At 45.0% G+C, this 57,671-nt stretch carries 56 protein-coding genes and 4 pseudogenes (1 of these 60 running past the window's edge); 32 read left to right on the top strand and 28 right to left on the bottom strand.

Annotated features, from left to right (window positions below; translation table 11 throughout):
• The 10 genes and pseudogenes from fabD to bioA all read right to left on the bottom strand — a co-directional run.
• Positions 1-44, bottom strand: partial view of an ACP S-malonyltransferase gene (fabD, locus tag A3CS_RS0106395; RefSeq protein WP_005547685.1) — the start only. The gene continues 895 nt to the left of window position 1, outside the view; only the first 44 of its 939 coding nucleotides appear in the window; it begins with the start codon at positions 42-44; the stop codon falls past the left edge of the window.
• Positions 45-150: 106 nt separating this feature from the next.
• The gene (locus A3CS_RS0106390) at positions 151-1,101 is read right to left on the bottom strand and encodes a beta-ketoacyl-ACP synthase III (protein WP_005544468.1); all 951 of its coding nucleotides are present in this window, start codon (positions 1,099-1,101) and stop codon (positions 151-153) included.
• A 46-nt stretch (positions 1,102-1,147) separates the two neighbouring features.
• Positions 1,148-2,167, bottom strand: a complete 1,020-nt coding sequence (plsX, locus tag A3CS_RS0106385; protein ID WP_005547687.1) for a phosphate acyltransferase PlsX — start codon at positions 2,165-2,167, stop codon at positions 1,148-1,150.
• 26 nt (positions 2,168-2,193) lie between these two features.
• Positions 2,194-2,364 carry a 50S ribosomal protein L32 gene (rpmF, locus tag A3CS_RS0106380; RefSeq protein WP_005544470.1) on the bottom strand — a complete coding sequence of 57 codons (171 nt, stop codon included), beginning with the start codon at positions 2,362-2,364 and terminating at the stop codon, positions 2,194-2,196.
• Between the two features lie 16 nt (positions 2,365-2,380).
• Positions 2,381-2,905, bottom strand: coding sequence for a 23S rRNA accumulation protein YceD (gene yceD, locus A3CS_RS0106375; protein WP_005547689.1), 525 nt, complete (start codon positions 2,903-2,905; stop codon positions 2,381-2,383).
• A gap of 71 nt (positions 2,906-2,976) precedes the next feature.
• Positions 2,977-3,613: pseudogene (gene bioD, locus A3CS_RS0106370) on the bottom strand (dethiobiotin synthase).
• Positions 3,613-4,377 carry a malonyl-ACP O-methyltransferase BioC gene (gene bioC / locus A3CS_RS0106365; RefSeq protein ID WP_005547693.1) on the bottom strand — a complete coding sequence of 255 codons (765 nt, stop codon included), beginning with the start codon at positions 4,375-4,377 and terminating at the stop codon, positions 3,613-3,615. The pseudogene bioD and the gene bioC overlap by 1 nt, the downstream one beginning before the upstream one ends.
• Complete coding sequence (locus A3CS_RS0106360; RefSeq protein ID WP_019518336.1) at positions 4,371-5,021, bottom strand: DUF452 family protein; 651 nt, start codon at positions 5,019-5,021, stop codon at positions 4,371-4,373. The genes bioC and A3CS_RS0106360 overlap by 7 nt, the downstream gene beginning before the upstream one ends.
• On the bottom strand, positions 5,002-6,177 hold the full coding sequence (locus A3CS_RS0106355) for an 8-amino-7-oxononanoate synthase (RefSeq protein WP_005575808.1): 1,176 nt from the start codon (positions 6,175-6,177) through the stop codon (positions 5,002-5,004). Before A3CS_RS0106355 ends, A3CS_RS0106360 begins: the two co-directional genes overlap by 20 nt.
• A pseudogene (gene bioA / locus A3CS_RS0106350) lies at positions 6,170-7,458 on the bottom strand (adenosylmethionine--8-amino-7-oxononanoate transaminase). The gene A3CS_RS0106355 and the pseudogene bioA overlap by 8 nt, the downstream one beginning before the upstream one ends.
• 222 nt (positions 7,459-7,680) lie before the next feature.
• Here bioA and asd point away from each other — a divergent pair.
• Together asd and A3CS_RS0106340 are read left to right on the top strand one after the other, a co-directional pair.
• The gene (asd, locus tag A3CS_RS0106345) at positions 7,681-8,550 is read left to right on the top strand and encodes an archaetidylserine decarboxylase (protein WP_005547703.1); all 870 of its coding nucleotides are present in this window, start codon (positions 7,681-7,683) and stop codon (positions 8,548-8,550) included.
• 25 nt (positions 8,551-8,575) lie between these two features.
• Complete coding sequence (locus tag A3CS_RS0106340; protein WP_005547705.1) at positions 8,576-9,208, top strand: FKBP-type peptidyl-prolyl cis-trans isomerase; 633 nt, start codon at positions 8,576-8,578, stop codon at positions 9,206-9,208.
• Positions 9,209-9,271: 63 nt separating this feature from the next.
• Here the strand turns inward: A3CS_RS0106340 and proB are convergent.
• A pseudogene (gene proB, locus A3CS_RS1000000111870) lies at positions 9,272-10,093 on the bottom strand (glutamate 5-kinase).
• Positions 10,094-10,243: 150 nt separating this feature from the next.
• Between proB and A3CS_RS0106320 the strand changes: the two are divergent.
• The 3 genes from A3CS_RS0106320 to folA are packed head-to-tail and all read left to right on the top strand — an operon-like array spanning position 10,244 to position 12,020.
• Positions 10,244-11,029 carry a threonine/serine exporter family protein gene (locus A3CS_RS0106320; RefSeq protein WP_005547712.1) on the top strand — a complete coding sequence of 262 codons (786 nt, stop codon included), beginning with the start codon at positions 10,244-10,246 and terminating at the stop codon, positions 11,027-11,029.
• Between the two features lies 1 nt (position 11,030).
• Positions 11,031-11,495, top strand: a complete 465-nt coding sequence (locus tag A3CS_RS0106315) for a threonine/serine exporter family protein (protein ID WP_005547714.1) — start codon at positions 11,031-11,033, stop codon at positions 11,493-11,495.
• A 39-nt stretch (positions 11,496-11,534) separates the two neighbouring features.
• Entirely contained in the window at positions 11,535-12,020 is a 486-nt protein-coding gene (folA, locus tag A3CS_RS0106310; RefSeq protein ID WP_005547716.1) for a type 3 dihydrofolate reductase, read from the top strand.
• A gap of 119 nt (positions 12,021-12,139) precedes the next feature.
• Here the strand turns inward: folA and paeA are convergent, their stop codons facing one another.
• The 8 genes from paeA to A3CS_RS0106270 form a co-directional block, all read right to left on the bottom strand.
• Complete coding sequence (gene paeA / locus A3CS_RS0106305) at positions 12,140-13,450, bottom strand: polyamine export protein PaeA (protein ID WP_005547718.1); 1,311 nt, start codon at positions 13,448-13,450, stop codon at positions 12,140-12,142.
• A 90-nt stretch (positions 13,451-13,540) separates the two neighbouring features.
• Positions 13,541-14,065: a DUF1523 family protein gene (locus A3CS_RS0106300; RefSeq protein ID WP_005547722.1), complete on the bottom strand. Its 525-nt coding sequence runs from the start codon at positions 14,063-14,065 to the stop codon at positions 13,541-13,543.
• A 31-nt stretch (positions 14,066-14,096) separates the two neighbouring features.
• On the bottom strand, positions 14,097-14,879 hold the full coding sequence (locus A3CS_RS0106295; RefSeq protein ID WP_019518335.1) for a TatD family hydrolase: 783 nt from the start codon (positions 14,877-14,879) through the stop codon (positions 14,097-14,099).
• Positions 14,880-14,882: 3 nt separating this feature from the next.
• Positions 14,883-15,866, bottom strand: a complete 984-nt coding sequence (locus A3CS_RS0106290) for a DNA polymerase III subunit delta' (protein ID WP_019518334.1) — start codon at positions 15,864-15,866, stop codon at positions 14,883-14,885.
• The gene (gene tmk / locus A3CS_RS0106285) at positions 15,863-16,495 is read right to left on the bottom strand and encodes a dTMP kinase (protein ID WP_005538571.1); all 633 of its coding nucleotides are present in this window, start codon (positions 16,493-16,495) and stop codon (positions 15,863-15,865) included. Before tmk ends, A3CS_RS0106290 begins: the two co-directional genes overlap by 4 nt.
• Before the next feature lies 1 nt (position 16,496).
• Complete coding sequence (gene mltG, locus A3CS_RS0106280; RefSeq protein WP_005538572.1) at positions 16,497-17,540, bottom strand: endolytic transglycosylase MltG; 1,044 nt, start codon at positions 17,538-17,540, stop codon at positions 16,497-16,499.
• Positions 17,541-17,678: 138 nt separating this feature from the next.
• Entirely contained in the window at positions 17,679-18,017 is a 339-nt protein-coding gene (gene glnB / locus A3CS_RS0106275; RefSeq protein WP_005538573.1) for a nitrogen regulatory protein P-II, read from the bottom strand.
• Positions 18,018-18,092: 75 nt separating this feature from the next.
• Positions 18,093-18,851, bottom strand: a complete 759-nt coding sequence (locus tag A3CS_RS0106270) for a DeoR/GlpR family DNA-binding transcription regulator (protein WP_005538577.1) — start codon at positions 18,849-18,851, stop codon at positions 18,093-18,095.
• 192 nt (positions 18,852-19,043) lie between these two features.
• On the opposite strand from A3CS_RS0106270, the gene ltnD reads away from it, so the two are divergent.
• The 9 genes from ltnD (at position 19,044) to A3CS_RS0106225 (ending at position 28,978) form a co-directional block, all read left to right on the top strand.
• Positions 19,044-19,949, top strand: a complete 906-nt coding sequence (gene ltnD, locus A3CS_RS0106265) for an L-threonate dehydrogenase (protein ID WP_005551831.1) — start codon at positions 19,044-19,046, stop codon at positions 19,947-19,949.
• 2 nt (positions 19,950-19,951) lie between these two features.
• The gene (otnK, locus tag A3CS_RS0106260; RefSeq protein WP_012820792.1) at positions 19,952-21,196 is read left to right on the top strand and encodes a 3-oxo-tetronate kinase; all 1,245 of its coding nucleotides are present in this window, start codon (positions 19,952-19,954) and stop codon (positions 21,194-21,196) included.
• The gene (gene otnC / locus A3CS_RS0106255) at positions 21,193-21,825 is read left to right on the top strand and encodes a 3-oxo-tetronate 4-phosphate decarboxylase (protein ID WP_005538584.1); all 633 of its coding nucleotides are present in this window, start codon (positions 21,193-21,195) and stop codon (positions 21,823-21,825) included. The genes otnK and otnC overlap by 4 nt, the downstream gene beginning before the upstream one ends.
• A gap of 2 nt (positions 21,826-21,827) precedes the next feature.
• Complete coding sequence (gene otnI, locus A3CS_RS0106250; RefSeq protein WP_005547735.1) at positions 21,828-22,604, top strand: 2-oxo-tetronate isomerase; 777 nt, start codon at positions 21,828-21,830, stop codon at positions 22,602-22,604.
• Positions 22,605-22,692: 88 nt separating this feature from the next.
• Positions 22,693-24,045, top strand: coding sequence for a GntT/GntP/DsdX family permease (locus A3CS_RS0106245; protein WP_005547737.1), 1,353 nt, complete (start codon positions 22,693-22,695; stop codon positions 24,043-24,045).
• A 24-nt stretch (positions 24,046-24,069) separates the two neighbouring features.
• Positions 24,070-25,410 (top strand): phospholipase, encoded by a 1,341-nt coding sequence (locus A3CS_RS0106240; RefSeq protein ID WP_005575784.1) that lies wholly within the window; start codon positions 24,070-24,072, stop codon positions 25,408-25,410.
• 17 nt (positions 25,411-25,427) lie between these two features.
• On the top strand, positions 25,428-26,120 hold the full coding sequence (locus A3CS_RS0106235; protein ID WP_005575783.1) for a cyclase family protein: 693 nt from the start codon (positions 25,428-25,430) through the stop codon (positions 26,118-26,120).
• Positions 26,121-26,167: 47 nt separating this feature from the next.
• Complete coding sequence (locus A3CS_RS0106230; protein WP_005547745.1) at positions 26,168-27,964, top strand: alpha/beta hydrolase; 1,797 nt, start codon at positions 26,168-26,170, stop codon at positions 27,962-27,964.
• Between the two features lie 195 nt (positions 27,965-28,159).
• Positions 28,160-28,978 (top strand): pyridoxal phosphatase, encoded by an 819-nt coding sequence (locus A3CS_RS0106225; RefSeq protein WP_019518333.1) that lies wholly within the window; start codon positions 28,160-28,162, stop codon positions 28,976-28,978.
• Between the two features lie 205 nt (positions 28,979-29,183).
• Here A3CS_RS0106225 and mutS read toward each other — a convergent pair whose 3' ends face one another.
• The 7 genes from mutS to A3CS_RS0106190 all read right to left on the bottom strand — a co-directional run bounded on the left by mutS (position 29,184) and on the right by A3CS_RS0106190 (position 36,320).
• On the bottom strand, positions 29,184-31,784 hold the full coding sequence (mutS, locus tag A3CS_RS0106220) for a DNA mismatch repair protein MutS (RefSeq protein WP_005588806.1): 2,601 nt from the start codon (positions 31,782-31,784) through the stop codon (positions 29,184-29,186).
• An 84-nt stretch (positions 31,785-31,868) separates the two neighbouring features.
• Positions 31,869-32,987 (bottom strand): DUF4123 domain-containing protein, encoded by a 1,119-nt coding sequence (locus A3CS_RS0106215; RefSeq protein WP_005547751.1) that lies wholly within the window; start codon positions 32,985-32,987, stop codon positions 31,869-31,871.
• 114 nt (positions 32,988-33,101) lie between these two features.
• Positions 33,102-33,860: a class I SAM-dependent methyltransferase gene (locus tag A3CS_RS0106210; RefSeq protein ID WP_005547753.1), complete on the bottom strand. Its 759-nt coding sequence runs from the start codon at positions 33,858-33,860 to the stop codon at positions 33,102-33,104.
• 1 nt (position 33,861) lies between these two features.
• Positions 33,862-34,959 carry a tRNA (uridine(54)-C5)-methyltransferase TrmA gene (gene trmA, locus A3CS_RS0106205; RefSeq protein WP_005575773.1) on the bottom strand — a complete coding sequence of 366 codons (1,098 nt, stop codon included), beginning with the start codon at positions 34,957-34,959 and terminating at the stop codon, positions 33,862-33,864.
• Between the two features lie 69 nt (positions 34,960-35,028).
• A complete protein-coding gene (locus A3CS_RS0106200) occupies positions 35,029-35,358 on the bottom strand; it encodes a MaoP family protein (RefSeq protein ID WP_005538181.1) in 330 nt (109 codons plus the stop codon).
• 59 nt (positions 35,359-35,417) lie between these two features.
• Entirely contained in the window at positions 35,418-36,035 is a 618-nt protein-coding gene (gene dsbA / locus A3CS_RS0106195) for a thiol:disulfide interchange protein DsbA (RefSeq protein ID WP_005547757.1), read from the bottom strand.
• Positions 36,036-36,053: 18 nt separating this feature from the next.
• Positions 36,054-36,320 carry a YihD family protein gene (locus tag A3CS_RS0106190; protein WP_005547759.1) on the bottom strand — a complete coding sequence of 89 codons (267 nt, stop codon included), beginning with the start codon at positions 36,318-36,320 and terminating at the stop codon, positions 36,054-36,056.
• A gap of 83 nt (positions 36,321-36,403) precedes the next feature.
• Here A3CS_RS0106190 and mobA point away from each other — a divergent pair, with 83 nt between their 5' ends.
• The 7 genes from mobA to A3CS_RS1000000112405 all read left to right on the top strand — a co-directional run bounded on the left by mobA (position 36,404) and on the right by A3CS_RS1000000112405 (position 42,337).
• Positions 36,404-36,988 (top strand): molybdenum cofactor guanylyltransferase MobA, encoded by a 585-nt coding sequence (mobA, locus tag A3CS_RS0106185; RefSeq protein WP_005547761.1) that lies wholly within the window; start codon positions 36,404-36,406, stop codon positions 36,986-36,988.
• 98 nt (positions 36,989-37,086) lie between these two features.
• A complete protein-coding gene (locus A3CS_RS0106180; protein ID WP_005547763.1) occupies positions 37,087-37,617 on the top strand; it encodes a hypothetical protein in 531 nt (176 codons plus the stop codon).
• A gap of 111 nt (positions 37,618-37,728) precedes the next feature.
• Positions 37,729-39,258 carry a fused PTS fructose transporter subunit IIA/HPr protein gene (gene fruB, locus A3CS_RS0106175; RefSeq protein ID WP_005547765.1) on the top strand — a complete coding sequence of 510 codons (1,530 nt, stop codon included), beginning with the start codon at positions 37,729-37,731 and terminating at the stop codon, positions 39,256-39,258.
• Between the two features lie 2 nt (positions 39,259-39,260).
• Complete coding sequence (gene fruK, locus A3CS_RS0106170) at positions 39,261-40,202, top strand: 1-phosphofructokinase (RefSeq protein WP_005547767.1); 942 nt, start codon at positions 39,261-39,263, stop codon at positions 40,200-40,202.
• 4 nt (positions 40,203-40,206) lie between these two features.
• Positions 40,207-41,871 carry a fructose-specific PTS transporter subunit EIIC gene (locus A3CS_RS0106165; protein ID WP_019518332.1) on the top strand — a complete coding sequence of 555 codons (1,665 nt, stop codon included), beginning with the start codon at positions 40,207-40,209 and terminating at the stop codon, positions 41,869-41,871.
• Between the two features lie 63 nt (positions 41,872-41,934).
• Positions 41,935-42,171: a recombinase RecA gene (locus A3CS_RS0106160; protein ID WP_005547771.1), complete on the top strand. Its 237-nt coding sequence runs from the start codon at positions 41,935-41,937 to the stop codon at positions 42,169-42,171.
• A 34-nt stretch (positions 42,172-42,205) separates the two neighbouring features.
• Positions 42,206-42,337: a hypothetical protein gene (locus A3CS_RS1000000112405; RefSeq protein WP_005588815.1), complete on the top strand. Its 132-nt coding sequence runs from the start codon at positions 42,206-42,208 to the stop codon at positions 42,335-42,337.
• A 218-nt stretch (positions 42,338-42,555) separates the two neighbouring features.
• On the opposite strand, the gene A3CS_RS0106150 is transcribed toward A3CS_RS1000000112405, so the two are convergent.
• Positions 42,556-42,888, bottom strand: coding sequence for a type 2 periplasmic-binding domain-containing protein (locus tag A3CS_RS0106150; RefSeq protein WP_005547775.1), 333 nt, complete (start codon positions 42,886-42,888; stop codon positions 42,556-42,558).
• 14 nt (positions 42,889-42,902) lie between these two features.
• Between A3CS_RS0106150 and A3CS_RS0106145 the strand changes: the two genes are divergently transcribed.
• From A3CS_RS0106145 to rpoC, 11 genes are all read left to right on the top strand, one after another.
• Positions 42,903-43,454 (top strand): NAD(P)H-dependent oxidoreductase, encoded by a 552-nt coding sequence (locus A3CS_RS0106145; RefSeq protein WP_005547777.1) that lies wholly within the window; start codon positions 42,903-42,905, stop codon positions 43,452-43,454.
• An 81-nt stretch (positions 43,455-43,535) separates the two neighbouring features.
• On the top strand, positions 43,536-43,874 hold the full coding sequence (locus tag A3CS_RS0106140; RefSeq protein ID WP_005547779.1) for a YciI family protein: 339 nt from the start codon (positions 43,536-43,538) through the stop codon (positions 43,872-43,874).
• 145 nt (positions 43,875-44,019) lie between these two features.
• Positions 44,020-44,724, top strand: a complete 705-nt coding sequence (locus A3CS_RS0106135; RefSeq protein WP_005547780.1) for a putative quinol monooxygenase — start codon at positions 44,020-44,022, stop codon at positions 44,722-44,724.
• Positions 44,725-45,165: 441 nt separating this feature from the next.
• Positions 45,166-45,576 (top strand): preprotein translocase subunit SecE, encoded by a 411-nt coding sequence (gene secE / locus A3CS_RS0106130; RefSeq protein WP_005547784.1) that lies wholly within the window; start codon positions 45,166-45,168, stop codon positions 45,574-45,576.
• Between the two features lies 1 nt (position 45,577).
• Positions 45,578-46,129: a transcription termination/antitermination protein NusG gene (gene nusG / locus A3CS_RS0106125; protein WP_005547787.1), complete on the top strand. Its 552-nt coding sequence runs from the start codon at positions 45,578-45,580 to the stop codon at positions 46,127-46,129.
• Between the two features lie 155 nt (positions 46,130-46,284).
• Entirely contained in the window at positions 46,285-46,713 is a 429-nt protein-coding gene (rplK, locus tag A3CS_RS0106120) for a 50S ribosomal protein L11 (RefSeq protein ID WP_005542594.1), read from the top strand.
• Positions 46,714-46,717: 4 nt separating this feature from the next.
• Entirely contained in the window at positions 46,718-47,407 is a 690-nt protein-coding gene (gene rplA, locus A3CS_RS0106115; RefSeq protein ID WP_005542586.1) for a 50S ribosomal protein L1, read from the top strand.
• 366 nt (positions 47,408-47,773) lie between these two features.
• Positions 47,774-48,265 carry a 50S ribosomal protein L10 gene (rplJ, locus tag A3CS_RS0106110; RefSeq protein ID WP_005542581.1) on the top strand — a complete coding sequence of 164 codons (492 nt, stop codon included), beginning with the start codon at positions 47,774-47,776 and terminating at the stop codon, positions 48,263-48,265.
• Positions 48,266-48,316: 51 nt separating this feature from the next.
• The gene (gene rplL / locus A3CS_RS0106105; RefSeq protein ID WP_005542578.1) at positions 48,317-48,688 is read left to right on the top strand and encodes a 50S ribosomal protein L7/L12; all 372 of its coding nucleotides are present in this window, start codon (positions 48,317-48,319) and stop codon (positions 48,686-48,688) included.
• Between the two features lie 270 nt (positions 48,689-48,958).
• A complete protein-coding gene (gene rpoB / locus A3CS_RS0106100) occupies positions 48,959-52,987 on the top strand; it encodes a DNA-directed RNA polymerase subunit beta (protein ID WP_005547790.1) in 4,029 nt (1,342 codons plus the stop codon).
• 104 nt (positions 52,988-53,091) lie between these two features.
• Positions 53,092-57,360, top strand: a complete 4,269-nt coding sequence (gene rpoC, locus A3CS_RS0106095; RefSeq protein WP_019518331.1) for a DNA-directed RNA polymerase subunit beta' — start codon at positions 53,092-53,094, stop codon at positions 57,358-57,360.
• Positions 57,361-57,485: 125 nt separating this feature from the next.
• Here rpoC and A3CS_RS1000000111545 read toward each other — a convergent pair.
• A pseudogene (locus A3CS_RS1000000111545) lies at positions 57,486-57,671 on the bottom strand (transposase); the annotation flags it as partial.

Below are 57,671 nucleotides of genomic sequence, written 5' to 3'. Positions count from 1 at the left end.
GCTTGAGAGCCTTGTCCCGGGAAAACCATTGCAAATTTTTTCATACTTTTTTCCTACTTAAAAATGTGAGAAAAACCGACCGCACTTTAAAGTGTCAATCCGCATCAATACCTAAAAAGTGCGGTCATAAAATTCATTAAATCTTCATTATTAAAACCTAACCAGGGCGGATCCCCAAGTCCAACCACCGCCGAAGGCTTCCAGCAGGAGCAGCTGCCCGCGTTGAATACGTCCGTCACGCACCGCTTCATCCAGCGCCACCGGCACCGTTGCCGCACTGTTATTGGCATAACGATCCAGCGTCACCACCACTTGCGACATATCCATTTCCAGTTTTTTCGCCGTCGCCGTGATAATACGTAAATTTGCCTGATGAGGCACTAACCAATCAATATCTTTTTTATCTAAATTATTGGCGGCAAGGGTTTCTTCCACTACATTGGAAAGCTCGCGCACGGCAAGTTTAAAGGTTTCGTTACCCTGCATTTCAATATAGCCTGATTTGGCTTCACCGCGTTCCGGTTGCGGCAGCACCAAGGCGGCGTGCTTGTCCGCAGAGGCATGCAAATGGGTGGAAATAATGCCTTCCTGTTCGGAAGCCTGTAAAATCAGCGCGCCGGCACCATCACCGAATAACACCACCGTGCTACGATCCGTTTCATCTAATTTGCGGGAGTTTAAATCGGAACCGACCACCAGCGCATTTTTTACTTTACCGGTGCGAATAAATTGATCCGCAACGCCCAAGGCATACACAAATCCGGTGCAAGCGGCGGCAATGTCGAAGGAAATGGCATCATCAATCTCCAGCATCCCCTGAATCTGGCAAGCAGCGCTCGGATAGGCATGAGAGTTGCTGGTTGTAGCGACCAACACAAGATCGATTTCCTGCGGGTCAATGTTTGCGGCTTCGATCGCTTTTTTCGCTGCTTTAACGCCCATGGTTGATACGGTTTCATTCGGATCGGCAATGCGACGTTCGCGAATACCGGAACGGGTCACAATCCATTCATCTGAAGTATCTACCATTTTTTCTAAATCGGCATTGGTGCGAATATTTTTAGGTAAATAACTACCGGTAGATAAAATTTTGCTAAACATAGTCATCTCATTAAAAATAGTGAGGGAACTCACTAATCTATGATATTTAATTCTTATTTAATCCCGCTAAAATTTTTTGCGGAATTTGACGACGGGCTTGTAACGCCGCATCGGCAATGGCATTGGCAAAAGCTTCTTGGTTCGCGCTGCCGTGACTTTTTACTACCACGGAAGTCAAACCAATCAAAGATGCGCCATTATATTGATCGGGGTTGATTTTTTTTAGTCGTTGGTATCTGTCTTTGAATAAAGACCGAATTAAACAACTGAAAACCGTGCTTAATATACTATTTTTCTTCTCACTTTTCAGTAAGGAAATCACATTCTTCGCCGCCCCCTCCAGGGTTTTTAAGGCAATATTACCGGCAAAACCGTCACTGACAATCACATCCGCCATGCCGTTTAACAGGCAGTTCCCTTCAATGAACCCTATATAATTAAGTGCGGTATCTTTTTGCAGTAAATCAGCGGCATCACGCAGGGATTTATACCCTTTCACTGCTTCAATACCGATATTCAACAACGCAATGCGAGGATAAACCAAATCCAGCGTATTCTCGGCAAAAATAGCCCCCATCAGCGCAAACTGGTATAGGTTTTCCGCGTCACATTCCAGATTGGCGCCCAAATCAAGCATGATAGTACGTTCACCGGTGATGGTCGGAATCGCGGAGATAAGCGCGGGGCGATGAATGCCTTCAAGGGGCTGTAATAAAATTTTTGACAACCCCATTAATAAGGCGGTATCGCCGGCACTGACACAAGCCTGCGCGGTATCCTTTTGTACCGCTTCAATAGCTAAACGCATTGAAGTATCTTTACTGTGACGTAACGCATAGGAAATACCTTGGCGATTATCAATTACGCGGGCGCAATGAATGATGTCACAACGTTGACGAACAGTGTTTGAAGCGGCGGATAAAAGCGGAAGAATTTGTTGGCGATCGCCAAATAATACGAGGAAAAGCGCTGGATCACGTTCCAAGGCTAAAATGGATGCAGGGATAGTAATACGGGGACCTATGTCCCCGCCCATCGCATCTAACGCAAGGGTTAGACGACTCAAGTGATTACCTTTGCTGTAATGGATAATTACTTGTTAATCACTTTACGACCACGATAGTAACCGTCAGCGGTTACATGGTGACGCAAATGAGTTTCACCACTTGCTTTATCAACAGAGACTGCAGCTGTGGTTAACGCATCATGAGAACGACGCATATCACGACGTGAACGGGATTTTTTATTTTGTTGAACAGCCATTGGCTATACTCCTAAATTATTTTTGCTTTAAATTAGCTAATACAGCGAACGGGTTCGGTCTTTTCGCCAGCTCTTGCGGCAATTCGCCAAAAACCTGTTCCGCCACGGACACTTCACAGTGTTCAGATGAATGCATTGGTACAATCGGCAAACTTAAAATGAGTTCATCTTCAATCGCACCGAGTAAATCTATTTCACCGAATTCATTGAATTCAATTGGCTCATAGATCTCCGGCAATACATAAATTTGATCAAAACTAGCTACCGGACTGTAGCAAAATTCACAATCAACGGTTTGTGTAAACGGTTCACCACAACGGTGACAAGTCAACTTGACATCAACGCAGGCATGACCTTGCATAACAACTAATTTTTGCGGATCAATAAAGAACGATAATGTAACCTGTGCATCGCTGAGCACTTTACTGACCGATTCGGCAAGGCGGCTTAATTGATTAACGGAGTAATAACCCTGATAATCCAATCTTCGTTGCGCGTCTTTTACCGGATCAACAGTTAGGGGTAGCTTTACCTTTTGCATAGGGAGCGCATATTACTCTTTGGGAATAAAATAGTCAAAGGAAATTATTGTTATAAACATGAAAATCAATGCTAAAAATCAATTTTTTGCATCAACATAAATTTTGTCGTCGGAAAGCGTTTGGCTAAATAGCTTTTGAAATATTGTTGCGTATCTTGTGTAATCAATTTATCCGTAGGCGGATAAAGATTATAAATCAATGTATCCACGTTAATATTTTGATGCGCGCATACTTCTAAACTGAGCAATGTATGATTAATGCTACCCAATCTACCGGAAGTCACCAAGATTAACGGATAATTATGTGCCGTAATATAATCCAAGGTTGTCTTTCCCTCGGCATAAGGGACCATCAAACCGCCTGCTCCTTCCAGCAAAACATAATCATATTTTTGCGCTAAGAGTGCGGTGTATTTTTCAATCGTTTTTTCATCAATATAGGTATTTTGCAAACATGCAGCTAAATAGGGTGAACAAGGATAATCAAATAAATAGCAGCAGGTTTCCCCTTTGCGATCTTCATCTGCTAATTCAACACCTTGAATTTTGCGGTGAATTAAAATATCTGATGAAATATCGCAACAACCTGTTTGCACCATTTTCTGAGTGATTACCGAATACCCCAATTGAGTATCTAGCGTAATAACCTGTGGCAACGGATTTGCCAATATCGGTATCAATGCCTGAAACAAACAATACTTTTCCCATTATGCATTCTCTTTTTTTCGTGCCAACATGAAGATCGGCACATAAGTTAATGAAACTTTACCCTGTTCATTGATGTAATGTTGATGATATTGCTCACAAAAGCGAGCAACTTTCTCACGATTCCAAATTCGATTATTCGTTGCTGTGACGCCGGTATCTTTTAAATGTCTCAGCACTGAAAGTGCGGAATCAAATTCTAGCCGAATTTCCTTTTGGGATAAGTGAATAATATGAAAATTCGCCATTAATGTTTCCCGCCATTGTGCCAGATTAGGGTAATCCAAACCGATTTGGCTTAGTGCCCTGATTTCAGGCAAATTCGTCGGCGCAAATGTACTCAATAAAATCATACTGTTTGGTATTAAGTGTGTCGAACATCGGTACAAAAAAGCCAATGGATCGGAAAACCATTGAATGGTTGAGGCGGAAACGATCAAATCATATTGAGCAGATAAGACCAAAGATTCGCCACATCCTTGGTAAAAATTATAGTTCCGAAGTGGCAGATTCTGCATTAATTGAGCGGAAACATCGCACAAATCATTACAATCCCAATGCTCTGCCTCAATATTTTGCATCAATAAACGGGTAAAATTACCTGTGCCGCAACCAATTTCCAGCACTCGATGAAAACGGCTTCCACCTTTTTCCAATAATAATTTCAATAAATCATTGGCAATATGTTGTTGAGCAATGGCATTTTTTTCATAGGTTTCTAATGCGGCATTGAAACATTGCATTATACGCTCTTTTTTGATCACCATAATTGCGCCCATGTTTGTAGTAATGGGAACAAATAATGCCCACCCAGCATTTCAACCATCGTACAACGAGAATGCCAGTAATTACGCTGATTCTGCACAGGAAAAATACGATCTTGCGTGCCAATAATGGCTTTCGTCCAGTGCAGAGGGACATTTTGCCGGTTTGTCAACAATGCTTCATAAAGTGTGGTCAATTCGGCATGTGTTTCTTCAATTGAACGCTGCCCTTCCAGCGATTGATATTGTAGTAATGTACTTTTGTCACCACACATTCGGCGTTCAAATTTATGTTGATTGACCTCATCAAAAGCTTCCAAAGTGCCTTTAAATACGGCACAAGGGATGCCATATTCATTGTGCATAGGGAGCCCCGTGCCATTAATTGCAGTGGCGGAAAGTAATGGTGTTTGCCCCATCATATGTTCAGCCACCCAAACACCCATAGACCATGCTACTAAGCGTACACTTTCATAACAGGAAAAATCAAAATTAAGCGATAAATCCCGATAGTCATAACAAACCAGCAAATCATGTTCTTTCGGTAATGTTAAATGTTGGATGACCAATGGTGTCATACCCCATCCGGTGAAATACACGATTAAATGCCGACGTGTCAGGTTTACGTTAATTAATTGATATTGCATAAAATAACTGTTCTATAAATTGTTCAATTTCATCATGGGTCATATCGGCTGTTAAAGACAAACGAATGCGAGATGTTCCGACAGGAACGGTAGGCGGCCGAATAGGTAAGCAATAATATCCACATTGTTGAAGGCGGTGCGCTATTTTTATAGTGCGCTGATTTTCGCCTAAAATATAAGGTACTATATGGCTTTCACTTGGCATTGGCATATTGAATTGCTCTGCGAGAACCTGCCGTAATCGCGCACTTAATTGCATGAGATGTTGTCGTTTAGCCTGAAAGTGCGGTTGTTTTTCGAAGAGAAATGTGGTCCATGCCACATTGAATGGCGGTAACGCTGTGCTGAAGATCAAAGGGCGCATAGTGTTAATTAAATAATCTTTAATGACTCGATCACAAACCACATAAGCGCCCATGGAAGCAAACGCTTTACCAAAAGTCCCTACCAAAAAATCAATGTCAGGTAGGCAATTTGTCTGTTCGGCAACACCCAGACCCCGTTCGCCATAAACACCAATGCCATGTGCTTCATCCACATACAACATAACATTGTCAAATTGCTTTTTAAATGCAACCAATTGTGATAAGTCTGCGAGATCCCCATCCATACTGAACACACTTTCCGTCACCACAATAATGCGTTCATAATGAAGATACTGTTTGTGTAAAATGTTATACAAGTGATCGTAATCGTTATGACGATACCGCAAAAACGGGGAATTGCTCAGGCGAATACCATCAATAATGCTGGCATGTACCAATTTGTCAGCGACGATCAAGGTTTGTTTATTGGCTACTGCCGGTAAAATACCAATATTGGCGTGATAACCGCTATTAAACAGCAAGCATGCCTCCCGCCGAAACGCATTTGCCATTAATTGTTCAAGGGCTTCATATTCGGGGAAATTGCCGGTTAGCAAGCGCGACGAAGAGGAGGTAAAGTGCGGTAGTTTTTCAATGTATTTTTTAAGAAAAGCTTGTTGTAACGATACATCACCGGCTAACCCCAGATAATCATTAGAAGCCAAATTGAGCATCTGATGTCCATTTTGCTCAACAAACTTACCGTTATGGTGAATTTGCGGGAAACGGCGATATTGATCTTTTTGCCGTAATATGCCCAGTTGTGTGGAAAAATAATCCGACCTATTCATAGTATTCCTCTCTGATTGCCGCCAACATACCGGAAGTTAATGCAGATAATTGTGACGGACTGATAATAAAAGGTGGCATTAAGTACACTAATCTGCCAAACGGGCGAACCCAGACGCCATTTGCCACTAAACGCACCTGCAATGAGGTTAAATTGACCGGTTCATACATTTCCAAAACACCAATAGCACCCAGTACCCGTACAGCTTTCACCGCATTAAAATTTTCCGCAATCTGCAATTCGGCTTTCAGTTGTTGTTCAATACGTTTTACATTGCCCTGCCAATCGTTTTCCAGCAATAAATCAATTGATGCTGTAGCAATGGCACAAGCTAATGGATTTGCCATAAACGTCGGTCCATGCATAAAACATTGTGCTTCACCACGACAAATAGTTTGCGCAATAACACGGGTTGTAATGGTTGCCGACAGCGTTAAATAACCGCCGGTTAACGCCTTACCGATACACATAATGTCAGGTGAAATGCCGGCATATTCTGCCGCAAATAATTTTCCTGTGCGACCAAAACCGGTAGCAATCTCATCAAAAATTAGCAATACGCCGTATTGTTGACAAAGTTGTTGGGCTCGGACTAAATACATTGGCGAATAAAAATACATTCCTCCCGCCCCCTGCACTACCGGTTCAAGAATAAGTGCGGCTAATTCTGCACCTCGTTTTTCCAATAAATCCGCCAATGGTGCAATATCTTCTTCACACCATGGTTGCCCAAAAGAAGTTTGAGGCTGTGGAAGGAAATACTGCACCGGCAAACTTTTGGCAAACAGGCTATGCATCCCCGTCACCGGATCGCATACCGACATGGCATGCCAAGTATCACCATGATAACCTGAACGAATGGTTGCAAATTTATATCGCTGAGTTTCACCTTTTGCATGTTGATACTGAATAGCCATCTTCATCGCCACTTCAACGGCAATGGAACCACTATCGGCAAAAAAGATTTGTTCTAATCCCGAAGGTAATAAAGGTAACAATTTTTGTGTCAGTTTAATAGCCGGTTCGTGAGTTAACCCACCGAACATAATGTGGCTCATTTGCGCCAACTGTTTATTTGCCGCTGCATTCAGACGAGGGTGATTATAACCATGTAACGCTGCCACCAAGATGACATTCCGTCAATCAGCTGACGTCCATCTTTAAGCATAATCATTACGCCCTCTGCGCGTTCTACTGCATAAATCGGTGTAGTTGGTGGAAGTGCTGCATAGGGATGCCAAATATGTTCACGATCAAATTTTAATAGCTGTTGTTGATTCATAGAGTTAATCGAAAAAGAATAAAATTGTGATTTTACCTGAGAATTGGCGCCACCCCCAAATACTTATATATGATTAAAACTGTCTTTTACATCTTCTGAAGTACTTCCGATATTTTTTCTTTCCGATATAACGACGGCAGTAAATCCCCCTCATTGCACAAGCCGAATAAGTTGTTATAATCACCCCTCATTCATCTTAAAATTGTAGAAAAAATAACCATTATGAACAAATCCACTTATTGGCAGCGCCTGAAAGTTGCCTTTCAATATGTTATGCCGCAACTGTATTTAACCCAACTGGCGGGCTGGTTCGCCAAGCAAAAATGGGGCGCGGTCACTCATTTCGTAATTAAACTCTTCGCCAAGAAATACAATGTGGACATGAGCGAAGCGAAAAAAGAAAACTTCAGCGACTACGAAAGTTTCAACCAATTTTTTATTCGCGAATTAAAAGACGGTGCCCGAAAAATAAATGAAAATCCTACCGCACTTTGCTTGCCGGCAGATGGTCGTGTGAGCCAAATCGGGCATATTGACGACGAATTATTATTGCAAGCCAAAGGGCATTTTTTCAGCTTGTCCGATTTATTGGCGGGCGATGAAGAATTGGTCAACACCTTTAAAAACGGCGAATTCGCCACCATCTATTTATCTCCTCGCGATTACCACCGCGTGCATATGCCGTGCGATGCCACCCTGCGCAAAATGATTTATGTGCCCGGCGCCTTGTTCTCGGTGAATCCGTTCCTGGCGGAACACGTGCCTAACTTATTTGCCCGTAATGAACGGGTGATTTGCCTGTTTGATACCGAATTTGGCCCTATGGTGCAAATTCTGGTGGGCGCCACGATCACCGCCAGTATGAGCACCGTTTGGGCGGGCGTGATTAATCCGCCGCGCGCCGATGAAGTGAAAGTCTGGACGTATCAAGAGGAAAATGCGGTGAAATTAACCAAAGGTCAGGAAATGGGGGCGTTTCAGTTAGGCTCTACGGTCATCAACCTTTTCCCGGCTAATCGCGTGACCTTAGCAGAACATTTACAGGTGGACGAGCCCGTCAGAGTGGGTGAAATGTTAGCCACGATCAATTAATTTTTATCATATAAAGGAAAACAACATGACGGCAGCGTTTTTTAATCAAGTGAAATTAGACGATACACAAGCCAAAGGAAGCTACGGTATCGGCTTGCAAATCGGTCAGCAATTATTGGACAGCCAATTAGCGGTAAAAACGGAAGCCGTGGCAAAAGGAATTTACGATGTGTTAAATCAACACGCGCCGGTATTGGATTTCAACGAAATCAGCCAAGCGCTGCAACAATTACAACAACAAGCGGCAGAAGCACAACAGGCGCAATTCAAAGAAATTGAAGCGGCTGGCAAAGCCTTCTTGGAAGCCAATAAACAAAAAGACGGTGTGAAAATGACCGATTCCGGTTTGCAATATGAAGTGCTGATTGAAGGCGACGGCAAAGTGCCTTCCGCCACGGACAAAGTCAGCGTACACTACACCGGCACGCTACCGGACGGCACCGTATTCGACAGCTCCGTGACCCGCGGTCAACCGGCGGAGTTCCCGGTTAACGGCGTGGTTAAAGGTTGGGTCGAAGCCCTCTCCATGATGCCGGTCGGTTCCAAATGGCGTTTGGCGATTCCGCATGAATTGGCTTACGGCGAACGTGGTGCCGGCGCAGCCATTCCGCCATTCAGCCCGTTAGTGTTTGAAGTGGAATTATTGGATATTCTGTAATTCAAAAAAATCATCCTACAAAAAACGGCGTTATGATGAACACCGTTTTTCTTTTCTCTCTTTTTATAACACGATCATATCGTCCCGATGAATAGCCACCGCGCCGTACTCATAGCCCAGCTGTTGTTCAATATCCTGCGATTGTTTGCCTTTAATCAGTTCCAGCGCATCGCTGTTATAGCGCGGCATGCCGAGGGCAATGTCCTTGCCTTGTGCATTCCGAATGCGCACCACTTCACCGCGTGAGAAACGCCTGCTGACACGCACAATGCCCGCCGGCAGTAAAGATTTATGCTGAATTAACACCGCACTTTGTGCGCCTTCATCTCATCAATGGTCAGCACGCCTGCCGACGGCGCGGCGAACAGCCATTGTTTACGGCTTTCCAAACGATCTGCCTGCACCAAAATCGCCACCAGCGCCGATAAATTATCGTTATCCCCCACTTTAATTTCTGCCGTTGCAACCGCATCATTTTCGTTGATCACCGGAATAATGCGGTTATCCAACAACGCGTGCAAGGTGTCGCGTGCATTCAGGAAACGTTCGCGATCTTCAATATCGGTGCGGGTCAGCAACATTTGCCCGATGTGAATATCATAAATGGCAAACAGTTTTTCCCAGGTTTGAATCAGCTGGCTCTGCCCCACTGCTGCCAGCAATTGTTTGGACGCCACGGTGGGTGGCAATTGCGGGTGATTTAAATAATGGCGACCGGCGGCAATGGCACCCGAAGTCACGATCACCAGGCGAAAGCCCGCCTGATGTAACTGCGCCAACTGACGAACGATTTCCATCATGTTAGGCTAAATTCAATTTCGGCGTACCCTGCGTGAGCGTGCTGGTGCCGAATTTCACCACAATGGTTTTATTATTCTGTTGCATACTGACTTCTCTCAAAAATGCACTTAACCTAGCATAAATCCTGAAATTTATCCAAAAATCCCACCGCACTTTAGTGCTTATTCTATTAAGCATTTTTGTTCAATGACGAAAGGTCTATAATGTCGCTAATTAATTTTAGGTAGATTGATCATGGAAAGAGAAAACATCACACCCGACTATCAACGGGAAGTCACGCGATTATGCGTGCAAACGGCGCTGTTATTGCTACAACATGGCGCGGAAAGCACCGTCGTGTCACAAATGGCGCAACGGCTCGGCTTGGCGCTTGGCGTGGACAGCGTGGAATGCGCCCTCACCGCCAACGCCGTGGTTATCACCACCTTGGCTAACAACCATTGCATCACTACCGCCCGTAAAAGCACCGACAAGGGCATTAATATGCAAATGGTCACCGACGTGCAACGCATTGTCATCTCCGCCGAACATAAAATCTACGACATTCAGCTGGTCAGGAAAAAACTCTCGCAACTTAAGCCACTAAAATATAACCACTATTTTGTGGTTTTGATGATCGGCTTATCCTGCGCCTCTTTTGCTCATTTATCCGGCGGCAATGCGCTGATTTCGCTCATCACCTTTTTAGCTGCCTCCGTCGCCATGTTCGTGCGGCAGGAATTGTCCAAACGGCACTACAACCCGGTCATTGTGTTTGCCGTCACCGCTTTCGTCGCCTCGCTCATCGCCGGCATCAGTCTGAAATATCAGCTCGGCAACGACCCGCAAATCGCCTTGGCGTCCAGCGTGTTATTGCTGGTGCCGGGCTTTCCGTTAATCAATTCTTTGGCGGATATTCTGAAAGGCTATGTGAACATGGGGATCGGACGTTGGGCGATCGCCACCATTCTCACTTTCGGCGCTTGTCTCGGCATTGTCTTCGCCTTGAGCGTACTCAACATCACCACGTGGGGGCACTAAAATGGATTGGTTACTTTTGTTACTGGACGATATGTTTTTCGCCGCCATTCCGGCAGTGGGATTTGCGTTGGTCTTTAATGTGCCGCCGAAAGCGTTGAAATACTGCGCCTTGCTCGGCGCTTTAGGACATGTCACCCGCACCATTTTGATTCAGTGCAACATCCCCATCGTTTTTGCCACCCTGGTCGGCGCGGCGCTCATCGGCTTCATCGGCGTACATTTATCCCACCGTTATTTGGCACACCCGAAAGTGTTCACCGTCGCCGCCATTATCCCGATGATTCCTGGCGTGCAGGCATATAAGGCGATGATCGCCATCGTGCAAATTCACCATTACGGCTTCTCCGACGCCTTATTTGAGCAGATGATCGCCTCCTTCATCAGCACCACGTTTATTCTCGGTGCGCTGGTTTTCGGCTTGGCATTACCTGGCTTACTGTTCTATCGGGAAAAACCTGTGGTATAGTAACCGCACTTTAACCCGTTAAATACATTAGGAAATACAATGCGTTTAAGCCTGATTGTCGCCATGACCAAAAACCATGTCATCGGCAAAGATAACCAAATGCCATGGCACCTGCCCGCCGACCTCGCCTGGTTTCGCCAAAATACCACCGGCAAACCCGTCATCATGGGACGCAAAACCTTTGAAAGCATCGGTCGCCCATTACCGAAACGTACCAACATCGTGCTTTCCCGCCAACCTTTCGTGCACGACGGCATTATTTGGAAAGACAGCCTGGAAAGTGCGGTGGATTTTGTCATCGATTCCGACGAAATCATGCTCATCGGCGGCGGTCAGCTGTTCAAGCAATATTTACCGCAGGCGACCCGCCTTTACCTCACCGAAATCCAAACTGAACTGGAAGGCGACACCTTCTTCCCGCCTATTGATTGGAACCACTGGAACATTGAATTTGAACAATACCGCCCCGCCGACGAACAAAATCCTTACGATTGTCGTTTTATGATTTTGGTGCGGAAAGGGTAAATTCACAGAAAAGTGCGGTGGATTTTCGCAGCGTTTTTAAAAAGGGAATGCAGAGGAGACACCAAACTGTCTCTTAAAAGCAGAACAATTCGGGCGGATACAACACCCACCAAACAAACTCAATCCTTATGATTACTTTCCTCCAAATCCCTCCTAAAAGACACCATCAGTTGATCGATTTTAAAGTTCTCGGTGTCGATGATTTCAAATTTGTAGCGGCCGTATAACACAAAATCGGTTTTTTTCGGGATTTTACGTAGCATATACATCATAAAACCGGCGATGGTTTCGTAATTTTCATCGTGCGGGAAGACTTCAATATCCAAGGCGCGTTTCACATCTTCCAGCGGTGTGGCGCCGTCCACCAACCAAGAATCTTCGTCGCGGCGGATAATCTGTTCTTCTTCGCTGGATACCAACTCGCCCATGACGATACTCATCACATCGTTTAAGGTAACAATGCCCACCACCAGCGCATATTCGTTGACGATAACGGCAAAATCTTCGCCGGTGGATTTAAATAATTCGAGCACCTCATACAAAGACAAAGTATCAGGCACGAACAGCGGTTTGCGCAACAAACGATTGTCGGTGAGCTGCACCTGTTCCTCTTTCAGGAACAGTGTCAGCAAACTGTGCGATTCCACATAACCTAAAATATGATCCAAGCCCTGATCGCAAATAAGCAGTTTGGAATGGGAATTTTTCGTGAGCGTGTCCAGCACTTGCTGGCGGGTAAAAGTGCGGTCTAAAAAAATGATATTTTCGCGGGTGGTCATGGTGGAGGTGACCGTGCGTTGCTGCATATCGAAAATATTCTCGATGAGATAATGTTCCTGCGCTTTTAACACGCCTGCCTCCGCGCCGGCATCCACCACTGCCACGATGTCTTCGGAGGTCATACTTTCTTCGCGCACGGTAGATACTTTAAAAATACGGAAAATGAAATTGGCGACGGAATCGAACACCCACACAATAGGTTTCAATAAGAAAATGCAGATTTGCATAATCCGCACCGTGCGCAATGCCACCACTTCGGGGTTGGTCATTGCCAGGCGTTTAGGCATGAGATCCGCCAGCAAAATAAAGGAAGCGGTCACGATAAAAAACGCAATCCAGGAAGCGGCGCTTTCCACCCACGCAGCATCGGTATATTGATGAATAACGTGTTGCAAGTGCACCCGAATGGTCGCTTCGCCGATCACCCCGCCTAACACGGCGACCATATTCAAGCCGATTTGCACCACAGTAATGAAGCGCCCCGGTTGCTCTTGCAGTTTGAGCACCATGGCGGCTTTCGTGTTACCTTCGTTGACCATGTTTTGCAATTTAATCCGACGCGCCCCCGCCAGGGAAATTTCAGCAGAAGACACAACGGCACTGATGATAATTAATAAAATTAAAACTAAAATCGCGGTAAATAAACTCATAAGATTTCAATTCATTGATGTAAATAAAGATAAAGTGCGGTCGGTTTTTAAAACGTTTTTCAACCGCACCGAAGAAAGGAAAAAGGAACGTTAGTTTTCGCTGTCGAACCAACCGCGCACAAATTGCACAGAGAAGAATAAGGTGAACAGCAAAATCACGTAGAAAATATAGGCGAAAATCGGATGGTTTGGCGATTCGCCTTCTGCCAGAGCTTCTACCGACAAAGCATTCGGAAATTCGTTAAATACGGTAATGCGCCAGCCGTAGTATTTCATTTGTACGGTTTTCTGTTCGTTACCCAATGCCTGCGCCTCCGCCTGCAAATTCGCGGAACCGAATTTAAAATAGAACGGGAAGCCCCAGCCGGTGTCTTCGTTACGATATACCCGCACTTTGCCGTCCGGATGTTGGGTGTTGATAAAATACACGTCGCGGGTCGGTCCGTCCGCCGGATTGGTTTTAGTAATTAACCCGTCTTTATCCATCCGTTTCACTTCCACGCCGGTGACCTGCGTCACATCATAGCGCGGGAACACATAGTGCACGGTGGCGAACAAAAACAGGTGAAAAACCAAAATCACCGTAATGAAAAAATATTTAAAAAATTTACGCATTATTCCGTCCTTTTTCCGACTCGTTTGAACCTCATTGTACCTGAATTTTAAATAAACGCTCGAAGTTTTGCGTAGTGATTTGCGCCATTTCCTGCACCGAAACGCCTTTCAACGCCGCCACATATTCGCACACTTCACGGGTGTAAGCCGGTTGATTTTGTTTGCCGCGATAAGGCACCGGCGCCAAATACGGCGAATCGGTTTCCACCAGTAAACAATCTAATGGCAATTTACGCACCACATCGCGAATTTCCTCGGCATTTTTAAAGGTAACGATGCCTGAAATAGAAATATAAAAGCCCAAATCCAAGGCTTGTTTTGCCATGTCGTAATTTTCCGTAAAACAATGCAAAACGCCACCGCACTTTTCCGCATGATTGTCGCGCAACAGGCTCATGGTGTCCTCGCGGGCTTCGCGGGTGTGAATAATCACCGGCTTATTTAACTGATTGGCAACTTCAATCTGGCTGGCAAACACCACCTGTTGCTGCGCCTTGTTTTCTGCGCTGTAATAATAATCCAAGCCGATTTCGCCGATGGCGACCACTTTCGGATCCTGCGCCAAATGTAGCAAACGGGCGGCGTCGTAAGGTTCTTCCTCAAAATCCAAAGGGTGCACGCCGCACGCCAAAGAGACGTTATCAAATTTAACCAATTCGGGATAGGCTTTCTCGAAACGGCTTAACGTTACGCCGATTGCCAATAAATGCTTCACATCGCGGGCGTTAGCTTTTGCCACTACATCGGCGATATTTTCATGTAATTTTTCGTAATCCAACGCATCCAAATGGCAATGGGAATCCACAATAAACATATTTTATCCTTCAAACACTTCGGTAATTAAACGGGTCAGCCCGTCCAATAAAATTAATTCCTGATTTAACGCATTATTCGCCGCCAAATCCGACCGCACTTTGCCGACGATCTGCGTCGCTTTTAACAATGCCGGAGCGGACAGCCCTTGGCTGAATTGAATCACGCCCCGTTCAATATCCCGACAAATCCAGTTTTCCTGAATAGCCAATTTATTTTTCAGACTATCACTCAAAAACGCCAACAGCCAATCCAGTTGTTGCAACAGAATCTCTTTATTAAAAAACGGCAACAATTCCAACGGCGAACGACGACGATAAAACAACCAGAATTGACGTAAAAACTCGCGCCGTTGTTCCGGCAGATGCTGCGTTAACATGGCAAGCGCCAACAGCGGGCGGCCGTAATTCACCAAAAGTGCGGTCAGAATTTCCGACGTTTCTGCGGACGTCTGAGTCTGCAACCAGTGCAACGCAGTATCCGTCGCCGGCGGCAGAAGATTCCACACCTGGCAACGGCTATAAATGGTGGGCGACAGCGCCTTTTGCATATCATTCTGCAAAATGAAATAGGTGTTCGGGCGGGGCTCTTCCAGGGTTTTCAAAATAGCATTGGCGGCGGCTTCCGTCAGGCGATGCGCCTGTTCGATATAAATCACTTTATTGCCATTTTGTTGCGCGTGCTGACTTGCCTGTTCATTCATGGCGCGAATTTGATCTACACCGATGTCTTTATTTTCAATGGGCGCAATATGCTGGAAATCAGGGTGACTGTTTGCCTGCATCAAATGACAGGCATGGCATTCGCCGCAAGGTTCCGCGCCCTTTGGCGTTAAGCACATCAAACGTTGCGCCAAAAGGCGGCAAAGCTGTTCTGCGCCCAAACCTTCATCGGCACGAATCAGCAACGCATGATGCCCCAGCCCTTCCTCAAAAGCCTGCGTGATTTTCTGATAAACGGGCGTAAGCCAAGGGTATAACGCGATCATCTTGAAAGAGAAACCCACCAATTTTTGACCGCACTTTGAATGTCCGCCCGCACCTGCTCAACAGGTTGCGCCGCGTCAATGATCACCGCCTTCGGATTGTCTTTCACCAGTTCCAGATAACGGGCGCGGGTGCGGTGGAAAAAATCCGGATTTTGCTGTTCGATACGATCCAGTTCGCCTCGTCCGCGCGCGCGCGCCAAACCGACCGCCGGGTCGATATCCAAATACAGGGTTAAATCCGGTTCAAAATCGCTCAATACGGTTTGCTTTAAGCTACTTAAAAGATCCTTGCCCAACTGACGACCGCCGCCCTGATAAGCCTGTGAGGACATATCATGGCGATCGCCCACCACCCATTTGCCTTGTGCCAAAGCAGGCTTGATCACATTTTCCACCAGCTGCACGCGCGCCGCATACAGCATGAGCAATTCCGCTTTATCGGTCACCGGCTCTTCGTTTTCGTGTTTAATGAGATGGCGCAGCTTTTCCGCCAACGGTGTGCCGCCCGGCTCGCGGGTAGAGATGACTTCCCCAATGCCTAACGTTTTTAACGTATCCACAACGCATTGATGAGCGGTGCTTTTGCCTGCGCCTTCCAAGCCTTCAATGACAATAAATTTGCCTACCATATTATTTTCCGTTTTGTTCGCGGTACCAGCGCAAATATTGCTGCACCGCTTTGTTATGTTCGTTTAAATTACGACTGAATTTGTGCCCCCCCGTGCCGTCTGCCACGAAATAATAAAACGCCGTTTGCGCCGGATGTGCCACCGCCTGTAACGCCTCTTCACTCGGCATCGCAATCGGGGTCGGCGGCAAGCCGTCAATCACATAGGTGTTATAAGGCGTTGGCGTTTCCAAGTCTTTTTTGCGAATATTGCCGTTGTAATCGTCGCCCATACCGTAAATGACGGTCGGATCGGTTTGCAGCTTCATTTTGGCTCTTAACCGATTAATGAATACCGACGCCACCTGTGGGCGTTCCGCCGCAATGCCGGTTTCTTTTTCCACGATGGACGCGAGGATCAGCATTTCGTAAGGGTTCGCCAACGGCAGATCTTTATCACGCTCCTGCCATGCTTTATCCAGGGCTTTTTTCATGCGTTCGGCGGAACGTTGCAGAAGCTCCAAATCGGTGGAATTCGGCGTGTAATTATAGGTGTCGGGATACAACCAGCCTTCGATTTTCAGCCATTCGTACACCTCTTGCGCTACATCGGGAATTGCCAATAAGTGAAAAATTTCCTGCTCGGATTTATCTTTTAGGGTTTGCTTTAAGTGCGGTGCGTTTTCCAAGCGTTTTCGCCAGGTTTTAAAGGTATTGCCTTCAATGAATTGCACGTTAAATTGCGCTTCTTTACCGGAATTGAGAAGCTTCAGCAAATCTTCCACAGTTTTGACGTTATCCAAGGCATAAGTGCCCGCTTTCACCTTGTTAAATTCCGGATAAATTTTCAACACCCAAGGCAGGAGTGAGGCATTTTCTAAAAGATGTTCGTTTTGCAGCAAAGTCACCAGTTTGTTACCCGTGGTGCCGCGTTCCACGGTGAATAGCCGGTCTTTTTGCACATTCACCGGTTGCTGCACAAACTGTTGCAACTGCCGGTATCCCCAAAAACTTGCACCGGCAAGAAAGATTAGTAAGAACAAAAGAAATAAACAAAATTTTTTCATAAGCGTTATCGTAAAATGATGAAATTCTCTATGGAAATCATGCCAAAAAGTGGCGGGATTATAGCATAAAACCGTGCTTTAAAGAAAACGCGCCTTATCGAAACAAGGCGCGGTGTTATCGGTATTATTTCCCATGGATTAAATGGCATCCTCATTTTCTTCGCCCGTGCGGATACGAATCACCCGTTCCACCTCGTACACAAAAATCTTGCCATCACCGATTTTGCCCGTTTGTGCTGTATCAATAATGGCGTCCAGGCATCGGTCTAACAAATCATTGGGCACCACAATTTCCATTTTCACTTTTGGTAGAAAATCCACCATATATTCGGCACCGCGATACAATTCCGTATGCCCTTTTTGCCGCCCGAAACCACGCACCTCAATCACCGTCATGCCGGTAATGCCAATGTCCGACAAGGCTTCACGCACATCGTCCAATTTAAACGGTTTTATAATCGCTTCGATTTTTTTCATGATGATCGCTCCTTAAAAAATACTCAAAAAAACAACCGCACTTGTAAGCTATACCAACTTAGCCCCGACATTTTGTTATACCAGCAACAATTCAATATCCATATCATGGATTGCTTCTTTTGTATTAGGCAATAAATTCTTATCACAAATAATCGTATTAAAAACGCTTAAGGCTGCAATTTTGAAGGTGGCAACTTTGCCGTATTTTGAAGAGTCTGAGACTAAGATCCGCTTATTGCTTGACTCAATTATCGTTTTTTTCACCGGTAGCTTCATTTCATCCGGCGTAGTTAAGCCCGTCAATGTCCAAGAAGAGGTAGAGATAAAAGCAATGTCAACCGACAGCTGACGTAAAAACTGCCCTGCCAGTTCCCCTACCGAAGAGTGATTGAGTTTATTCACCGAACCACCAATATGGATTAATTGGCATTTGCCGCTGGTCATTAAAAAATGTGTAATGGAGAAATCATTGGTTATGACTAATAAATCATCGCGTTCAATAATACGATAGGCAATTTCCAACGTTGTCGTACCGGCATCCAAATAAATCGTAGTATTAGATGGAATCAACTTTGCCGCCTGCTCGCCGATTTTTTCTTTCTGATCATGAAATAATAACGATTTGTCCTGATGTGTAGGCTCAAAGGACAAATGTTCATGTATTTTCACACCACCGGATACTGAGACAACCTTCCCCATCTCTTCTAATTTTTGAATATCACGACGAATTGTCATATGTGAAACATTGAGCGATTCCATTAATTTTGAAATGCTCACAATACCTTTTTGGTTAATTAAATTGAGTAATAATTTTTGTCGCTCTGCAGGAATCATAACCCCTCCAAAAAATTTTCGTCATTATATCTCTTTTTGTTTATTTTGTTGTTATTCCATTCATTTTTCACATAAAATAACAAAAATAAATAATAATGTTAAATTTTGTGACACCGCTCACGTTTTTTTATTTTAAGATCCGGCAGAATGGATACCGTTAGATCAACAAACTTTATTATTTGGAGAAATACCATGACAAACAAATCATATTCTGTTGCTATTGTTGGGCTGGGTGCAATGGGCATGGGGGCGGCTCAGTCTTGTATAAGAGCCGGATTGACGACCTATGGTGTAGATCTTAACCCAAAAGCACTTGAAAAATTAAAAACTGATGGCGCACACGCAACCAGTCAAAGTGCGGTCGATTTTGCGGATAAATTAGATGCAGTTTTGTTGCTTGTAGTAAATGCTGTGCAGGTCAATTCGGTGCTATTTGGTGAAAATGGTTTAGCGGCTAAGTTAAATAAAGGAACCGCTGTCATGGTTTCCTCAACCATTTCTGCCCAAGATGCGAAAGCGATTTCACAAAAATTAACAGACTTGGGGTTAGTTATGTTAGATGCGCCGGTTTCCGGTGGTGCGGCAAAAGCAGCATTGGGTGAGATGACGGTAATGGCATCAGGTTCTGCACAGGCTTTTGAAAAATTACAACCGGTGTTAGATGCCGTTGCGGGTAAAGTGTATAACATCGGTGAAGAAATCGGTTTAGGCGCAACCGTGAAAATCATCCACCAGCTGCTTGCCGGTGTGCATATTGCCGCAGGTGCAGAAGCGATGGCGCTTGCAGCCAAAGCAGGGATTCCACTTAATCTGATGTACGATGTGGTGACTAACGCAGCAGGTAATTCATGGATGTTTGAAAATCGTATGAAACACGTGGTGGAAGGGGATTATTCTCCGCTTTCTATGGTGGATATTTTTGTGAAAGATTTAGGTCTCGTAAACGATACGGCGAAATCTTTGCACTTCCCACTTCACCTCGCGAGTACCGCCTACTCAATGTTTACTGAAGCGAGTAATGCAGGCTATGGCAAAGAAGATGACAGCGCTGTGATTAAAATTTTCAGTGGTATCGAATTACCGAAAAAAGGAGCGTAATGATGTTAGGTGTAATTGCTGATGATTTCACCGGCGCAAGCGATATTGCCAGTTTCTTAGTTGAAAATGGCTTGCATACGGTACAAATGAATGGCGTGCCAAACGCGCCATTAACAGAAAAAGTGGATGCCATTGTCATCAGTTTAAAATCTCGCTCCAACCCGGTGAATGAAGCTATTGAACAATCATTGCAGGCGCTTCACTGGCTACAAAAGAGCGGTTGTTCTCAGTTCTATTTTAAATATTGTTCCACCTTTGATAGCACACCAAAAGGCAATATTGGCCCTGTAACGGATGCCTTGTTAGAGGCGCTTGATGATGATTTTACCGTGATCACGCCGGCTTTGCCTGTCAATGGCAGAACGATCTTTAACGGTTATTTATTCGTCGGTAATGTGTTGCTTAATGAATCCGGCATGCGTGATCACCCGATTACACCGATGAAAGACGCCAATCTTATACGTTTAATGGATGCGCAAGCAAAAGGTAAAACCGGTTTAGTGAGTTATGCAGATGTGATTCAAGGTGCTGAGCACCTGAAGGCTTGTTTCACCCGGTTGAAGCAAGCCGGTTTCCGCTACGCTGTTGTGGATGCCGTGGATAATAGTGAACTTGCTGTTTTGGCAGAAGCCGTCAGTGAATTGAAATTAGTCACAGGTGGTTCCGGTTTAGGAGCTTATATGGCAGCAAGATTAAGTGGCGGCAAAAAAGCGACAGATGCTTTTGTACCGAAAAAAGGACGCAGTGTGATTCTTTCCGGTTCTTGTTCTGTGATGACGAATAAACAAGTGAATGCCTATAAAGAAAAAGCCACCGCCATTTATTTAGATGTGGAAAAAGCTATTGCGGAATCTAATTATACGGAAACGTTGTTTGATCAAGTGCAACCTCATTTTTCTGAACCGCTTGCACCAATGGTTTATGCCACCGTGCCACCGGAACAACTGAAACAAATTCAAAGCCGATTTGGTGGTGAACGGGCAAGCCATGCTATTGAGAAAGCCTTTGCAAACTTAGCGCAGTTACTAAAAGAAAAAGCCAAGGTGGAAAACTTTATTACTGCGGGTGGAGAAACTTCAAGCATTGTGGTGCAACAACTTGGCTTCACCGGTTTTCAAATTGGCAAACAAATTGCGCCGGGCGTGCCTTGGTTAAAAGTATTGGGAGAATCGACCGCACTTGCATTGAAATCAGGCAACTTCGGCAAAGAAACCTTCTTCACTGATGCACAAGGAATGATGTTATGAGTGATGGTGAATTAAAAAAAATCATGGTGCGGCTTGGACATTCTTTTTATGAGCGTGGCTACACCGTCGGTGGCGCAGGGAATCTCTCCACCCGGCTGGATGGGAATCGAATTTTAGTCACGCCTACCGGTTCTTCACTTGGACGTTTAGAGGAAGCGCGACTTTCCATATTAGATATGGAGGGCAACTTGCTAGAAGGTGATAAACCATCCAAAGAATCCGTCTTTCATTTGGCCATGTATCGCAAAAATCCGGAGTGCAAAGCCATTGTCCACCTTCATTCTACTTACTTAACTGCGCTTTCTTGTTTAGAAAACCTTGATCCACAAAATGCCATAAAAGCCTTTACGCCTTATTACGTAATGCGAGTCGGAAGCTTGCCGGTGATTCCTTATTACCGCCCGGGTTCACCGCGCATAGCGGAAGAATTAGAGGCACGCGCGTTGTCAGGTAAAGCCTTTTTATTGGCAAATCATGGCGTAGTGGTCACGGGTAAGGATTTACTCGATGCCGCCGACAATACCGAAGAATTGGAAGAAGCCGCGAAACTGTTCTTCCTATTGCAAGGGCAACCGATTCGTTATCTCAATGACGACGAAGTGAATGAATTGAAAAACAGGGGGAAATAATTATGCCAAAATTTGCTGCTAATTTAACCATGATGTTCAACGAAGTGTCATTTATTGATCGTTTTGAAGCGGCGGCTAACGCCGGCTTTAAGTATGTCGAGTTTCTCTGGCCTTACGATTACAGTGTTGAAACCATCAGGCAAGAACTGGATAAACATGGTTTAAAGGTCGTTTTATTTAATACTCCGGCAGGCGATGTTTCCAAAGGGGGATGGGGTGTTTCTGCTATTCCCGGGCGTGAGGAACAAAGCCATCAACACATTGATATGGCATTGGAATACGCGCTAGGTCTTGGTTGCCCGAATGTCCATATTATGGCAGCGGTGGTACCGGAAGGGGCGGATAAGTCAGAATATCAACAAATCTTTATTCAGAATATTCGTTATGCATCAGAAAAATTTAAACCGCATGGTGTGAATATTTTACTTGAAGCATTAAGTCCGGAAGTGAAACCGCACTATTTGCTAAAAAGCCAATATGACACCTTAGACATTGTAGAGCGTGTTGAACGCGATAATGTGTTTGTTCAATTAGATTACTTCCATGCTCAAAATGTAGACGGCAATTTATCCCGTTTGACCGACAAATTAAATGGCAAATTTGCGCATGTACAAATTGCTTCCGTACCGGATCGTCATGAACCGGATGAAGGCGAAATCAATTATGAATACCTCTTTAATAAATTAGATGAGATTGGTTACCAAGGTTTCGTAGGCTGTGAGTACAAACCACGGGGTGAAACCTCAAGCGGTCTAGGTTGGTTTGAACAGTATAAATAAGTGATGAAGTGCGGTTGTTTTTTTGAGAGTTTTTAAAACGTCATGAAAATTGACCGCCCTTTTTATATCCATAGCTAAGGAGTTTTGTATGTCTAATGAAATACTTATTCTAATTGGCATAACGAGCGTTGCAGCACTGTTAACCATTATGATTAAAGGGAAAGTACATCCTTTTATTGCTCTTGGGCTTGTTAGTATTACCGTTGCATTAAGTGCCGGCATCCCAACGAATAAAGTCATCCCAACCTTAGTAAGCGGAATGGGAGGAACACTGGGAAATGTCGCTTTAATCGTTGGATTGGGAGCTATGCTTGGAAAGATTATTGAAAAATCGAATGGTGCCGATGTTCTCGCTGCCTGGCTATTGGATAAATTTGGTGAAAAACACGCCGCCTTTGCTTTAGGCGCAACAGGATTCATTTTCGGGATTCCGGTGTTTGTTGATGTTGGTTTTATCGTATTACTACCGATCATTTTCAGTGTGGCACGAAGACTTGGCGGAAATATGCTTGTTTATGCTTTACCTATTGGTCTTTCCATGTTGATGGTACATGTGATGTTACCACCGCATCCGGGGGTTGTCGCCGGTGCTCAAGTATTAAATGCCGATATAGGTTTTGTTCTTGGTATTGGTTTATGCGCTGCATTACCTGCTTATTTACTCGGGCAATTGTTTATTCCCTTTTTCACAAATCGCACATTTATTCATATACCAACTTCAGCAGATTTAATTCAATATCAAAAACAGCTATCTCATGATGCTTCCGGATTACCTAAATTCGGCACGGTTTTAAGCATAATTGTGTTTCCGCTCGTATTAATTATGTTGGGCACGATCACAGCAGTAACTTTACCAAAAGAACATATAATCCGTGAAATTTTTAGTATGGTCGGAAGCTCACCGTTCGCCTTATTGCTGGCTGTTTGTGTTTCTTCTTATGTATTAGGCTTACGTCGTGGCTGGAATAAAGAAAAGTTAGAAGAAATTCTTAACTCATCTTTGGCACCAATTGCCGGGATTATCTTAATTACAGGTGCCGGCGGGATGTTTGGTAAAGTTTTAGATGCAAGTGGTGTAGGAAAGGCATTGGCTGAGGTACTATCCGGCACCGGATTACATGTTCTTACATTAGGTTTTGTGCTAGCAGCATTATTACGCGCAGCACAAGGTTCTGCGACAGTGGCAATTATTACTACTGCAACAATTCTATCGCCTATTATTACTACTGCCGGATATAGCGGAGTGCGAATCGCATTAATTACAGCAGCTATGGGGGCCGGTTCTATGACATTGTCGCATGTGAACGACAGCCTATTCTGGGTATGGACAAAGTTCTTTGGGATCTCTGTCGCTGACGGATTAAAAACCTGGACTATTCTTACCACGATATACGGAAGTATTGCATTCTTAATTATTAGTTTGATGTGGTTCTTTATTTAACATTTAAAAGTAAGGAAACATTTTATGTTAAGAAAAATATTAATTGCATTTTTATTATTAATTACGGATCTTGGTATTTTGGCGCAAGATGATACTCCTAAAGAAGGAAAACCAATCAATATAATATTACTTGCTGAAGTGACTTCTTCAGGGCAAAAAATTACCGGTTTGGCCTTAGAGTACGAGGATTATGTTTTATCAAGCAGTGATTTAAGAAATACATACCAAGTTTTTACGTTGTTAGAACGGCAAGAACAACCTCGAACCATAATTCGTGCATATGTAAATAATTTACCGGAGAAAACTCCGCAGGCTAAATCAGGGAAGTTTGTCATTATTGAATTCGATGATAGAGATACTAACGCTAATTTATACTCACTTATTATTGATAATAAGAACCCTATGAAGTTTAGAGCAAAAGATCAATCAGGTCATATCATTGAGATCGAAAAAGTTCAGTCAACAAAAATCCCACAATATTATGACGAAAAATTAGTTTATAAAATTAAGCAAATAGGATATGTGAAACTTTCTAATGGCAAGACTATTGATCGAAATGAAGTTATTCAAAATGCAGAAAGAAAGAACGTTAGAACTTTATTTATTGATGATTTTTCTGAACAGGTTGTTGCGCTAAATGAAAATAACCTTTTGAAATATCGTTTCTATCGTCCTCATTTAACTGAGCATAAAAAATATCCTCTCACTATTTTCTTACATGGTTCAGGTCAGGTTGGCAGTGACAATATAGCCCATATCATTTCCAATAAAGGTGCTATATCAACACTTCAATATGAACCCGGTTTTGTTCTTGCTCCGCAATATAACACTATTTTTGATCCTTTTGATGATAAGAATCATGGACAAAAAGGCGGTATTCATTGGCAAACTAGAAATCGCGCTAACTTAGTATTAAAAATGATAGATGAAACAGTACAACAAAATCCTGCTATTGATGAAAAACGTATCTATTTAATTGGTTTATCCCGTGGTTCAGAGGGGGTATTAAATCTTTTATTAATGCGACCAAATTTTTTCGCTGGTGCATTATTAGCCAGCGGAAGAGAAGCGCACACAATAGAATGGTTGGATGGAAATGCCAATAGCATAAATTTAGCACCCATTAAAAATGTACCTATGTGGTTTTTTCATAGCAAGGAAGATCAAATTTCTCCGGTGAAAGGTTCACGTATCAATTATCAGATTTTGGTTAATGAATTAAATGCTAAAAATGTTAGGTATACCGAATTTAGTACAGAAAGAGCAGGAGATAACGGAATTTTAAATAATGCCCATAATACTTGGGAAGCCGTCTTCAATAGTCCAGAGGTAATAAGTTGGCTATTGCAGCAAAAACGTCACTAAATTAAGGAGAATCCATTATGTTTATATATCTATCACACCCTTTAGATCCTAATGATTTAGTGTGGCCGGGAGAGCCGACGGTAAAAGTGACTCGCTGTACCGATGTTGTGAGTGATAATGCGCCATTTAGCAGCTTCATAACGGAGTTGCCTAATCACTGCGGTACACATATGGATGCACCTCGTCATTTTGTCAAAGACGGATTGAGCATTAATGAGTTACCAATTGAGTATTTTTGCCATAAAAAAGCAGCATTGTTAGAAATCCCAAAAAGTGATGCAGAAGGTATTACGCAGGAAGATTTAGTACCTTATGCAGATACATTAAAAAATGTATCCTTTGCTTTTTTGAGGACAGGATTTGAAAAGTACAGAACAGAGGATCCGGTTCGCTACCAAAATGAAGGTCCTTACATTGCAACAAGTGCGGGTAAATATTTATCTGAAAATTTTCCTAATCTAAAGGGCGTAGGAATTGATTTTCTGTCTTTAGGATCGCCTTCCGCCAAAGTCCCTGCTGTGGAAAATCCTCGAAATTGCCATCGGGCTATTTTAGGCTATTACACAGGTAAATTCACTACGGTAATTGAAGATATGCATTTGTCCGAATTGCCGAGGAACGCTCGAATCAAACAATTCTTTAATGCCCCACTCAGAATTGTTGGTTTAGATTCAAGTCAAGTCACTTGTATTGCTGAAGTTTTTGATTAAAAGTATTAAAAATCAATGTGATTTGAAAATATAAAAAGGTAAATAAGATGATAAGAAAAAGTTTTGTGTGGGGTGGTTTATTTTTAATTTTCACGTTCATAAGCGCTTATGTAGCCGCTTTAGTTGAACGAGATTTTGGTCAGCTTGAGATCTCTACCATATCCTTTATGACAGAAGAACAACAGCCAATGGTGGCAAAATTGTATCGCCCACAATCTGCAACAGATAAAACACCTAAACCCGGCTTATTGGCATTGCATGGCTATCAAAGCGATAAAGAAGCAACCAATACTTTTGGGGCATTGGAATTAGCAAAACGTGGTTTCGTTGTTCTTGCAATTGATCATTTTGGTCATGGCTATTCAACTAAATTACCTGCGTCAAATAAAAATATGAGTGGTGCAAATAATGGTTATCAATATTTGAAATCTTTACCTTTTGTAGATAGTCGGCGATTAGGTATTTTTGGTCATTCAACAGGTGCCTTAAATGCTATTCGTGTCGCTCAGTTAAATCCTGATCACAAAGCGATAAATGGTCAAAGTAGTAACGGTGGAGATCCCGGTCTCCATAATTATCTCCTTACTCAGGGATTGTATGAGGAAATAGCCGGTTATCGTGAAAAATCTTTTCCGGTTAAAGAGTTAGCTAAAAATACCAACCGTCTAAAAGCATTTTCATTGGAAAAAAGTGGTGGTTTACAATGGGATCATACTTATGGAAACTTTACTGACGGTTCAGCAAGACGAGCGGCTTTAGTAGAGGGTACTCATTTAGGTGTGATGGTTTCATCACATACCAATAAAGAGGCAATTTTATGGTTTAATCAAGCTTTACAACAAGGACAACAAGATGCCGATTGGATTGAACCTGAACAACAGACATATTGGTATAAAGAGATTGCAGGATTATTTGCGTTATCTTTTGCGGTTATTTCTGCGTTATGTTTAGCGGCAGGCTTACTGAAGAATCCTTATTTCTCTGCCGTGACACAAATGCCGTCAAGAAAAGTTGAATTGCCTTCAGGTAAATGGGTTCATTTCGCTATGTGCAATATTATTGCGACAATGATATTGTATCCATTGTTCACGCAATGGGGAGGCGCTAATGAACCTATTGCATCAATGATTTCTTTCATGCCATTGGAGATGGGAAATGGAATTGTCTTATGGTTAGTCGTCAGTGCAATTGTTAATTATCTCTTATTCTTTCTATGGTCCCATAAAAAATCTATTTCTTGGCAGGAATTTGGTATTTTAGCTGGCAAACCAAATATAACGACCTCTCAATTAATCGGGCTCTATTTGATTTTAGCTGCCATATTAGTTAGTTATTTGTATGGGATTGCCTATGTCGTTCATTCTTACTGGCAAGTTGAATTGCGCTTTTTATGGCCGGCATTTAAACCTCTTACACCAGAGCGCTTTGCTTTGTTTCCGATTTACTGGTTATTTATTTTATTCTTCTTTTACTCATTTAATGGGTTAGTTGTCACTGTACAAATGCGTATGAAACAGGCAAAAAATTTCACAATAACCTTGATTGGCTGGACAATTAAAACGAGCTTTTTCGCGGTAAGTGGATTGGTACTTTTATGGTTATTTCACTTTATACCGGATTTTATGCAATTGGGACCGGGCTTTGATTTAATTGGACTTCCACAATTCGGTGGTCGCTGGATGATGATGTTATCAGTGATTATTCCACAATTTATTGTGTTGATTTTAATTAGCCATTGGTGTTATTTAAAAACAGGTTATGTGTATTTAGGCGTTTTTTTAACTTCAATATTAATGACATGGATTATTGTTGGCGGGCAGGTTATAGGGCGTTTCCTTGCCTAAAAAATAAAGATAAATTAAGCAGGCTATGCCGGGTCTCTGTATCCCGATACTTGGTTCAGGTTCGGTATCGAATTTTTTCATTGTGACGGAATAATTGAGATAATATTCCCTGCTCGCCTTGCGTTTCTTTCATGCTTCGCTCTATACTACGGCGATCGTTCCGTTTTACATTACTTACTGCACACAGGACATCTTATGATATACCAGGTTATCGCGTTTGATCTTGACGGTACTTTGCTAAACCGTCAAGGCAGTATTCTTCCCGCTAGCAAACACGCCATTCAACTGGCACGAAAACAAGGCATGAAAGTAGTTTTTGTCACCGGGCGTCATCACACCGCCGTCAAACCTTATTATCATGAAGTGAACTTGGACACGCCGATTATTTGCTGCAACGGAACTTACCTTTACTACCCACAAACCGATGAAGTGAAATTCGCCAACCCGCTTTCCGCCGCACAATGCCATAAAGTGCTCGACATTGCAGATCAATTCGACACCCACTTGCTGATGTATAGCCGCGATGCCATGAACTACACCCGCTTAAATCCGCACATGGAAAAATTCACCCAATGGGCAATGAGCTGCCCGCCTGCCGTGCGCCCAGACGTACGTCTGGTAACGGATTTCAAGGTAATTATTAATAACTCGAAAGAAAATATCTGGAAATTCGTGATTAGCTCGCCTGATCGTCAGGCTATGGAAAGTGCGGTCAAATCCTTGCCTGAATCGGAGTTCAGCTGTGAATGGTCATGGATTGATCGCGTGGATGTTGCCAACAACGGCAACAGTAAAGGTGCACGTCTGCTTGATTTATTAAAGTTATGGAATATTAATCCGCAAAACGTTATCGCCTTCGGCGACAATCATAACGACATCAGTATGCTTACCGCCGTAGGACTCAGCGTTGCCATGGGAAACGCAGAAGATGCCGTAAAAGCACAGGCAAAACGGGTTATCGGTTCAAATGATAGCGACGGCATCGCCCGGTTTATTGAAGAAATACTTGGCTAAAAACCACCGAGAAAATTATGTGGCCAATACCGCTATGCAGCTTGGTACTGCGGAGGTATGTTAGATTTTTTGTCTACTGTGCCGAGTGATACTGAAAAAATAGCGATAAAATAAAACCGCACGTGTGCTGCGTACCTTAATTGGTTAGTTGTGCTATTCAACTTTTAGGCCGCAGACGACAAGTGCGGTTTATTTTTTGCATATTTTAATTTTTCACCATTTTTTTCAGCTGATATAAATAAGCCAATGCCTGTTTCGGGCTTAATTCGTCAGGATCCAATTCTTGTAACATATGCAACAGCATATCTTTATTCTCATCTTCTGCACTTTCAAAAGCTAACTCACCTTGGCGTTGGTTCAATAAACGCAGATCTTGAATTTGCTGATTGGTGTTTTGGTTTGACAATTTTTCCAGTTGGGCAAGTTTTTGCTTCGCTAACTTGATCACTTGTTGCGGAACACCGGCTAAAGCCGCCACTGCCAAGCCATAGCTTTTGCTTGCGGCGCCATGCTGAACGGCGTGCATAAATGCGATGGTGTCGTTGTGTTCCATGGCATCCAAGTGAATGTTGCCGATACCATTGACTTGTTCCGGTAGAATAGTTAATTCAAAATAGTGCGTGGCGAACAGGGTCAGTGAACGGATTTTTTTCGCCAGCCACTCGGCACATGCCCAAGCCAGAGACAACCCATCATAAGTGGAGGTTCCACGCCCGATTTCATCAATTAACACCAAACTTTTCTCCGTTGCCTGATGCAAAATATTCGCCATTTCCGTCATTTCTACCATAAAGGTTGAGCGTCCGGAAGCCAAATCATCGGAGGCACCGATGCGGGTAAAAATGCGATCAATCGGCCCGATAACGGCGCTGTCCGCCGGTACAAAACTGCCCATGTACGCCATCAGCGTAATCAATGCAGTTTGGCGCATATAGGTGCTTTTACCGCCCATGTTCGGCCCGGTAATGATGAGGAAATGTTGCTGTTCGGTAAGCTCCGTCGGGTTGGCGATAAACGGTTCTTTCAGCACTTGTTCTACCACCGGATGGCGTCCGTTTTGAATATGAATGCCGGTTTGTTCTGAGAACGTCGGCGCCACATAATTCAAATTCTCCGCCCGCTCCGCTAAGTTGGTCAGCACATCTAATTCGGCTAATGCTAAACCGGCTAGTTGCAGACGGCTTAAGTGCGGTAACAATTGAGCAAAGATTTCATCATATAGTTGTTTTTCCAACGCCAAGGAAGCGCCTTTTGCCTTCAGCACTTTATCTTCATAGGTTTTAAGTTCGGGAATAATATAGCGTTCGGCATTTTTCAGGGTTTGGCGACGCACATAATGAATCGGCGCTTTGTGCGCCTGTCCTTGACTGATTTGAATGTAATAGCCGTGCACCGCATTGAAACCGATTTTTAGCGAATCAATCCCCGTGCTTTCCCGCTCACGCTGTTCCAATTCTTCTAAATAACGGGTGGCACCATCAGCTAACGCACGCCATTCATCCAATTCCGCATGATAGCCCGGCGCGATAACACCACCGTCGCGAATTAAGACCGGTGGGCTTTCAATGATCGCCCGTTGTAAGAGATCGAATTGCACGGAAAAATCACCCAGTTGTTGGTAAAGTGCAGTCATTTTGGCGGACGTTTTTTCAGCCAACAGATTTTTAATATAAGGAATCTGCTCCAAAGCGGTGCGTAAACGGGTTAAATCACGCGGGCGGACGGTGCGTAACGCCACGCGCGCCAGAATGCGTTCCATGTCGCCCACCTGTTGTAAATAGGGTTGCAAATCCGCCGCTAAATCCTGTTCTAAAATCGTACCGATGGCCTGTTGGCGTTGCATGAGTTTCGCCACATCGCAAATCGGTTGGTGAATCCAACGTTTGAGCAAGCGGCTTCCCATTGGCGTAACGCATTTATCTAACACCGCTGCCAGCGTATTTTCCGTGCCCCCCGACAGATTTTGGGTGAGTTCCAAGTTGCGACGGGTTGCGGCGTCCAGTTGAATGTTTTCGCTGTGTTGAACCAGATAAATGCTCTGAATATGCGGCAACGCGGTGCGTTGAGTTTCGCGCGCGTACTGCAATAAACAACCGGCGGCGCATAAGCCTAAAATCGCTTTTTCCACGCCGAAGCCGCGTAAATCCTTGGTATTAAATTGATGGCAAAGCTGTTGAATAGCGGTTTTCAGCTCAAATTCCCAAATAGGACGGCGACGCAAACCTTTGGCGTGCTCAATTAGCTGAAAATCGGCAAAATCTTCACAATAAAGCAATTCCACCGGCGCAATGCGTTGTAATTCAGTTTGTAAATCTGCTGGGGATTGCGGCTCGCACACTTGAAAACGGCCGGAGGTCATATCCAGCGTGGCTAAACCGAAATGATCTTTTTCCTGATACACGGCGGCAATAAGATTATCCTGCCGTTCCGGCAAGAGGGCTTCATCGCTCACGGTGCCCGGTGTGACAATGCGCACGATTTGGCGTTCTACAGGGCCTTTTGCGGTATTCGGATCGCCGACCTGCTCGCAAATCGCCACCGACTCACCCAGTTGCACCAATTTCGCCAAATAGCCTTCCACCGCATGATAAGGCACGCCCGCCATAGGAATCGGCTGTCCGGCGGATTGCCCGCGCTTGGTCAGGGAAATATCCAACAAGGCGGAGGCGCGTTTTGCATCGTCGTAAAATAGCTCGTAAAAATCGCCCATACGATAAAATAACAAAATATCCGGATTCTCTGCTTTAAGTTGCAGATATTGTTTCATCATGGGAGTATGTTGGGTTAAATTATCTTCTAAAATCATACACTTTAAAATTAACTAATTGGTTTTTAATAGTTTTATAAATCGTATCTATGTCAACAGGTTTCTGTAAGTCCTACTAAATCCCTATGTCTTAATATAGGTTTTTTGTAGACGCTGAAAATACATTGTATAACATATCCACAGCTTTAATAAAAAACGACTACTAAGGGAAAGAGCTATTGTATGGGGAGTAAGATAAAAAAACCATCTTATTCTGGGAGTTAGGGAACCAAATAAGATGAAAATTATATAATGATATTTAAAACCTGTTGGAGATCGCCTAGCGTCACCAAAAATGGCGGTGGCTTTATTAAATACCGATGTAATATGCTCCATTCGACGGTCTGCCGGTTGACGTTCATCATATGGCAAGCAGGCGCTTAGCACTTTTGGGTCGTAAAAACGGAAGAAATACCATATTTCTTCTTCAGGGTTATACAGGTGTGTAAATTTTCTGAGATGGTGATAAACCATATCAAAATCCTTATCACTACGGATAAAAATGACAGGATTAGTTTCCCAGTGGCTTAAAACCCGACTTTCCATTTTCCTGAATAATTTTTGCAGGAACATAATGCTCCCGCTATTGCCGGGATCGAATTCAAATAAATAGGGTGCTGCATCTTCTAATGTTTCGCCTGTTTTTCCCTTATAGAGATTAGCTATTTGTCCCGAACCTTTTAAGGCGGAGGGATAAGCAACAACTTTTGAGGTGTCAATTACTGCATAATAATGTTTACCTGTTTGTTGTAACTGAAGTGGTATTTCCTCTTTATCCGTTAAAAAATGTCGTTCATCTAAACCGATTAATTCGGCGAAAAAGCCTTTTTTCAAAATATCAGGTAATGCGTTCTTACTAAAAATATCAAGGAAAGGCTCAAATGTAACTGATTCCTGCACAAGATATTCGGTATCTTCGGCGATGGCTTCAACCGATAACGCATTTTCCCAGAATAAAATTATCGGGTTTTCCGGCGATATTTGCTGTGCTAATCGCCATAACGGGGCAGAAAAGCCATGTCGGGTAAACCAAGTTTGAATAGGTAGCGCCGCAAGTTGAAAATGCCCGGATAAATTTTGTGTCGATAGAAACGTTTCAACAGCTTGTTGATAACTTTCCCTGTCCGACATTAAACCAAGCACATAACCGGTAAATTGTTCGTTTGTCGAGTTGTTGGGGCAAAACGGTATTGTGTCACCCAAATTGTTTTAGAGGCTTTATTCATAAGAAAATCAATCTCCGATTTTGTTAAATCGGCTTATCTTAATATAGCAACGGAATAGTTGGGAAACACCTATATATCAATAAAAATCCACCTACCCATGTTTCACATACACATCAAAGCGATGGTTTTTGGTTTCGCGGGAAAAGTGCGGTGTTTTTCGGGCGAGAAAATCGGCGTAGTCCGGGCGTTTGACCACCACCCGTTGACGGGCAAGTTGTAACGCGGGCGCGAGCAGCTCATCGGCATCTAAATCGGCGCCTACGAGGTGTTGGAAGACGCGCATTTCTTTTTTGACTAACGCGCTTTTGGTTTTGTGCGGGTACATGGGGTCAAGATACACCACATCAGCGCAATCCGTTTCCGGGTTGAGTTCATTGATGTGTTGATAAGGCAACAGCTGCATATTGCGTTGCATCCAGCTGCCGATTTCTTCGTCGGCATAAGCGCGTTGCAAACCGTCTTGCAGTAACAGGCGAACCACCGGGTGGCGTTCAACCAACTTTACTTGGCAACCGAGCGTCGCCAGCACAAAGGCATCGCGCCCCAATCCCGCGGTGGCGTCGATGACGGTGGGGAGTTTGTCTTGTTTAACGCCCACCGCTTTTGCCACCGCTTCGCCGCGTCCTCCGCCGAATTTGCGCCGATGCGCCATGGCGCCGCCGACAAAATCCACAAACACCGCGCCAAGTTTCGGTTCGTCCAGTTTGCGTAATTCCAGGCGTTCCACGCCGTCCGCTTCCGTCCACACCAACGCCAAGGGACTATGCGGATCATGCGTTAAACCGGCGTCGGTAAAAAGTGCGGTTGGTTTTTCCGGTGTTTTTGTTTCACAGAGGAGCTGGATGTTCATGTTATGACTTCCTCACCAACCACACGCCCGCTTCCATGTGTTCCGTATAAGGAAATTGATCGAACAGCGCGGCTTTTTCAATGCGGTGGGTTTGGCAGAGGATTTGCAGATTGTCGCACAGGGTGTGCGGGTTGCAGGAAATGTACAAAACACGCTCGTACTGCTGCACTAATTTCAGGGTTTCGTTATCCAATCCGGCGCGCGGCGGATCGACGAAAATCGTGTTGCATTGGTAGGCGGTCAAATCAATGCCTTTGAGCCGGTTAAACGCGCGCACGCCTTGCATGGCTTGGGTGAATTCTTCGGCGGACATACGTATAATCTGTAAATTTTCCACCTTGTTGGCGGCGATATTAAATTGCGCTGCTGCCACCGACGGTTTGGCGATTTCCGTGGCGAGGACTTGGCGGAAATTTTGCGCCAAGGTGATGGAAAAATTGCCGTTGCCGCAGTACAGTTCCAGCAAATCCCCGTGGCTGTTGCGGGTGCAATCCACCGCCCATTCCAGCATTTTGCTATTCACTGCCGCGTTCGGCTGGATGAAACTGTTTTCCACTTGGCGATAAATGTACTGCTTGCCGTGCACGCTGAGGATTTCGTCCACATAATCCTGTTCCAGGCAGATTTTTTGCTTACTGGCGCGCCCGATAAGTTGTACGTTGAAACCTTGCTGGTGAAGCTGTGAACGTAAGGTTCGCGCGGCGGTTTGCCAGGCGTCGTCCAAGGTTTTGTGATACAGCAAACTGACGATAATCTGTTGGCTTTGGGTGCTGAGATAATCGATTTGGAACAGTTTGTGGTGCAACACTATTTGTTGCTTCAGCAATGGTAATAATGCCGTCATCATGCGGTTAACCAATTCGTTGGCAATGGGAAAACAATCCACCCGATAACGTTGCTTGCTTTGCTGATCGAACATGATGTGATAGAAATCGTCCTGTTCATGCCAAATACGAAATTCCGCACGCATACGGAAATGCTGTGTCGGTGAGGCAAAAACCTGTAATTCGGGGGCATTAAACGGGGCGAAAAGTGCGGTCAGTTTTTTCTGCTTTTCTGCAAGTAGCGCGGAGTAACGTTCAACGGGTAAATTAAGCATAGGCACTCATCGGGTTGGCGGTAAAACAAAAGGCTCGGAATCCCAAGCCTTCTGATTGTTATTGCGTGATTAGTCTGCCGAGTAGTCGTCCAGATTATCTACACCCACCACGCCGGATAAGGTGTAGAGGCGTTTGCTGGCAGAAATATGGCTGCGATATTTATTCCAGGTTTTCTCAAAGAAGGTTTCCGCTTCACGTTTACCGCGACAGAACGCCACGAAGGCTTTTTCTTCTGCCGTTGCAGGTTTACGCTCGCCTGAATCCAAAGCACGGAATGCTTGTCCGTATTGCTCTAAAGCCTGTGCTTCTTTGATGGTGTAGTCGCCGTGACGGGCGAAGCCGCGCGGGTAATTTTTGTCATCGAAAAAACGACGTGTGACGCTAAAACTCTCAGCCATATAATCCTCTAAAAATACTGTTCGAAAATAAAATCGGCAGGCATTAAACCAATTTTTGCTTATCTTTGCAATAAACCTTTTACGGTTTCAACATATTCGGCAACGAAACCCTTTTCATCGCGCGCCAAACCTTCTGTATTTACGCGATATTTGCCATTCACGTAGAAATCCGGCACACCGCGCAGTTGGTATTTTTCCACCAAATTTTGCTGTTTGGCGACTAAACCGCTTACCGCAAAACTGTTGATGCCGCCGTCAAATTGTTCGGCAGAAATGCCGTTATCAATAAAGATTTGGCGAATGTCATCCATAGCTTTTAACGTGTTGGTTTGTGCCGCTTTAAACAATGGTATTTTGACTTTTTCTTCCGCTTTGATCGCTATCGCCAACGCCCAGGCGCGAGTTAGGTTTTCCGACTGAAGACCTAAGAAATCCACATGGTATTGTTTAAAAGAGGTGCCTTCCGGCAAGGCTTCGGCAACTTTTTGCGGGATGTGATATTGCGCTTCAAAGGAATAACAATGCGGGCAATAGAAAGAGAAAAATTCAATCACTTCAGGCTGGGCGGTGCGTTGTTGACCTTCCACTACGGTGTATTGTTTGCCTTCCGTTAAATCCTGTGCTTGCACGGAGACGGAAAACGCGGCGGTAAGGGCTAAAAATAACCATTTTTTCATTGACAATCCTTAATATAACTACTTAATAATTCCACGTGCTTTTAATAAAGCAGCTTTAAAATCTTCTTCATAATCTTTTTTGATCCCAGGAATCGGTTCAAATTTGTCTTTTCCTGCCATTTTTAAGTGATAAATAATCACTTCGTCCGGTAATTCGGTTAACGGCTTATCAAAACCTGCTTCGTCAGCGATTTTTTGCAAAATCTGCGTTAAATGCAAATCGGAGTCTTTAGACCAGTACGGTTGCAAAAGTTCCAACACTTCATTCAGGCGATGACATTTCATACGCTTTTCCTTATTATTGAGAAATAAACGGCGGGATCATACTTGAATTAACCCCGGAAGAAAATATAACGACGGAAGAAAACATGACAATTTCAATCAGCGCGGTAATTTTAGCCGGCGGGCGGGCGACACGTATGGGCGGTGCGGACAAAGGCTTACAGCGATTGCACGGCAAACCGCTGTTTCAGTGGATTTATGAACGGCTGCGTCCGCAGGTGGCGCAGGTTTCGGTGAATGCCAATCGCAATCAAGCCGATTATGCCGCTGCCGGCTTGCCGGTATTTGCCGATAATATGGAGGGGTTTCAAGGCCCGTTAAGCGGGATTTTGACGGCGCTGGAACGATCCGACACGGATTTTGTCTTATTTGTACCCTGCGACAGCCCTTTTTTCCCGGAAAATCTGCTGGAAAAGCTCAAAAGTGCGGTCATTTTTCACAGCGTTTCTGTTGCCTATGCCCATGATGGCGAGCGGGAACATCCGACCTTCTGTTTAATGGCGCGCAGTCTGAAAGACAAACTTGCCGCCTATTTAGCTTCGGGCGAGCGCCGAATGCTGCATTTTATGCGCCAAAACGGCGCAGTGAGCGTGGATTTTTCGGAAAATAAACAGGCGTTTGCCAATATCAATACATTCGATGAGTTGCAGCAACTTAACGGACAGGCGTAACTATTCTGCGCTATTTATTGCGAAACCGGGCATAAGCAGTATAATGGCTGCCACGTTTGCGTTGACTTATCCGATTTAACCGACATTCAAGGATTTTTATGTTAAAAAAACTTTCCATTCTTGTGTTTGCCTCCCTGTTGAGTGCGTGTTCCCTGTCTTCTATTTCCTCTTATGTGCCGTTTATGGGCGACAAAAAAACTGTCATTAACTTAGACGAAGATAAAATCGATCAAAAATCCTACGCTACCGCTTATGAAGCCACGGTGGAAACCTATCGCGATCGCGTAAACGATAACTACAATGTCAACTCGTTCGCCAGCGGCGCGAAAGACTGGTATTTGGGCAGAATCCTCATTCCGGTTGAACAGATCAAAGAAAAACTGTATAGCCCGCAAGGTCAAGATTCCGATGTGTACGCTTATTACAGCGGCGTGCTTCATGCTGAGGCATTGCAAGGCAATTTCGCCAAATTGAATCCGAATTGCTGGAGCTACATTGATACGCCGAGCACTACACAAGGTATTTATGATGCCATGTTAGATTTACAAAAAGGCAAAGTGCGGTCAGAACATGATGAATATATTGCGCAAGGTTCCGAGCAGCTGCTCAAACTTTGCACCGGAAAATAATGAAAAAACTGTCGGTTTTGGTCGGCAGTTTTTTGTATTTTTAATCCAAGGCTGAAAGGTTTTTGCCTTATTCAGTACCTTATTTATATCTCGCAGATACAAGGAGACAGAATGTTTAATTTACCTGAAAGTAACATTCATCTGGCGGCGCAAGCCGACAATAAGCAGCAAGCTATTGAAATGGCGGTAAATGCGCTTGAACAGGCGGGTTATGTGGAAAGCGGCTACCTGCAAGGAATGTTAGGACGCGAACAACAAACCTCGACGTTTTTGGGTAACGGCATTGCCATTCCGCACGGTACGTTAGAAACCCGCAGCATGGTGAAAAATACCGGCGTGCAGATTTTCCAATTTCCGCAAGGGATTGAATGGGGTGAAGGCAATATCGCGTATGTGGTGATCGGCATTGCCGCGCGCTCCGACGAACACTTGGCATTGTTGCGCCAACTGACGCACGTGCTGGGGGATGAAGACACCGCCGCCAAACTCGCCACGCTGACCGATGTGAAAAAATTCCGTGCCATTTTAATGGGCGAAGCGGAAGAATTTAAAGTAGCCGCCGAAAACATCAGTTTGGATGTGGACACCGCCAGCCTGTTGACCTTAATCGCCATTAACGCGGGCAAATTGGAACAGCAAAGTGCGGTCAATAATCAATACGTTTCCGAGGTCATCGCCAATCCGGCGTTGCCGTTGGCACAGGGTTTATGGGTAACCGATGCGGCGGTAGGCAATCAAAAGAATGCGATTGCCTTTAGTCGTGCAAAACAGGCGTTCAGTCTGAATAATAAAGCCGTGCACGGCGTGGTGACGGTCGCCTATGCCAACGATCAAATCAACGAGGCGTTAACCCGTTTATTGGACGCGAAAGTGAAACAAATCTTGTTAAACGGTGACGGCGCGCAAATTGTCGCTGCGTTAAACGGTGCGGCAATTCCTGAAGCCGCAGCGCCAACCGCGTCAAGTGAACCGGTGGTGGCGGGCGGCAGCGTGGTCGGCACTTTCACCATTCGTAACGAACACGGATTACACGCCCGTCCGAGTGCCATTTTAGTCAACGAAGTGAAGAAATTTACCTCAAAAATCAATGTGGAAAACCTCACACGCGGCAGTGCACCGGTGAGCGCCAAGAGCCTGATGAAAATCGTGGCGTTGGGCGTGACCCAAGGACATCGTTTACGTTTCGTAGCGGAAGGTGAAGATGCGCAAGCCGCCATGGAAGCCATCGGCAAAGTGATTGCTGCCGGTCTTGGCGAAGGCGTTTCTGCCGTACCGCCGAGTGAACCGGATACTATCGAAGTTATGGGACAAGCTACGCCGGCAGCCTCTGCGTCAAGCCATGAAAGTGCGGTGCAAAATCCGGGTGAATCGGTGGAAGGCATTTTTGAAGTGAAAAACGAACATGGCTTACACGCCCGCCCTGCTGCGGTGTTAGTGAGCGAAGTGAAAAAATACAACGCCAATGTGGCGGTGCAAAATCTGTCGCGCGATTCACAACTGGTCAGCGCCAAGAGCCTGATGAAAGTGGTAGCGCTGGGTGTCGTAAAAGGTCATCGCCTGCGTTTCGTGGCGACCGGTGAGCAAGCGCAACAAGCCATCGACGGCATCGGCGCGGCAATCAACGCAGGATTGGGAGAATAATTATGGCAAAAGTCGCAACCATCACCTTAAACGCCGCTTACGATTTGGTCGGGCGTTTAAAACGTATTGAATTAGGCGAAGTGAACACCGTGGAAACCCTCGGTTTTTTCCCGGCGGGCAAAGGCATTAACGTGGCGAAAGTGTTAAAAGATTTGGACGTGGATGTCACCGTGGGCGGGTTCCTTGGCGAAGATAACCAAGGGGATTTCGTCACCCTGTTCGACAAATTGGGGCTACAAGATAAATTCCAACGCGTGCCGGGTAAAACCCGCATTAACGTGAAAATCACCGAAACCGAAGCGGACGTCACGGACTTGAATTTCTTAGGTTATGAAATCAGTACCGACGCATGGCAACAGTTTGTGACGGATTCTCTCGCCTATTGCAAAGCCTTCGACATCGTCGCCGTGTGCGGCAGCTTGCCACGCGGCGTGACACCGGAACTATTCGCCGACTGGTTAAAACAGTTACATCAGGCGGGCGTAAAAGTGGTGTTGGACAGCAGTAACGCCGCATTGACCGCCGGCTTAACGGCGCAACCTTGGTTGGTTAAACCGAATCATCGTGAGTTGGAAGCCTGGATTGGTCATGCGCTGCCGACCTTGGACGACATTATCGCGGCGGCGAAAAAACTGAAAGCGCAAGGCATTGCTAACGTGATTATTTCCATGGGTGCCAACGGTTCGTTATGGTTGAGCGATGCCGCCGTCGTGCAGGCGCAACCGCCGAAATGCGAAAACGTGGTCAGCACCGTGGGCGCGGGCGATTCTATGGTGGCGGGCTTGATTTACGGCGTAATTAACGGCTTGCCGCAACACCAAACGCTCGCTTTCGCCAGCGCGGTATCCGCCTTTGCCGTGTCGCAAAGTAACGTAGGTATTTCAGACCGCAGCTTACTCGAACCGATTTTAAACAATGTCAAAATCACTGTCATTGAGGGATAATTTTATGCATATTTATTTCACTCCATCCGCCAATTTCGGCAATGCAAAAGCCTTTTTATTGCGCCAAATGCTCAGCGCGGCGGCGACCCAACATCAAATCGTGGATAACGCCGATGCAGCAGAGTTGATTATCGTGCTTGGCGATCAGTTACCGAATAACCCGCAATTTCACGGCAAAAAAGTGTTTTTGGCGAAAATCGACGAACACTTTAACGCGCCGGAACAGTTGTTAGACACAGCTATTCAACAGGTACAGGATTATGTTCCGCCGACGGAAAGTGCGGTCATTTCTGACGGTAAAATTAAAAATATCGTAGCAGTGACCGCTTGCCCGACGGGCGTGGCGCATACCTTCATGTCTGCTGAAGCGATTGAAACCTACGCCAAACAACAAGGCTGGCAGGTGAAAGTGGAAACCCGCGGTCAAGTAGGTGCCGGCAATGAAATTACGCCGGAAGAAGTGGCGGCAGCGGATTTGGTGTTTGTGGCGGCGGATATTGACGTGCCGTTAGACAAATTCAAAGGCAAACTGATGTACCGTACCTCCACCGGTCTTGCGCTGAAGAAGACCGCACAGGAATTTGACAAAGCCTTCAAAGAAGCCAAAGTGTTTGATGGCGGAGCGGCACAAGTGGGCGCAAAAGCGGAAGAAAGCGGCGAGAAGAAAGGCGTGTACAAACACCTGATGACCGGCGTATCGCACATGTTGCCGTTGGTGGTGGCGGGCGGTTTGCTGATCGCCATTTCCTTCATGTTCGGGATTGAAGCGTTTAAAGACGAAACCATCGCAGGCGGCTTGCCGAAAGCCTTAATGGACATCGGTGGCAGCGCGGCGTTCCACTTAATGATCGCCGTCTTCGCCGGCTATGTGGCGTTTTCTATTGCCGACCGTCCGGGGCTGGCGGTCGGTTTAATCGGCGGTATGCTTGCCACCACGGCGGGCGCGGGGATTTTGGGCGGGATTATCGCCGGTTTCCTTGCCGGTTATGTGGTAAAAGGCTTGAATAACGCCATTAAATTGCCATCAAGTTTAACCTCTTTAAAACCAATTTTGATTTTACCGCTACTTGGCGCGCTTATTGTGGGCTTGGCGATGATTTACATCATCAACCCGCCGGTTGCCAAAATTATGGCGGCATTAAGTGATTGGCTGAAATCTATAGGTGATGTGAATGCCATCGTGCTCGGGGTAATTATCGGCAGCATGATGTGTATTGATATGGGCGGTCCGGTAAACAAAGCGGCTTACACCTTCTCGGTAGGTCTGTTGGCGTCACAGATTCACACTCCGATGGCCGCCGCCATGGCTGCCGGTATGGTGCCGCCAATTGGCATGGCAATCGCTACTTGGTTAGCACGTAATAAATTCACCGCCAATCAGTGTGATGCAGGGAAAGCCTCTTTCGTACTGGGATTATGCTTTATCTCTGAAGGGGCGTTGCCGTTCGTGGCAGCAGATCCGCTCCGCGTGATTATCAGTTCCGTGTTAGGCGGCGCTACCGCAGGGGCAATTTCCATGAGCTGCGGCATTGCGCTACAAGCGCCGCACGGCGGTTTATTCGTGATCCCGTTTGTCTCCGAACCGTTGATGTACCTCAGCGCCATCGCTATCGGCTCTGTCGTGACCGGCGTAGTGTATGCGGTGATTAAACCAAAAGCAGAAGCATAATATCAATGTGAATAAAGTGCGGTGGATTTTGACCGCACTTTTTTATCTTGTAAGGACGACAATATGCCATTTAGCGACTCTGAAAAACGCGCTCTTTTGGCGCAAAAGGGCATCGGTGAGACGATTTTAAAACGCTTGGAAGAAATGGGCTTGGATGATGTCAGCACACTCGCCGCCACTAGCCCGGATTTTATTCTCCAACGCGGCGCCGAAATAACCGGTTCCACTTGCTGGCGTAACAGCCCCCAGGCGCGAAAAACCATTGAAACGGCAGTGAATTGGGCGAAAAGCGTGATTTAAAAACAGGCTACGGTTCCGCTAACGTTTGGGGTAAATGAACATAAGCCTACTCCCTTATGTGTTCATACATTATTGGTTATCGCGCTGGATCAGCTGTGGTAAAAGTGCGGTGGATTTTGACCGCACTTTTTTAACCTATAATGCCGTGTGTGCTGTGCAAAAATAGCTAAATATAGCCCCTTTCTCTCCCCTTCTCTAACAAAAATTCAATGAGCACCTACTCTTTTTTCGCCTTTTGACTGTGTTGTAAATAATACAAATAAAGCGCGGGGGATTGACGCCAGTATTTTTGCAGCACGGGGATAAATTGAGCTTTGTCGGGGAAAAATTGCAGACTGGTTTCAAAAATACGCCCGATGTCCAAGCCTTCGCGAGTGGCATCAGCTATGATTTCCGGGTCGTTACAAATAACGGCATACCCATATCCAACGCCGTGTCCTGCCCGTCAATATCCAGTACCAGCGGTTCAATGCGATTGGAGGAAATGAAGCGATAGCCGATGAGTTTATGTCCCGCCAACGCTTTCGGCGTTTTCGGTATGCCGTACTGCGCCACGTAAGATTTACTGACATAAAGCCCTTCTTTAAAAGGATTCATCAATTTCCGCGCCACTATACCTTCATTCAGCCGATTACCGAAACGAATGCCCAAATCAAAGCCATCTTCAATCAGGTTGGTTAACACCTCAATGTGCAATACCAGATGACGAATCAACAAACAAGGAAAGCAACATGAAAAATGTACTTATCGTTTCAGGTCACCCGGATTCAAACCATTCTGTGGCAAATGTGGAAATTCTACAAGCGGTCGAAAACACGTTACCCGATGTAAAAATCCGTCGCTTAGACAGCCTTTACCCGACCTATAAATTTGATATTGACGCGGAACAATCGGTGATTTTGGAAGCGGACGTGATTGTGTTCCAATTCCCGTTCTCCTGGTATTCCGTACCGAGTAATGAAATTGTGAATCGACAAAGTTTTGTATACGGCTTTGCACACGGTTCAGCGGCAAAAATCGGCGGTAAAAAATTAATTATTTCCACCACCGGCGCACCAAATGAAGTGTATCAAAAAGACGGTTTCTTCAAACACACCGTGGAAGATTACTTGTCGCAATTTGAAACCTTCGCCACCTTATGTGCTTTGGACTATCAAGCGCTGGTCATCACCTGCGGCGTAAGCTATGCGGGACGAGACGAAGCGAAAGTCGCCGCACAAAAAGCCATGGCACCAGATCACGCGGCACGTTTAGTGGCGGTGATTGATAAGGCGACAGCGTAATTCGTAGGTGCACCTTGTTACATTGTTAAATGTCAATTAAATCAATAGGGTGCAACGAGTTGCATCCTACAAGAAAAAAACATGTACATCATCAACATCACTGTAAACCCCTCCGTTTCTGAAGAAAAACAAAACGAGTTATTCCCAATCCATGTGGAATGGTTCAAAAAATACTTCCAAGCAGGCAAATTTTTAATGCTCGGTCCTTACATCGACACCGATGCCCATTCAGGCGTCATTTTCGCGAAAACCGAAAGCCGTGAAGCATTCCAAAAAATCTTTGAAGAAGATTGCTACTACCCGGATTTCGCCAAATATGAAATCCGCGAATTCGCCCCGAAAATGATCGCGGCGGATATTAGTAAAGCAAAGTTCAGGATTGGGTTTGGTGATTGCTTTGGAAATGGTAAAACATTATGATGACACATTGATGCTTAAAGGCAGCAAAAATTCGAAACAGAGCTGTTGGTGGGGACTTGGCTGCCGCGTGGATAGTACAAATAATGCCCTATCTTTTTTGTCTGTGGGTAATTTATTACCACTGATTATCGTATAAGGAAAAACAATGAAAAAACTGACCGCACTTTTAGGAGTTATGAGCATGGCAATGACCGCACAAGCCGCGCCGATTATCAATCTGTTTGAACTGGGCATTCAGCCGGGCAAAAACGCGCAATATGAAGCAGTGGGCGAACAGAACATCAAAACCTCGATGCAAACGGAAAAGGGCACACTGGCAATGCATTCGGTGAAACAAAAAGCTGATGCGAATATGGCGTATATGGTGGAAATTTATGCCGATCAAAACGCCTACGAAATCCACCGCACTTCACCGCAATACAAGGCGTTTTTAACCGCCTCTCCTGAGATTTTAACGGATCACAAAAAGCGCACAGTGCTAACTCCGCAATTTTTAGCCGATAAGAAAGTTGAGCAAACTGCCAACACCCGGACGAATTTAGTCATGGTGGAGGTGAAACCGTCGGAAAATGACAAATTTAAAGCTATTGTGCTGGCTGAAATGGCGCAATCGTTAAAAGTAGAAGACGGCGTCATTGCAATGTATGCCGCCACAGCACAGGAAAATCCGAATAAATGGATGTTCTTTGAAATCTATGCAAACGACGATGCCTATGCGGCACACCGAGAAACACCGCATTTTAAAGATTATTTGAAACAAACCGCCGAGATGTTGGTAGATAAGCAAAGTATCGAGATTCAACCGACATATCTAGGGAACAAAGGTGGTTTGCAGTTTGAAAAACCATAACATGCAAAATTGTCTGAAAACCGATCCCTTAAAACTATTATCAACAATCGCCATGATTTTATTTATTAAAGCAGACTTGTCGCTTGCTGTCATGAACTTGTCTTCATAATTTGCTTTATCGGCAGAGAAATGCTAGTGGTCAGCACGGTGGCAGACTAATGCTCCGGTTGCGGTAAAAAGTCCGCTGATTTGACTGCAATTAACTGATTCATCTGTTTATTTTTTCATTAATACTTGGTGTTTTGCACAAAGGCAAACCCACATTTTATTGCATTAAATAGAATGCGACTAAATTTGCATGATACTTTTATTCAAAATCACAGGGCTTGAAATACTTGAGCAAATCCGTAATTTTAATTATGAAACTGGAAAATTAGCTGCTATAATTCTGCGTTCGAAGAAGGATCCCCGTTTTTAAGTTACATTAATGGATAAATTTTTATGGCATTAGAGATTGAGAAAAAGAAAAATGCACCTGAGGCTCCCATTGAAAAAGCTAAGGGATTAAACATTTTTTTATGGTTGCTGACAGTATTGATCATTGCAGTGGCCGCATTTGGTAATATTTATTTCCAAGACCAATATTCTACGCCGATTCGCGTGGTTGCAATTGTTGTCTTGCTGTCAGTCTCTTTAGGTGTCGCAGCGAGCACCAACCAAGGCGGAAAAGCCCTTGGCTTCTTTAAAGATGCCCGTACCGAATTGCGCAAAATTGTCTGGCCGACCCGTCCGGAAGCGACGCAAACCACATTGATGGTTGTTGGTGTCACCGTGTTTGTGTCTTTAATCCTTTGGGGGTTAGATTCAATTATCGTCAGCATTATTACCTTTTTAACCGACTGGAGATTCTAAAATGACCGAAACCGCAAACAAAAAACGTTGGTATGTATTGCAGGCGTTCTCCGGTTTTGAAGCACGAGTAGCAACCACATTGCGTGAATACATTAAACTTCACAATATGGAAGATCAATTCGGCGAGGTGTTGGTGCCGACGGAAGAGGTTGTTGAAAATGTAGCGGGTAAACGTCGTAAAAGCGAACGTAAATATTTCCCGGGTTATGTGCTGGTACAGATGGAAATGAATGATGACACTTGGCACTTGGTGCGCAGTGTGCCGCGGGTGATGGGTTTTATCGGCGGTACACCAGATAAGCCGGCACCAATCAGCAGTCGTGAAGCGGATATTATTTTAAATCGCTTGGAACAAAGCAACGACAAACCGAAACCAAGAACGACATTCCAGCCGGGCGAAGAAGTGCGTGTAACCGAAGGGCCGTTTATAGATTTCAACGGTACAGTGGAAGAGGTCGATTACGAAAAAGGTCGTTTGAAAGTGTCCGTGTCTATTTTCGGCCGTGCTACGCCGGTTGAACTTGAGTTCGGTCAGGTAGAAAAAAATAACTAGTAAAAACACATGAATTTTCTACCGCACTTTTGGGAAAGTGCGGTCGATTTTTTCGGCGTTTTACTTGAAAAGCCGGTTGTATTTGATTAGAATGCAGCCTTTTTAACAACAGGGGAGCTAGCAATAGCGTTATCACCCATTCAGAGGAAACTAAAATGGCAAAAAAAGTCCAAGCCTACGTTAAGCTGCAAGTTGCAGCCGGTATGGCAAACCCGTCTCCACCGGTCGGTCCCGCATTAGGTCAACAAGGTGTGAATATCATGGAATTCTGTAAAGCATTTAACGCTCGTACCGAGAGCTTAGAAAAAGGTTTACCGATTCCGGTTGTTATCACTGTTTATGCAGACCGTTCATTCACTTTCGTAACCAAAACTCCACCGGCAGCCGTGTTATTGAAAAAAGCGGCAGGCATAAAATCCGGTTCCGGTAAACCGAATAAGGATAAAGTGGGTAAAGTAACTCTAGATCAAATCCGTCAAATCGCTGAAACCAAAGCAGCCGATATGACCGGTGCAACTATCGAAACCAAAATGAAATCAATCGCCGGTACTGCTCGTTCAATGGGCTTAGTGGTAGAGGAGTAATACGATGGCTAAATTGACTAAAAAAATGAAAGCAATCAAAGCTGGCGTGGATTCTACTAAAGCATACGAAATCAACGAAGCTATCGCATTATTAAAGCAATTCGCGACCGCTAAATTCGTTGAAAGCGTTGACGTTGCCGTAAACTTGGGTATCGACCCACGTAAATCCGATCAAAACGTGCGTGGCGCAACTGTATTACCACATGGTACCGGTCGTGAAGTTCGCGTTGCTGTGTTCACTCAAGGTGCAAACGCAGAAGCGGCTAAAGCAGCCGGTGCAGATTTAGTCGGTATGGAAGATTTAGCAGAGCAAATTAAGAAAGGCGAAATGAACTTTGACGTTGTTATCGCTTCTCCTGATGCAATGCGTGTTGTCGGTCAATTAGGTCAAGTATTAGGCCCGCGCGGCTTAATGCCAAACCCGAAAGTGGGTACCGTAACACCAAACGTTGCCGAAGCGGTTAAAAACGCGAAATCCGGTCAAATCCGTTATCGTAACGATAAAAACGGTATCATCCACACTACTATCGGTAAAGCAAACTTCTCCGAAGATCAATTAAAAGAAAACCTTCAAGCGCTGTTAGCCGCTTTAACCAAAGCGAAACCCACAACATCCAAAGGTATCTTCATTAAGAAAGTGAGCCTTTCTACCACGATGGGTGCCGGTGTAGCGATTGATCAAGCTTCACTTTAATCTGTAGAAATACAATGAAAAATAACCGCACTTTTAAAAGTAAAAGTGCGGTTATTTTTTGCGACGTTTATCACGGGCGAATTGATGATTTTTTATCACCAGGCTTTACAAATGCCGTTTCGGTCGTTATAATCCATGTCCCTTTTAGACCGCAGTTTACTTGCCTTGCGGTTTAGCATTTCTGGTTGGTGCTTGACCTCATTCAAGCCCCGTCCAAGACCGTAGGGGAGCAATCTTAATTATCCTACGTAGATGGTGAACAGAATAAGAATTTTCTTGCTTCTGTGCACCGAGTTCGTCCTAATAGCAGTTTTATTAGGTATCTAAATTCCGAGCAATCGGAGTGTATTCAGGAGCTAACAGCCAATGGCATTAAATCTTCAAGACAAACAAGCAATTGTTGCCGAAGTAAATGAAGCAGCCAAAGGTGCCCTTTCTGCCGTGATCGCGGATTCCCGTGGTGTCACCGTAGATAAAATGACCGAATTGCGTAAATCTGCACGCGAAGCCGGTGTTTCTATGCGCGTTGTTCGTAATACTTTATTACGTCGTGCGGTAGAAGGCACTGAATTCGAGTGTTTGAAAGACGCTTTCACCGGTCCGACACTTATCGCATTCTCTAATGAACATCCTGGTGCTGCAGCACGTTTGTTCAAAGAATTTGCTAAAGCAAACGATAAGTTTGAACTTAAAGGTGCAGCCTTTGAAGGTAAGATCCAAGATGTTGAATTCTTAGCAACATTACCGACTTACGACGAAGCAATTGCACGTTTAATGGGCACAATGAAAGAAGCTGCGGCAGGCAAACTTGTTCGCACTTTTGCGGCATTACGCGACAAATTACAAGAAGCGGCTTAATCAAGCGTTTCTTCATCCAATTAACTTTATTTACTTTAGGAATTGATTGTTATGTCATTAACTAACGAACAAATCATTGAAGCGATCGCTTCTAAATCTGTAACCGAAATCGTTGAATTAATCGCAGCGATGGAAGAAAAATTCGGCGTTTCAGCAGCGGCAGCAGTAGCAGCAGCTCCGGCAGGTGGCGCAGTAGCGGCAGCAGAAGAGAAAACTGAATTCGACGTAGTTCTTGCTGAAGCAGGCGCTAACAAAGTAGCGGTAATCAAAGCAGTACGTGGTGCAACCGGTTTAGGCTTGAAAGAAGCTAAAGACTTAGTTGAATCTGCACCGGCTGTATTGAAAGAAGGTATCGCTAAAGCAGAAGCAGAAGCACTTAAGAAAGAATTAGAAGAAGCCGGCGCGAAAGTAGAAATCAAATAATTTTGATTCGATTTCGTCCTGTTTCTCAGGCTAAATGGCTGGTGGGTAACCATCAGCCATTTTGTGCTATCAAAAACAGAAGTAAATTTGCCGTTTGATTACTTTTGTTTCCTCAAATTAAATCAAGCATGTTAATTTGAATCATGCCCACTCAAGAAGTAAGGTTCATAGTGCGGTCATCTAAAACGGTATCTAATACATTATCACCAATATTTGCCCAAATTATTGTGTGTTGATTGTGGGTCACTGAACAGCAAGCAGAGGAACCCTATGGTTTACTCCTATACCGAGAAAAAACGAATTCGTAAAGACTTCGGCAAACGTCCGCAAGTTTTAAATATTCCCTATTTATTAACAATCCAGATCGACTCTTTTGAGAAATTTATTAAAAGAGATCCGGATGGTCAACAAGGCTTAGAAGCCGCTTTCCGCTCCGTCTTCCCAATTGTCAGTACGAACGGAAATACCGAATTACAATATGTCAGCTATCAATTAGGCGAGCCTGTATTTGATGTGCGTGAATGTCAAATTCGCGGCACGACCTATGCGGCACCATTGCGTGTAAAATTGCGTTTAGTCAGCTATGACAAAGACGCAGCACCGGGCACGATCAAAGATATTAAAGAACAAGAAGTTTACATGGGTGAAATCCCGTTGATGACCGATAACGGTACTTTTGTGATTAACGGTACCGAGCGTGTTATCGTATCTCAATTACACCGCAGTCCGGGTGTATTTTTTGATAGCGACAAAGGCAAAACCCACTCTTCAGGTAAAGTGCTTTATAATGCACGCATTATTCCTTACCGTGGTTCATGGTTGGATTTTGAGTTTGATCCGAAAGATAACTTATACGCACGTATTGACCGCCGTCGTAAATTACCGGCAACCATTATTTTGCGTGCTTTAGGCTACACCACCGAACAAATCTTAGATCTTTTCTTTTATAAAATTACTTTTGAAATCAAAGATAACAAATTGTTGATGACGTTAGTGCCGGAACGCCTACGTGGTGAAACCGCCGCCTTTGATATTGAAACCAAAGGCAAGGTGTATGTAGAACGCGGTCGTCGTATTACCGCCCGTCACATTAAAGCGTTGGAAAAAGATAAAGTCACTCAGGTGGAAGTGCCAACCGAATATATTATCGGGAAAGTTGCCGCGAAAGATTATGTAGATTTAGAAACCGGCGAATTAATTTGCCCGGCGAATATGGAACTTTCTCTTGAATTATTGGCGAAATTGGCACAAGCCGGTTATACCACGCTGGAAACTCTATTTACCAATGACTTGGATTACGGTCCGTATATTTCCGAAACCCTGCGTGTTGATCCGTCGAACGATCGTTTAAGCGCTTTGGTGGAAATTTATCGCATGATGCGTCCGGGCGAACCACCGACAAAAGAAGCGGCGGAAGCGTTATTCGATAATTTATTCTTCTCTTCCGATCGTTATGACTTATCTGCGGTAGGGCGCATGAAATTCAACCGCTCTTTAGGCATTGAAGAAACCACTGGTGGTGGCACCTTAAGCAATGAAGATATTGTCAGTGTGATGAAAAAATTGATTGATATCCGTAATGGCCGTGGTGAAGTGGATGATATTGACCACTTGGGTAACCGTCGTATTCGTTCCGTAGGTGAAATGGCGGAAAATCAATTCCGTATCGGCTTGGTTCGTGTTGAACGCGCGGTAAAAGAACGCTTATCTTTAGGTGATCTGGAAGCTGTTACCCCGCAAGATCTAATCAATGCGAAACCGATTTCCGCCGCGGTGAAAGAATTCTTTGGTTCATCCCAATTGTCTCAATTTATGGACCAAAACAACCCGTTATCGGAAGTGACCCATAAACGCCGTATTTCCGCATTGGGTCCGGGCGGTTTAACCCGTGAACGTGCCGGTTTTGAAGTGCGTGATGTACACGCCACCCACTACGGTCGTGTGTGTCCGATTGAAACTCCTGAAGGTCCGAACATCGGTTTGATCAACTCCCTTTCCGTTTATGCGCGTACTAACGACTACGGTTTCTTAGAAACTCCGTACCGTAAAGTAGTAAATGGTCAGGTGACCGAAGAAATCGAATATTTGTCTGCCATTGAAGAAGGCAAATACGTTATCGCACAGGCGAACTCCAATCTTGATGATGATTTCCGCTTTACCGATGCCTTTGTAACCTGTCGTGGTGAACATGGTGAATCCGGCTTATATAAACCGGAAGAAATTCACTATATGGACGTTTCTACCCAACAAGTGGTTTCCGTAGCGGCGGCATTGATTCCGTTCCTGGAGCATGACGATGCGAACCGTGCTTTGATGGGGGCGAACATGCAACGTCAAGCCGTGCCGACATTGCGTGCGGACAAACCGTTAGTCGGTACAGGTATCGAAAAAGCGGTTGCCCTTGACTCCGGTGTGGCGGTTGTGGCAAAACGCGGCGGTACCGTCCAATATGTGGATGCTTCCCGCATCGTGGTGAAAGTCAATGAAGACGAAACTGTCGCGGGCGAAGCCGGTATTGATATTTATAACCTCATTAAATATACCCGTTCGAACCAAAATACCTGTATCAACCAAATTCCTTGTGTGGAACTGGGCGATCCGGTGGAACGCGGTGAAATCTTGGCAGACGGTCCTTCCACCGATTTAGGTGAATTGGCATTAGGTCAAAACATTCGCGTGGCGTTCATGCCGTGGAACGGTTATAACTTCGAAGACTCCATGTTAGTCTCCGAACGTGTGGTTCAACAAGATCGCTTCACCACGATTCACATCCAAGAACTTTCTTGTGTAGCGCGTGATACCAAATTAGGCGCGGAAGAAATTACCGCAGATATTCCTAACGTCGGTGAAGCCGCACTAAGTAAGTTGGACGAATCCGGTATCGTGTATATCGGTGCGGAAGTGAAAGGCGGCGATATTCTGGTAGGTAAAGTGACACCGAAAGGTGAAACCCAATTAACGCCGGAAGAAAAATTATTGCGTGCGATCTTCGGTGAAAAAGCCTCCGATGTGAAAGACTCCTCTCTACGCGTACCAAACAGCGTTTCCGGTACGGTTATCGATGTGCAAGTGTTTACCCGCGATGGTGTGGAAAAAGACAAACGTGCGTTAGAAATTGAAGAAATGCAATTAAAACAAGCGAAAAAAGATTTGAGCGAAGAGTTTGAGATCTTGGAAGCCGGCTTGTTTATGCGCGTACGCAATCTGTTGTTATCCGGCGGTTTCGATGCGAAATCCTTGGATAAATTAGACCGCACTAAATGGTTGGAACAAACTTTAGATAACGAAGAAAAACAACACCAATTAGAGCAGTTGGCGGAACAGCACGAAGAATTACGCAAAGAATTTGAACGTAAATTGGAAATTCAACGCAACAAGATTATCCAAGGCGACGATTTGGCACCGGGCGTGTTAAAAGTGGTTAAAGTGTATCTTGCGGTGAAACGTCAAATTCAACCGGGTGATAAAATGGCGGGTCGTCACGGTAACAAAGGGGTTATCTCCAAAATTAACCCGGTGGAAGACATGCCATACGATGAAAACGGTCAACCTGTTGAGATCGTATTGAACCCGCTGGGCGTTCCGTCCCGTATGAATATCGGTCAAATCTTGGAAACTCACTTAGGTTTGGCGGCGAAAGGTATTGGCGATCAAATTAACGCGATGATTAAACAACAACAATCTATCGCGAAATTGCGTGAATACATGCAAAAAGCCTATGACCTTGGCGGCGGTTCACAAAAAGTGGATCTCAGCACCTTTACCGATGAAGAAGTGATGCGTTTGGCGCAAAATCTGCGTAAAGGTTTGCCGGTTGCTACACCGGTATTTGACGGTGCACATGAAAAAGAAATCAAAGGTTTGTTAGAGCTTGGTGGTTTACCGACTTCCGGTCAAATTACCCTTTATGATGGTCGCACAGGTGAAAAATTCGAGCGTCCGGTAACCGTAGGTTATATGTATATGCTCAAATTGAATCACTTGGTTGATGACAAAATGCACGCGCGTTCAACCGGTTCTTATAGTCTTGTTACCCAACAACCGTTGGGCGGTAAGGCGCAGTTCGGTGGTCAACGTTTCGGTGAAATGGAGGTGTGGGCACTTGAGGCTTATGGTGCGGCTTATACCTTACAAGAAATGTTAACCGTGAAATCCGATGACGTGAACGGTCGTACGAAGATGTATAAAAACATCGTCAGCGGCAACCAACAAATGGATCCGGGTACACCGGAATCTTTCAACGTAATCATGAAAGAAATCCGTTCACTTGGTATCAACATCGACTTGGACGAAGAATAAGTCAGGGTATATTGACCCCTATTGAGCCCAAGTGCGGTCGATGTTAAAAACGTTTTGAAAAACGACCGCACTTGAATAAGTTTAACTCCGACAGGAGCAAATCTGTGAAAGACTTAGTTAAGTTTTTAAAAGCACAATCAAAAACCGCTGAAGATTTTGATGTGATTAAAATCGGTTTAGCCTCACCTGACATGATCCGTTCTTGGTCATACGGTGAAGTTAAAAAGCCTGAAACAATCAACTATCGTACCTTTAAACCGGAACGTGACGGTCTTTTCTGTGCCCGTATTTTCGGACCGGTAAAAGATTACGAATGTTTGTGCGGTAAGTACAAACGCTTAAAACACCGTGGCGTGATTTGTGAAAAATGTGGCGTTGAAGTGACTCAAACCAAAGTACGTCGTGAACGTATGGGGCACATCGAATTAGCCTCTCCGGTGGCGCACATTTGGTTTTTAAAATCCCTGCCGTCCCGTATCGGTTTGTTGTTAGATATGCCATTGCGTGATATTGAACGCGTGCTTTATTTTGAATCTTACATTGTGATCGAACCGGGTATGACCGATCTGGAACGCGGTCAGTTATTAACCGAAGAGCAATATCTTGACGCGGAAGACCGCTGGCAGGATGAGTTCGACGCAAAAATGGGTGCGGAAGCGATCCAAGCGTTATTGCGCGGTATCGATTTAGAAGCGGAATGCGAAAATTTACGTGAAGAATTACAAGAAACCAATTCCGAAACCAAACGGAAGAAAATCACGAAGCGCTTAAAATTATTAGAAGCTTTCCTGCAATCCGGCAACAAACCGGAATGGATGGTGATGACCGTATTGCCGGTACTTCCGCCGGATTTACGTCCGTTAGTGCCGTTAGACGGCGGCCGTTTCGCCACTTCCGATTTGAACGATTTATATCGTCGTGTGATCAACCGTAACAACCGTTTAAAACGTTTATTGGATCTTATCGCACCGGATATTATCGTGCGCAACGAAAAACGCATGTTGCAGGAATCCGTGGACGCGTTATTGGATAACGGTCGTCGCGGTCGTGCCATCACCGGTTCTAACCGTCGTCCGTTAAAATCATTGGCGGATATGATTAAAGGTAAACAAGGTCGCTTCCGTCAAAACTTGTTGGGTAAACGTGTTGACTACTCCGGTCGTTCCGTAATCACCGTGGGTCCATACTTGCACTTACACCAATGTGGTTTGCCGAAGAAAATGGCATTGGAATTATTCCGTCCGTTTATCTACGCGAAATTAGAAAGTCGTGGTTATGCAACAACGATTAAAGCGGCGAAAAAAATGGTGGAACGCGAAGACGCCATCGTTTGGGATATTCTGGCGGAAGTCATTCGCGAACATCCGATTCTGTTGAACCGTGCACCGACACTTCACCGTTTGGGTATTCAAGCCTTTGAACCAATCTTAATCGAAGGTAAAGCAATCCAATTGCACCCGCTTGTCTGTGCGGCGTTTAACGCGGACTTCGACGGTGACCAAATGGCGGTGCACGTTCCGTTGACGCTTGAAGCGCAATTAGAAGCGCGTGCGTTAATGATGTCCACCAATAACATTCTTTCTCCGGCGAACGGCGATCCGATTATCGTTCCGTCACAAGACGTGGTGTTAGGGCTTTACTACATGACCCGCGAAAAAGTGAACGGTAAAGGTGAAGGTATGCTATTGCAAGATCCGCGCGAAGCGGAAAAAGCCTATCGTACCGGTCAGGCAGAATTGCATTCCCGCGTGAAAGTGCGTATTACCGAATATGTGAAAAACGACGCCGGTGAGTTTGAACCGAAAACAACCCTAACCGATACTACCATCGGTCGTGCCATCTTATGGATGATCGCGCCGAAAGGCATGCCGTTTAGCTTGTTTAACCAAACTCTTGGCAAAAAAGCCATTTCTAAGTTAATTAACGAAAGCTATCGTCGCTTAGGCTTAAAAGCCAGCGTCATGTTCGCCGACCAAATCATGTACACCGGTTTTGCTTACGCGGCACGTTCCGGTTCCTCCGTGGGTATCGACGACATGGTGATTCCGGCGAAGAAATACGAAATTATTTCTGCGGCGGAAGAAGAAGTTGCCGAAATTCAGGAACAATTCCAATCCGGTCTTGTGACAGCGGGCGAACGTTATAACAAAGTGATTGATATTTGGGCGGCAGCCAATGAACGCGTTGCCAAAGCCATGATGGAAAACCTGTCTTCGGAAGAAGTGATTAACCGTGAAGGTAAACCGGAAAAACAAGCCTCTTTCAACAGCATCTTTATGATGGCGGATTCCGGTGCCCGTGGTTCCGCAGCACAGATTCGTCAGTTGGCGGGTATGCGTGGTTTGATGGCGCGTCCGGACGGTTCCATTATCGAAACCCCAATCACTGCAAACTTCCGTGAAGGGTTGAACGTTTTACAATACTTTATTTCTACCCACGGTGCGCGTAAAGGTTTGGCGGATACCGCGTTGAAAACCGCGAACTCCGGTTACTTAACCCGCCGTTTGGTTGACGTGGCACAGGATTTAGTGATCATCGAAGATGACTGTGGTACGCACGAAGGTATCGTGATGACCCCGTTAATCGAAGGTGGCGACGAAAAAGTTCCTCTGCGCGAATTGGTATTAGGTCGTGTGGCGGCGGAAGATATCTTAAAACCGGGTACGGAAGACGTATTAATTCCACGCAATACCTTGCTTGATGAAAAACTTTGTGATGTGTTGGATGAAAACTCCGTGGACAGCGTAAAAGTGCGTTCCGTCGTAACCTGTAACACCGATTTCGGCGTTTGTGCGAAATGTTACGGTCGTGACTTGGCGCGCGGTCACCTGATTAACCAAGGTGAAGCGGTAGGTGTTATCGCGGCACAATCTATCGGTGAACCGGGTACACAGTTAACCATGCGTACGTTCCACATCGGTGGTGCGGCATCCGCGGCAGCCAAAGAATCCAGCGTACAAGTGAAAAACAACGGCACATTGCGTTTAGCCAATGCAAAATTCGTGACGAACAACGAAGGTAAATTGGTGCTGACTTCCCGTAATACCGAATTGACCGTTGTGGATAATTTCGGACGTACCAAAGAGCACTATAAAGTGCCTTACGGTGCGATTTTAAGCAAAGGCGATCACCAAGAAGTGAATGCAGGCGAAACCATCGCTAACTGGGATCCGCATACCATGCCGGTTATTTCTGAAGTGGGCGGTTTCGTGAAATTCGTGGACATCGTAGACGGTTTAACCGTCACCCGTCAAACCGACGAACTCACCGGTCTTTCCTCTATCGTGGTACAAGACGTGGGTGAACGTGCCACAGCCGGTAAAGATCTGCGCCCTGCAATCAAACTAGTTGATGAGAAAGGGAATGACGTATTGGTGTCGGGCACCGACGTTGCGGCACAATATTTCTTGCCAAGTAAGGCTATCGTGACCTTGGATGACGGCGCGGAAGTGCATGTGGGTGACCCGTTGGCACGTATTCCACAAGAATCTGTCGGAACAAAAGATATTACCGGCGGTCTTCCGCGCGTGGCGGATTTATTTGAAGCGCGTAAACCGAAAGAACCTGCCATCTTGGCGGAAATTTCCGGTATCGTGTCCTTCGGTAAAGAAACCAAAGGTAAACGTCGCTTATTGATTACCCCGACGGAAGGTGAAGTGTACGAAGAAATGATCCCGAAATGGCGTCAACTGAACGTATTCGAAGGTGAAATGGTACAATGCGGCGATTTAATCTCCGACGGTGCGGAAACGCCACATGACATCTTACGTTTACGAGGTGTCCATGCCGTAACCGAATACATCGTTAACGAGGTACAGGAAGTTTACCGCTTACAAGGGGTAAAAATTAACGATAAACACATCGAAGTGATCGTACGCCAAATGTTGCGTAAAGCTATCGTTACCAAAGCCTACGACTCCGAATTCCTCGAAGGGGAACAAGTGGAAGTGGCGCGTGTGAAAATCGTTAACCGCAAACGCGAAGCAGAAGGCAAACCGCCGGTTGAATATGAACGCGAATTATTGGGTATCACCAAAGCGTCCTTGGCAACCGAGTCCTTCATCTCTGCGGCCTCCTTCCAGGAAACCACCCGTGTGTTAACGGAAGCGGCGGTTGCCGGTAAACGCGATGAATTACGTGGCTTGAAAGAAAACGTCATCGTAGGTCGTTTGATCCCGGCGGGTACCGGTTTTGCGTATCACCGAAATCGCCATAAAAACCCGACAGCCATCGCGGATGACGAGGTGCCGGTAAGATTATCGGCGGCGGATGAAGAAGAAATTGCTTCCGAATTCGTGATGACCTCCGAAGGTGCGTCAGCAAGTTTAACCGAAATGTTAAACATGGTAGAAGAAGACAATCACGCGGAATAAGATTCCTGTAAATAACAATCCGCACGTAAAACGTGCGGTTTTTAGGCTACTCTATAAGGACCTAGTACTTCACATGCCCTTCAAAGGGCATATGAAAACCAACAACCGTGAAATAACTCTATGACCTACCCCTTAAAGGGGTCCACATATCCTTTCTTCGATAAATTATCCTGAATCATGTCTTCCTTTTCCTGATTCCTTATATACTCCTACACTGTCTTTGTATTTAGCCCTACCGTGCTTACATAATAGCCTTTCGACCAAAAATGTCGGTTACCATAGTTGTATTTTAGGTTTGCGTGCCTTTCAAA

The sequence above is a fragment of the Aggregatibacter actinomycetemcomitans DSM 8324 genome, from assembly GCF_000372365.1.
GTDB lineage: Bacteria > Pseudomonadota > Gammaproteobacteria > Enterobacterales > Pasteurellaceae > Aggregatibacter > Aggregatibacter actinomycetemcomitans.
The sequence above is the reverse complement of the archived record's forward strand: the minus strand, read 5'-3'. Positions and strand labels throughout refer to the sequence as shown.

Coding starts and splice junctions, on each gene's coding strand:
- A3CS_RS0106390 (WP_005544468.1), bottom strand. CDS start 1,101: ATGTTTAGCAAAATTTTATCTACCGGTAGTTATTTACCTAAAAATATT.
- rpmF (WP_005544470.1), bottom strand. CDS start 2,364: ATGGCTGTTCAACAAAATAAAAAATCCCGTTCACGTCGTGATATGCGT.
- yceD (WP_005547689.1), bottom strand. CDS start 2,905: ATGCAAAAGGTAAAGCTACCCCTAACTGTTGATCCGGTAAAAGACGCG.
- bioC (WP_005547693.1), bottom strand. CDS start 4,377: ATGGTGATCAAAAAAGAGCGTATAATGCAATGTTTCAATGCCGCATTA.
- A3CS_RS0106360 (WP_019518336.1), bottom strand. CDS start 5,021: ATGCAATATCAATTAATTAACGTAAACCTGACACGTCGGCATTTAATC.
- A3CS_RS0106355 (WP_005575808.1), bottom strand. CDS start 6,177: ATGAATAGGTCGGATTATTTTTCCACACAACTGGGCATATTACGGCAA.
- asd (WP_005547703.1), top strand. CDS start 7,681: ATGAACAAATCCACTTATTGGCAGCGCCTGAAAGTTGCCTTTCAATAT.
- A3CS_RS0106340 (WP_005547705.1), top strand. CDS start 8,576: ATGACGGCAGCGTTTTTTAATCAAGTGAAATTAGACGATACACAAGCC.
- A3CS_RS0106320 (WP_005547712.1), top strand. CDS start 10,244: ATGGAAAGAGAAAACATCACACCCGACTATCAACGGGAAGTCACGCGA.
- A3CS_RS0106315 (WP_005547714.1), top strand. CDS start 11,031: ATGGATTGGTTACTTTTGTTACTGGACGATATGTTTTTCGCCGCCATT.
- folA (WP_005547716.1), top strand. CDS start 11,535: ATGCGTTTAAGCCTGATTGTCGCCATGACCAAAAACCATGTCATCGGC.
- paeA (WP_005547718.1), bottom strand. CDS start 13,450: ATGAGTTTATTTACCGCGATTTTAGTTTTAATTTTATTAATTATCATC.
- A3CS_RS0106300 (WP_005547722.1), bottom strand. CDS start 14,065: ATGCGTAAATTTTTTAAATATTTTTTCATTACGGTGATTTTGGTTTTT.
- A3CS_RS0106295 (WP_019518335.1), bottom strand. CDS start 14,879: ATGTTTATTGTGGATTCCCATTGCCATTTGGATGCGTTGGATTACGAA.
- A3CS_RS0106290 (WP_019518334.1), bottom strand. CDS start 15,866: ATGATCGCGTTATACCCTTGGCTTACGCCCGTTTATCAGAAAATCACG.
- tmk (WP_005538571.1), bottom strand. CDS start 16,495: ATGGTAGGCAAATTTATTGTCATTGAAGGCTTGGAAGGCGCAGGCAAA.
- mltG (WP_005538572.1), bottom strand. CDS start 17,540: ATGAAAAAATTTTGTTTATTTCTTTTGTTCTTACTAATCTTTCTTGCC.
- glnB (WP_005538573.1), bottom strand. CDS start 18,017: ATGAAAAAAATCGAAGCGATTATAAAACCGTTTAAATTGGACGATGTG.
- A3CS_RS0106270 (WP_005538577.1), bottom strand. CDS start 18,851: ATGATTCCTGCAGAGCGACAAAAATTATTACTCAATTTAATTAACCAA.
- ltnD (WP_005551831.1), top strand. CDS start 19,044: ATGACAAACAAATCATATTCTGTTGCTATTGTTGGGCTGGGTGCAATG.
- otnK (WP_012820792.1), top strand. CDS start 19,952: ATGTTAGGTGTAATTGCTGATGATTTCACCGGCGCAAGCGATATTGCC.
- otnC (WP_005538584.1), top strand. CDS start 21,193: ATGAGTGATGGTGAATTAAAAAAAATCATGGTGCGGCTTGGACATTCT.
- otnI (WP_005547735.1), top strand. CDS start 21,828: ATGCCAAAATTTGCTGCTAATTTAACCATGATGTTCAACGAAGTGTCA.
- A3CS_RS0106245 (WP_005547737.1), top strand. CDS start 22,693: ATGTCTAATGAAATACTTATTCTAATTGGCATAACGAGCGTTGCAGCA.
- A3CS_RS0106240 (WP_005575784.1), top strand. CDS start 24,070: ATGTTAAGAAAAATATTAATTGCATTTTTATTATTAATTACGGATCTT.
- A3CS_RS0106235 (WP_005575783.1), top strand. CDS start 25,428: ATGTTTATATATCTATCACACCCTTTAGATCCTAATGATTTAGTGTGG.
- A3CS_RS0106230 (WP_005547745.1), top strand. CDS start 26,168: ATGATAAGAAAAAGTTTTGTGTGGGGTGGTTTATTTTTAATTTTCACG.
- A3CS_RS0106225 (WP_019518333.1), top strand. CDS start 28,160: ATGATATACCAGGTTATCGCGTTTGATCTTGACGGTACTTTGCTAAAC.
- mutS (WP_005588806.1), bottom strand. CDS start 31,784: ATGATTTTAGAAGATAATTTAACCCAACATACTCCCATGATGAAACAA.
- A3CS_RS0106210 (WP_005547753.1), bottom strand. CDS start 33,860: ATGAACATCCAGCTCCTCTGTGAAACAAAAACACCGGAAAAACCAACC.
- trmA (WP_005575773.1), bottom strand. CDS start 34,959: ATGCTTAATTTACCCGTTGAACGTTACTCCGCGCTACTTGCAGAAAAG.
- A3CS_RS0106200 (WP_005538181.1), bottom strand. CDS start 35,358: ATGGCTGAGAGTTTTAGCGTCACACGTCGTTTTTTCGATGACAAAAAT.
- dsbA (WP_005547757.1), bottom strand. CDS start 36,035: ATGAAAAAATGGTTATTTTTAGCCCTTACCGCCGCGTTTTCCGTCTCC.
- A3CS_RS0106190 (WP_005547759.1), bottom strand. CDS start 36,320: ATGAAATGTCATCGCCTGAATGAAGTGTTGGAACTTTTGCAACCGTAC.
- mobA (WP_005547761.1), top strand. CDS start 36,404: ATGACAATTTCAATCAGCGCGGTAATTTTAGCCGGCGGGCGGGCGACA.
- A3CS_RS0106180 (WP_005547763.1), top strand. CDS start 37,087: ATGTTAAAAAAACTTTCCATTCTTGTGTTTGCCTCCCTGTTGAGTGCG.
- fruB (WP_005547765.1), top strand. CDS start 37,729: ATGTTTAATTTACCTGAAAGTAACATTCATCTGGCGGCGCAAGCCGAC.
- fruK (WP_005547767.1), top strand. CDS start 39,261: ATGGCAAAAGTCGCAACCATCACCTTAAACGCCGCTTACGATTTGGTC.
- A3CS_RS0106165 (WP_019518332.1), top strand. CDS start 40,207: ATGCATATTTATTTCACTCCATCCGCCAATTTCGGCAATGCAAAAGCC.
- A3CS_RS0106160 (WP_005547771.1), top strand. CDS start 41,935: ATGCCATTTAGCGACTCTGAAAAACGCGCTCTTTTGGCGCAAAAGGGC.
- A3CS_RS1000000112405 (WP_005588815.1), top strand. CDS start 42,206: ATGAACATAAGCCTACTCCCTTATGTGTTCATACATTATTGGTTATCG.
- A3CS_RS0106145 (WP_005547777.1), top strand. CDS start 42,903: ATGAAAAATGTACTTATCGTTTCAGGTCACCCGGATTCAAACCATTCT.
- A3CS_RS0106140 (WP_005547779.1), top strand. CDS start 43,536: ATGTACATCATCAACATCACTGTAAACCCCTCCGTTTCTGAAGAAAAA.
- A3CS_RS0106135 (WP_005547780.1), top strand. CDS start 44,020: ATGAAAAAACTGACCGCACTTTTAGGAGTTATGAGCATGGCAATGACC.
- secE (WP_005547784.1), top strand. CDS start 45,166: ATGGCATTAGAGATTGAGAAAAAGAAAAATGCACCTGAGGCTCCCATT.
- nusG (WP_005547787.1), top strand. CDS start 45,578: ATGACCGAAACCGCAAACAAAAAACGTTGGTATGTATTGCAGGCGTTC.
- rplK (WP_005542594.1), top strand. CDS start 46,285: ATGGCAAAAAAAGTCCAAGCCTACGTTAAGCTGCAAGTTGCAGCCGGT.
- rplA (WP_005542586.1), top strand. CDS start 46,718: ATGGCTAAATTGACTAAAAAAATGAAAGCAATCAAAGCTGGCGTGGAT.
- rplJ (WP_005542581.1), top strand. CDS start 47,774: ATGGCATTAAATCTTCAAGACAAACAAGCAATTGTTGCCGAAGTAAAT.
- rplL (WP_005542578.1), top strand. CDS start 48,317: ATGTCATTAACTAACGAACAAATCATTGAAGCGATCGCTTCTAAATCT.
- rpoB (WP_005547790.1), top strand. CDS start 48,959: ATGGTTTACTCCTATACCGAGAAAAAACGAATTCGTAAAGACTTCGGC.